Consider the following 57,671-nt stretch of genomic DNA (forward strand, 5'->3'; position numbering starts at 1 on the left):
TAAGCAATATATTCGGCAACACATAACCATTTAACTTTATCAATATCCAAATCAATGTTTTTTCGAATCCATAAGATTTTAGTTAAACTATAGTTACTATGCACAGGAATACCGGTAATTGCATAAAGCTCATCATCGGTGAATTTTTGATTAATTTCTGCTACATTTTTCTTAGTTCTGGTGTCATACCAAGTGATTGCCGGGCCTACCACCTCACCTTTTTCATTAATCAGTACACCTGATTCACCTACGCTTGCAATAACGATATTTTTAACATTTTGCGCTTGAGAAGATGAACCAATAAGCGTAATGATAGCCTTTTCAAGCTGGTTATATAACGATGTAATATCAAAGTCCGATCCATATTCTGAAATCACTTTAGGGGTTTGAAAAGCAACGCTATCAACCAGTTTTAGTGAAGGCAATTCAAAAACACATAATTTACAATTTGTTGTCCCGATATCGATCCCAATCGAGTACATATTAACCTCCTTACTTACCCTTTCGCTCGATAGTTTTCAAGCAAATTGAGTGTACACCCACTATAAAATAACAAATTAATCATATGGTTAAATTTATTCATCTTGAAAAAAAGTGTAGCTGTCTCCATTCCGATAAGTTGCCTTATCAAATTCATTACCTTAATTAAAAGTGTTATTTATAGTGGGTATACGTTATTTTTTTAGGCCAGATCCCATGTTTTTTTAGTGTGGCGATACAATAAAAGACAAGTGATGAAAATTATTGGAATTAACGCTAAAGCGATATAATTTCCTTCAAATACTTTCACTGCCCAAAAACGGTAGGGATTACCACCATCTAATAAGCTTGAAAATTCACCGTCGGTTTTTACCGGGAAATTAATACTTTTTGCAATGTTGGTAATTATCGGCGCCACTGCTGAAGCAACATAAAGATTCACAATTAAGCAAGGTATGCCGATAATAAATGATCTCACAATATTGCCACGACAAGCCAATACCACCATGGAAATAGGTACCCAAATATTGGTTAAATCGCCAAGTGGTAATAACCTATTACCGGGTAATATGATTGATAAAATCAATCCAACGGGAATAAGTAAAAGTGCAGTAGAAAGCACCGATGGATGCCCAACAGCAACAGCAATATCTAAACCAATGTATAAATTTTTTCGGTTAGGAAATTTTTTATTTAAAAATTGCTTCACTGCATCGGATAATGGTAACAATCCTTCCATGAGTAATTTAACCATTCTTGGCATAATTAACATGACAGCACCAAGATTAATCGCTAAGTTTAAAATCCCTTTAACATCATAACCCGCCGCTATACCAATTGCGCCACCTATGACAAATCCAATCATCATCGGTTCGCCAAAGATACCAAATCTTTTTTGTATCGTTTGAGGATCGGCATGCAATTTTTGTAATCCCGGTATTTTATCTAAGATAAGATTACCTAACACACCAATAGGAAAGAAGATAACAGATGATAGTGTCGGAAGTGATATACCGGGTAACTCAAAATACTTTTGAATCATAGGCGCACACCAGTCAGCCAAAACAAAAGTTATCACGGCAGTAACCCCTGCTATAATCAATCCATAGACAAAGCTGCCAGTACTGCTATAAACCAGCGCACCAACAAAGGTAAAATGCCAGAAATTCCATAAATCAATATCGACAGTTTTAGTCCAATTAACGGTTAACATTACAATATTGATAATAATGGTCATTGGAATTACAAAAGGGGCAATCGGTGAAGCCCAAGCAATTGCTGCTAACGGTGGCCACCCAAGATCAATGACGGGTAAATCAATTCCGGCATGTTCAACTAAATCAGTTGTTGCACTGCCAAGACTGGTTCCTAATAAGTCAAAAATAACAAAGATACCAACAAAGCCCATTCCAATGGTTAATGATGAACGAATTGCCCGCCCTATTTTTACCCCTAAACACAGTGCCATTATAAAGATGACAACAGGTAACATAACGGTCGGCCCGAAGCCCAAAATATATTGGACAACTTCAAGTAACTTATCAGCCATAATCAATCTCCTTGCAAGATCCTAACGATTTCGGCTAAGACTTCTTCTTCACCTATAGTGGTAATTAAAGGTACGCCATTGATAATTGGTGTTTTCTCTAATTGATAAGACACTTTAGAAGTCACGATAATTAAATCAGCCATACCGTCTTGAGATTGTACAGTTGCGACATCAGACTGAATGTTTTCAACCTCAATACCATGCTCGGCACAATAATTTTTAACTTTCTCAGTTGCAATAGTTGAAGTTGCAATACCACTGGTACAGGCAAAAATGATTCTTTTTTTCATAATAAAGCTCCTTATTTCAAAATATCTTTTAAGATTTTTTTGATTTCAAATTTGTTATTACTTTCAACTATTTTTTGCAAAATCTGATCATTGCTGAACGATGATGCTAATTTCATTAAAAAAGTTAAGTGGGTATCGGATTGTTTTAACAGTAAACCAAATACGATATTGACGGAGAGGTCTTCATCAGTTTCGGCATTTTTAAAAATAATGCCTTGTTTACTGGTCACAACAAACATGCCATCTTTTTTTACAAACTCACTGTCAACATGAGGCATCGCAACATTAAGGTTTTTTAATTTAAATCCGGTTGGATGTTCATTTTCTCGTTCAATAACTTTTTGTAAGTATTGTTCTGTAACATAATGATTTGCTAATAATTCATGGCTAATGGCTTCAAACATTGCTTCACGGCTTTCAAAGCTTTTGTTTAAAAAAATAATATTGTCATCCAATTGTTCTAATTGCATATTTACCACCTATGACGTTAGTTTAACGATGAATGTTTAATAAATTCATAGATAGTATTTTGTTGTAAACAACTTGCTTCACATCGCCTTTTGCTTTTAGCAATACTTTAATAAGATTATATTCATTATTATTAGCGACATATTGTTTACCAATTGAACTAATATAAGCTCTACGCAAATCACCACCAATATTGAGTTTAACAACATTATATTGGCTGATTTTTTGCAAAGTTTGATCATCAATTCCTGAGCCACCATGGATGACCAATGATACGGGAGATATGTCGGATAGTTTGCCAAGTAAATCAAAGTCTATTTTAGGCTGTTGTTCAAAACCATGCACATTACCAACTGATACAGCCAAAGTTGCACAGCCAGTTCGTTTAACAAATTCTTGAACTTGATTAGGATCGGTTTTGCGATCGGCTTCATTAACTTCATCGTCCTCTTTACCGGTGATGGCGCCTAACTCTGCTTCTACCGGAATGTTGTATCCACCACAAAAATCGACCACTTTTTTTGTCAATTGAATATTTTCTTCAAAAGGTAAATGAGAGCCGTCAATCATAATTGAGGTAAAACCAGCTTCAACCGCTTGCTTAGCATCTTCAAAAGTTTTGCCATGATCCAAATGCAGACAAAATGGGGTCTTCATGGTACTAGCTCGATTACGAACCATATCGACAATATATTTATAACCCGATAACACGATGTTTGTCGGTGCAATCTGCACCATGCTTGGTATGTTGCTCTCTTCAATTGCATCTAATATGGCTAAAGTTGTTTCCAAATTTGTTGTATTAAATGCGCCAGCTAATGTTTTTTGTTTTTTAGCTTCACCTAATAAAGTATACCCATTGACTAATGCCATAACTAACTCCTACTTTCGTCTAAGTGTTGTCCCCAAGTAGTTTACGTTTGATTTTAGCCATACATTACCAAACTCGATTGGTAGACCATTATCAAGGTAAACTAATTGTTCTAAATGAAGAACGGGGGAGATATCACTAATATTTAATATATCTGCCCGTTCCTTACCTACCACTCGGGCTGAATAACGGCAGTCCGAATGATCTATTTTTTTATGGGTAATGCGTTCAATTTGGTTAAATAAACTATGTTTTGTAAAATCGACATGCTCTATTTCAGGACATAAAGCTAAATTGATTCGGTTTTCAATAAACATGATTTTTTCACCATTGACGCTTCTTACCCTTTCCATATAAAAGATATTTGCGTTAAGCGGAACTTGTAATTTTCCACTAATATATTCGTTTGCTTTTTCTACTCTTTTGGTGATAACCTCGGTGGTGAACTTGACGTGCTGCATTTCTAACGACTCGGCAAATGACTGTAGTCCATAACCTAATTGATAAGAGATGTTTTCAGCTTTTACATACGTTCCTTTACCTTGAATCTGTTCCAACACAGATTCCTTAATCAGTAACTCTACCGCTTTTCGAACTGTGCCTCGACTAACAGAAAGTAGGCTCATGATCTCGTTTTCCGACGGGATTCTGTCGCCCGCTTTTAAATCATTACGATAAATCTGATTTCTTATCCACTCTTTGACTTGTACATAAAGTGGTGTGCTAGAAAATTTATTGATACTCATTGGTTACCCCAAAATGTTGGTTAAGTTAAATATACATCCATAGACAACTATGGACAACTATGGACAACTAGTTTTTAAACAAAATGTGAGTTTAATCACATTTTCATATTTATCAATATAATTTAGAAAAAGGATTGCATTTAGTTTCAGCATTAATCAAAGATAATGAGATCCTAATTAAGGAATTGTTGAAGAAATTAAATTATTTTGCAAATAAAAAAATCGTGTTTTGATCCGCTTTTAACAATAAACTCATTTGTATTTAATCGCTAAGCTAAATTGCATAATTAGAGTAAAGATTGATTTAACTTTATTGACAATAAATACACTGAGACATAGCAAAAATGCTTTTGTAGTAAACGTTACTTGCCCGCCTTTTGCCAATTTTATGTAAAATAAACATCAGCTAACTAGTAACCAATATTTTTTCGCACGCATCACCTGTTAATATTGACTGTTTCATTTACTTTAAGCTTGATAGTGTTTAAGATAAACTCATTTTTTGATGTATCTTAGGACTTTAAAACTTGAATAACTTTGCAAACATTATTGAAATCGAGCGCGGCAATATGAAGTTCGCTTACGTACAAAATGATGAGATAAATTATTTGGAACTTTTTGACCAATTTTTGGCCGAAGAAGGACATCATGAGCTACTAGATCCAAGTGATAAAATTGAGAGATATACTTATCTAATTAATCACAATCAATCTAAATTTATTTTCAAAATAGATGGCGGTGTTGAGCATCGTTTAGAACGTCGACTTATTGCTAAAATAACTGGTGATTTTTATTTTAATCTAATTCGTAAGCTAGCTAAAATTTCGTTGGATAAATGCGATATCGCTTATGAACTCTATTTAGTTGCTTTTGATAAAACCTCCAATCGCCACTATATGATCTTTAATTTTTTAGAAGGACGCTCATTAACATGGGATGAAATGCGTGAATATGGAGAGCAAGTTAAAGCATGTATTGAAAAACTGCATAGTTATAATCTTGTTTCAAACGATGTTCACGGTGGTAACTTTATTTTAACTCCAGAGGGTAAAATCAAAGCAATCGACTTAACTAACTCCGGTTTTATTTGGTTAACTAAAGCCAATGATGCAATCGAATTACGTGAACGCTTTGGTATTAAAATTAATGTTCCTTTCATGGCTATGGCAATTAAAAAATTTACTCACGGATTTAAACGTTTATCGCGTAAAATTCGCGGTAAAGAAGATTAATAAATTAAATGAGAGAAAGACAAGCTTCTCTCATTTCATTGCAAATAAATATAATTAATTCAATATATTAAATCATACATTTTAATACTTTTCAGCTCTAAAAAATATTTAAATCCTTCTGTTCGAAATACTGGTAAATACTTTTATAACCGTTTAGAATAAAACTAATCATGCAAAGAAGGATGAGTTATGAGAAAGTTAATTGGTTTTACTGTTTTAGTTGCGTTGCTAACTGGTTGTTCTTCTCAGAAGATGTTGTCAATCTATCAAACAGAAGGTGTAGAAATTACTCAAAACACGTTTGGTGAGGATATCATAAATAAATACAGTACTTCACGACCTATCCTTCATTCTTCATTATCACTCTGTATTGCACAAGAACTTGATAATAGACCAGTAGTTTTGAACCGTGAAAACTATTTAAGTTCGGCATGGTGGCCATATTATAATATGCCTTCTCAACAAGCAATTACGATAAATGGTGGTGATACTATCAAATTAGTTGAAGGTAATAATGTTGTTGCTAACGCTGTTACCAATTATCAATCACAATCTAAATACTTTGTTAGTTATACATTAACCGCTACTCGCAATGCCAAAAATATCCGTTATCTATTTAGCAATATCAAACAAGCTCAACAATATACTGGTTCTATTGGCAATGAAGGGTTTGAAAATGTAAAAACCTTAGAAAGAGCCCACCCAGATTTAGTTATTGATGCACTCAATAAAGAGGTCGATAAAATTCAAGCTTGTTTATTACATTAATACTGCATCCTCAAAAAAATTACAGTTGAGGAACGGGGGTTTTGAATCTAAAATTGATACAAAATTCTTATCAAGACATTTTAAAAAGTAAAACTCATCATGAAAAAATTCTTTTTTTATTATTGCTTCCATTTTTTTGCTTTGCACAAAATGACATAAATGACTTTTGGAAAAATGATCTTTGGCAAATTAATAAAGTAGTAAATCATGAATTGGATTTATTTGAGTTATCCAATCCCCCCGCTGAAAGATTACATATAAGTTCGGATGGAACGAAATATATTTACGGTAACTCGCTAACTTTTAATACTAATGGTACTTTCTTATCAAAATACTCTGCCTGGTGTGGTAACGATTGTTTTACCCGTTCGGAAGGTACTTTTGAAAAAATTGATGAAACACATCTTCGATTACAAATCAATTTATTCCAGCGTTCTGGTGACTGTGAAGGCGTAGAAGATAAAACAGTTCGAGATTTAGGAACCTTTGAAATTAAACCAACTGAAAATGGCTATCAATTAGTTAAATTAAAGGATGAGTGAAGACTAGCTATAAAATAATAAACTAAGAAGCTAATAAGCAAGTAATATCCTTCTTTTCAGTATATTAATTAAACTAACTCCTTAATTTATTATTCCCTAAATTATTTGTTATCTATTAGATAAACAATACAAAAATTGTTGATTCATTGATGTATAAAAAAAAAGTTGAGGAGCGGTGTTTTTTAAGTCTAAAAATAGTCAAAATTTGACATCAATCCATTCTTTAATTAGATAACTGATAAAAGTCTTTCTAATAAATTAGTCATTACTAATTCTTCCATTTTAAAGGTGACTTTGTCATAAAAACCTATATAAATCAATCATAAAATTAATAAGATACTTACATTAGTTACAAAACTAGTTAGTTAACTTTCTTATTCTTCTGATTTCTTTCTGCATAACTATACTGCATATGTGCTATAAAAAAATAAAGAGGTTTAGTTATGAGTATGTTACAAGATATAAAAGAAAACAAAATGTATATAGGTTCACTTCCCCTCCCCATATTTTTAGTTTGTTCGATTATCGTTATTATTGCTGCACAATTAGATATGCTACCTAAAAGCCTTATTGGTGGTTTTGCTGTGATATTACCTTTAGGTTGGTTTTTAGGCACTGTCGGGCAGAATATTCCATTTTTCAAAAAATTTGGGGCGCCTGCCATTTTGTCACTTATTGTTCCTTCATTATTGGTTTACTACAACGTTTTTGATGAGAATACTTTATCAGCAACAAAGATGTTAATGAAAGACTCTAACTTTTTACTCTTTTATATCGCCAGTTTAGTGTGCGGTAGTATTCTTGGTATGCATCGAGTTATTTTAGTTCAAGGCTTTATTCGAATGATGATTCCGATGCTATTAGGTATGTGTTTAGCTGCGTTTGTTGGCGTCTGTGTCGCCGTAGCTTTTGGTGATGATTGGGAGCACGCCTTCTTTTATACAGTTTCACCAGTAATGGCAGGAGGAATTGGTGAAGGTGTTTTGCAACTTTCCAATGCCTACAGCAATATCCTTAATCAAGATTATAATGTTTTTGTTAGCGCATTAATTCCTGCAACTGTTGTAGGTAACTTTTTTGCAATCACTTTTACGGCGATTATGAGCCGAATTGGTGAAGTTAAACCTCACTTAAGTGGGCACGGTCAATTAGTAAAAATTGAATTTGATGGCTTAGCTGAAGCGTTAAAAGATGATAAGACACCTCTTGATGCTCGTGCAATGAGTGGCGCAGTTATGATTTTAGCTACGCTATTTATCTTCGGTATGATTTTAGAAAAAGTAACTCATTTCCCTGGTCCTGTTTTAATGATTATTGCTACCGCTGTAGTTAAATATTTTCGTTTATTACCAGCGAGTGTCGAACGAGGAAGCCAACAATGGTACAAATTTATCTCAGGCAACTTTACCTTTCCATTAATGGCAGGACTTGGGCTACTTTATATAGATTTAAATAGCGTAGTTAAAGTATTAACTATCCCATACTTTATTACCATTATCTCTATCGTCTTCACTGTTTCAATGACAGGATTTGTTTGTAGCTTCTTCTTAAAAATGTATCCAGTTGAGGCATCTATTATTTCATCTTGCCAAAGTGGAATGGGTGGAACTGGTGATGTAGCAATACTTTCAACAGCCAACAGAATGAACTTGATGCCTTTTGCTCAAGTTGCAACACGATTAGGGGGAGCTTTAATGGTGATATGCACCACGGCACTGATGCGTTATTTACATATGTAGTTTTATAAACATTAAAGAATGAATTAGAAGTTTTAAAAGCAGTTTGAGATAAATATTGGTTTGATCTCAAAAAATATTAAATATAGTTTTAAGTATTTAAAAAGGTAAGCATTATGACAACAGTACAAGAAAAAGCGTTAGCAATCAGTAAACAAATGCACGGTAAATTTGAAACCCACTCGAAAGTCCCTGTTAATTCAATGGCAGATCTTAGTGTTGCTTATACACCAGGAGTTGCGGCAGTTTGCACAGAAATTGCTAAAAATCCCGATTCAGTTTATGAATATACCAGTAAACGTAATTTAGTTGCGGTTATCACTGATGGTTCAGCTGTTTTAGGGTTAGGAAATATTGGGCCAGAAGCAGCAATTCCAGTAATGGAAGGCAAGGCAATTTTATTTAAACAATTTGCAGATGTTGATGCAATACCTTTATCAATTAATACTCAAGATCCAGATGAGTTAGTTAAACATATAGCAGCATTAGCGCCCTCATTTGGCGGTATCAATCTAGAAGATATTAGTGCACCAAGGTGTTTTGAGATTGAAAAACGATTACAAGAATTATTAGATATTCCTGTATTCCATGATGATCAACATGGTACAGCAATCGTTGTATTAGCAGCGCTTTATAATGCACTTAAAGTTGCAGGTAAGTCGATCGAATCGGCCAAGGTGGTGATTAACGGTGGCGGAGCAGCTGGTTTAGCAATTGCCGATATGTTATTAGCCGCTGGAGTAACCGATCTTAAAATTGTCGATAAGATTGGTATTTTATCCGAAGATGATCTTTCTTTACCACCTCACCATTTGGCCATGGCGAAGAGAACCAATAAGAACAAACAAAAAGGTACATTACAAGATGCGGTTAAAGGTGCTGATGTGTTTATTGGTGTTTCAGCCCCAGGAGTATTAAAAGCAGATTGGGTTAAAACGATGGCAGAAAAATCAATTATTTTTGCTATGGCAAATCCAACACCAGAAATATTCCCAGACGAAGCTAAAGCAGCTGGTGCTTATATTGTCGGTACTGGGCGTAGTGATTATCCGAATCAAATTAATAATGTTTTAGCATTCCCTGGCATATTTAGAGGCGCTTTAGATGCTAGAGCAAAAAATATTACATTGGCCATGCAGCTTGCAGCAGCAAAAGGATTAGCCAATATCATTACACCTGACAAACTATCAATTGATTGTATATTGCCAAATGCATTTGAACCTAATGTAGCCAAGGTGGTTGCTGAAAGTGTAAAAAATGCAGCAAATAATCTTTAATAGTCGATTAAATTAGCTAAAAACCTGCTAATACGAAATTTATTAGTAGGTTTTCCTCCCTAATAAGTTATGATAGTAAGTGATCGCTTTTTATACAGTAAATGAGAATGAGATATTTATTTAATAAATTACCACTCAAAGTTAAGTTAATAAGCCTGATTTGCTTAGTGTTTATACTTTCAGTTATTGCACAAAATATTTATATTGTTCATGTAGTGAATAACGAATATCTTATCAACTCTCGCCAACGAGTTGAGAATATCGCAAATATTATCTCTACATCACAAAGTATCATTGACGAAATACAAAATCCAACACCACAAAATATTGCTTCCATTCAAAAAACAACAGAACAATCCAGAGTATTAACACAAACTGATTTTATTGTGATATTTAATATGCAAGGCGTTCGATATTCGCATCCCGATGAAAATAAAATAGGTCAAACTATAGTCGGCGGAGATGAACAGCGCGCATTAAATGGTGAGTCCTATACTTCAATTGCGAAAGGCACTTTGGGAGATTCTGTTCGGGCATTTAAGCCAATTATGAATGATAAAGATCAACAAATTGGTGTAGTTTTAGTTGGTCAGACCTTGCAAAAAATTAATCATTTAGCATCAAGAACAAGTCAGCCGATTTGGCTATCCTTGTTTGCTTCATTATCGATAGCTATTCTTTTGGCCTATTTGTTATCTCGCAATATAAAGAAAATTTTATACGGCCTTGAGCCAGTTGAAATGGCACAGCTATTTGCTGAGCGAAATGCTATTATCCGAACGGTAAAAGAAGGCATTGTGGTTATCAATCGAGATGGATTAATTACACAGATCAATGATGAAGCAATTAGAATTTTGCGCATTAAAAAAGATAAAGAAAATATTATAAGCTTACCTATTGGTGACTTTATTCCAAATACTCGACTGCATGAAGTGATGATGAGTGGAAAAGCTGAATATGATTGTGAACAAAATATTAATGGGGTGGTGATACTAACCAATCGAACTCCATTATTTGTTAATGATATTTTAGTTGGAGCTATTGCTTCATTTAGAGATATGACAGAAGTACGTAGATTGGCAGAAAATTTAACAGGAGTTAATCGTTATGCCGATGCTTTACGTTCACAATCTCATGAGTTTAATAATAAATTACATGTTATTTATGGGTTAGCCTTTAATGACAATAAATCTGAATTAATTGATTATCTTGAAGAAATTATTGGCAATCAACAAGCGGAATCTAAACTTGTCAGTCAATATATTAAAGATCCAATTATTGCAGGATTTTTAAATAGTAAATTTAGCCGAGCACGTGAGCTAAATGTGACATTAACGTTTAATATTGATGGTATTTTGGCACCAATAACAGATACATCTGTGACACATGGTTTAGTTACAATACTTGGTAATTTAATTGATAATGGACTTGATGCAGTACAATTTTTAGATGATAAGCAGATAAAGGTGAGTTTAGTTATTGATAATTCTAATTTTCAGATTGAAATCAATGATAATGGTGAAGGTATTTCTGAAAATGATATTCAATATATTTTTCAAAAAGGCTATTCGACAAAGGGCGATAATCGTGGTTTTGGGCTTTATTTAGTGTTAGCTAGTATTGATGAGTTAGATGGGCAAATACAATTATGTGATTCTGATAATAAAAAAGGGACTTGCTTTAAGGTATTATTACCATTAGAAGAGATTTATAGGAAAAAATAATCATATGGTAGAAGTTTTAATTGTTGAAGATGATCCGATGGTAGCAGAGCTCAATAAAAAATATTTGCAAATGCTTCCTGGTTTTAATTTAGTGGCAACTGTTACTAATGGAGAACAAGCGCTACATTTTATCCATGATAATCATATTGATCTATTGTTGCTTGACGTTTTTATGCCAAAACTAAATGGTCTTGATCTGTTAAAATATATTCGAATTAGTTACCCTAAAATAGATATTATTATGGTAACCGCCGCATGTAATACCAATGATATCCAAACCGCATTACGTTTAGGAGTCATTGATTATATTGTTAAACCCTTCACTTTTGAGAGATTTCGTACGGCTTTGATTTCATATCAAGAACGGATTCGCCTATTATCATCTTCCGAAATACTAAACCAGAATCAATTAGATGATCGAATTTTCACTAAAAACTTTAATACTACAAATAGATTACCAAAGGGAATCGACTCACAAACTTTACAATCTGTTCGAGATGTTATTGTTAACTATCAACAAGATTTCTCTATGAGCGATATTATCGAATTAATTCCTTTATCTAGGATATCGGTTAAGAAATATCTTGATTATTTAGAAGAGTTAGGAGAAATAGAAAGCCATTTGACCTATTTACCAATTGGCCGTCCAGTAAAACGTTATATTTATCAAAAATAGTTTATTTAGTTTGTTATTAATTGTGCTGTAAATGATTACTAAGTTAACTAAAACTATTCATCCATTGTAATTTCATCTAATGATAAGCTGAAACTTGGGACAAATACATCTAAAAAATAATCCATTTCTGGAGTATTACGATCTGATAATGTTTTTTTTAATCGTTGTTCTGCTAACCTAAACTCATTATTACCCGCACTAAGCTCTTCAATTGTTTTAAGATATGCACACAAAGCATCTGCTTGTTTTACAATGCTTTTTTCATCTTCATCATAATAATCGTCATCAATTAGTGTTTTAAAGTCATCTTGTAACTCTTTTGGCAACATATTAATGAGTTTATTTTGAGCTATTTTTTCAATCTTTTTGTATTCAGATGTGATCTGTGGGTTGTAATATTTAGTCGGTGTTGGTAAATCACCCGTTAATACTTCTGATGCATCATGATACATAGCCAGTAATGCTATGCGTTCAGGGTTAACATTACCATTAAATCGTTTGTTTTTAATTATCGCTAAAGCATGTGCAACAAAAGCAACTTGAAGGCTATGTTCTGATACATTTTCAGTTCTCACGTTACGCATTAAAGGCCAACGATTAATTAGTTTTAAACGCGATAAATGAGCAAAAAAATGGCTGTTATTCATTATGATTATCTCATTGATTCTAAAATAAAAAACGCCTCCAAATCGGAAGCGTTAGTAAATTTATAATACGATTTTAATGACTTATGCTAAAACAAGCTGTCTTGTACCTAAAGCAACAGGAACATTTTGTTCTTCATCAAAGGTGACATATTCCCAAGCATCTTGTTTAGCTAATAACGCTTGCAATAGTTGGTTATTTAAAGCGTGACCTGATTTATAACACACTACTTCACCAATCATATTATGGCCACTCATGTATAAGTCACCAATGGTATCTAGCATTTTATGACGTACAAATTCATCTTCAAAACGAAGACCATCTTCATTAAGAACTTTATAATCGTCAACAACAATTGCACAATCTAAGCTACCGCCTAAACATAATCCTTTAGATTGTAATGCTTCAATATCTCGCATAAATCCAAACGTTCTTGCACGACTGATTTGACGAATAAAAGACTCTGAAGAAAAATCCAATTGGTAACGTTGTGAACTGTTATCAATAGCTGGATGACGAAAATCAATAGTGAAATCTAATCGAAAACCACTATATGGTCTTACTTCTGCCCATTTATCACCATTTTCGACACGAACAGTTTCTTTAACTCGTATGAATTTTTTCAGTGCATTTTGCTCAGTAATTCCAGCATCTAATAATAAGTAAACGAATGGGCTTGCACTTCCGTCCATAATTGGAATTTCGGGCGCATTTACTTCAATAATAATATTATCTATACCGAGCCCAGCTAATGCAGAATTGATATGTTCAACAGTTGAAATACGAACATTATCTTCATTAACCAAACAGGTACAAAGCATTGTATCACGCACAGATTTTGCATCCACAGGAAAATCAACATACGGATTTAAATCTGTACGGCGATAAATAACACCTGTGTTCTCTGGCGCAGGACGTAAAGTCAAAGTAACTTTTTTGCCAGTATGTAAACCGACACCAGTTGCTTGAATTGTCTTTTTTAAGGTTCTTTGTTTCACTTCGCACCTACTCTTTTTATTCGCTTCCATTATCCATTAGACAATAAGAAATCAAATAAGTTCAATACTAATTAGCCTGCTTACGGATAAAAGCAGGAATATCTAAAATTTTATGTTCTTCCATTGGAGAAACCGCTGGTTCATTAACAACTTTAGGCATTGGTTCCTCTTGTTGCTGTGGCAAATGATTTGTTTGGCCAAATAATGAACCATGTGATGTAACTGGCTTATTAATTTTAACTTCTGGACGTTTATCCATACCAATACCAGTTGCAACCACTGTCACACGAATTTCATCAGACATGTCTGGATCAAATGTAGTACCAACAACCACAGTTGCATTGTCAGAAGCAAAAGCTCTAACAGTACTACCAACAGTTTCAAATTCTTCTAAACCAAGATCAAGACCAGCTGTAACATTAACTAACACGCCACGTGCACCCGATAAATCAATATCTTCAAGTAACGGGCTTGAAATAGCCATTTCAGCAGCTTCTTCGGCACGGTTATCACCACTCGCACGACCAGAACCCATCATAGCGTAACCCATTTCGGACATTACTGTTCTAACGTCGGCAAAGTCAACGTTGATATGACCTGGTTTGGTAATTAATTCAGCAATACCTTGTACTGCACCTTTTAAAACACCATTAGCAGCAGCAAAAGCATCTAATAGCTTAACGCCTCGACCTAATACTTTTAATAATTTATCATTTGGAATTGTGATAAGAGAGTCAACGTGTTTAGCTAACTCAGCAATACCTTGCTCAGCAAAAGCCATACGTTTTTTACCTTCAAATCCAAAAGGTTTTGTAACAACAGCTACAGTTAAAATACCGAGTTCTTTAGCAATTTCTGCAACGACTGGAGCTGCACCTGTTCCTGTTCCGCCACCCATTCCGGCTGCGATGAATACCATGTCGGCACCCTCAATCGCACTACGAATAACATCACGATCTTCTTCTGCTGAATTCCTTCCCACTTCTGGATTAGCTCCAGCACCAAGTCCTTTGGTCACATTATTACCGATTTGGATAGTTTGACCAACTTTAATTCTTTTCAATGCTTGTGCATCAGTATTTGCTGCAAAAAACTCAACGCCTTCAATATGTTCAGCAATCATATGCTCAACAGCATTACCGCCGCCGCCACCTACACCAATAACTTTAATGACTGCTGCTGGCTCATCATCCGCAACCATAGGCTCAAACATAACTTATCTCCAAATTTACGATCTAACAACATTGTACAGATAACCAGCTACAATGTCTACGAAGTTATTAAATATATTAGCTAAAATTCTTTTTTAAACCAACCGGTCAATCTTTTAGCTATCCCTTTCAATGATGATTTATTGCTATCTTTAGTATCATCATTTAATAAACTTTGTTTTCCATAGTGCAATAGGCCTACGGTTGTAGAACAATAAGGCTTTTGCACATAATCAGTTAATCCTGAAATATTCAAAGGTTGTCCAATACGAACTTGATTTTGAAAAACTTTTTCAGCACATTCAACCATGCCTTTAATTTGAGCTGCTCCACCAGTTAAAACAATCCCTGCTGCCAACTGATATTTCACATTTTGTTTCTTAAGTTCATCTTGTAACACTAGTAATTCTTTTTGGACTAAAGATAAAAGTTCTGAATAGCGTGGTTCTATTACATCTGCTAATGTTTGTCTTTGTAATGAGCGTGATGGTCGTCCTCCAACACTCGGCACATCAATAACTTCATCTTTACCAACTAATGAACCGACAGCACAACCATAACGAATTTTGATATTTTCAGCATCCATTGGTGGTGCACCAAATGCATAAGCGATATCACTAGTAACAACATTGCCAGCATAAGGAATAACTACCGAATGACGTAATGCACCACCTGTATAAACAGTAACATCCATTGTTCCGCCACCGATATCAATAACACATACACCTAATTCTTTTTCATCATCAGTCAAGACTGCATAGCTAGAAGCCAACCCAGAGAAAATAAGTTGATCAACTTTTAAACCACAACGTTCAACAGCCTTAACGATATTTCTTGCCATATCATTATGACAGGTGACCAAATGAACTTTGGCTTTCATTCTTACACCAGATAATCCGATAGGATTTTTAATGCCTTCTTGTAAATCAATTGAATACTCTTGAGCAATAACGTGCAAAATACGATGTTCATCTAATATTCGAACGGACTTAGCTGTATGAACTACGTTTTCGACATCTTCTGCAGTAACCTCTTCATCAGCAATTGGCACCATACCTATTTCATTTTGACAACGAATGTGTTTACCAGATAGGCTTAAATAAACAGAAGATATTTGGCAATCAGCCATTAATTCAGCTTGGTCAACTGCTCGTTGGATTGATTTAACAACTGATTCAAGGTCATTTACACCACCTTTATCAACGCCTTTCGATGGACAATGTCCAACACCTATAATATTGACCACACCATCAGGAAGCACTTCACCGACAAGGGCAAGTACTTTGGATGTGCCAACTTCAAGTCCAACAACCAATTTTTTCTCTGTTGCTTTCATACTTAAGCCTTTATTTATTCCTTATTGCGATATTTTTTCTCGTTGTACTGCGATGCCGTTTTCATAACGCAAATCAGCAGCCGTTATTTTTTCATCAGCTGGCATTCTAGACTGAATTTCAGGAAATAATTTAATAAATTGTTGATAGCGTTGTTCTATTTTTTCACTACCAACTATCAATTTTATATCCTGACTTTCAGAACATAAATCAGCTGTACATTGTTTAATCAGCAATTGCCAAGCATTACGTTCATCAGCTATAGCTGCTTTAATTTCTGATGCAAACTTGTTATTAGCTAACTTTCTAGAAATTTCTTCTAGCTTAAAATACGTTTCTAATATTGTTTTTGCTTTACCTTCAGGGCCATATATCCTAGGTAATTGCAATTCACCCAAACGATCTAATGGCACACTAAATACATTGCCAGCATTATCAAGTAGATATAAATCATTCCAGTAAAATGCAGGTTTGTATTCTTCAATATAAACAATCAACCTATCCGGCCATTGCTTACGGATACTAGCTTGTTTAACCCAAGGGTATCGCATTATTTCTTGTTGAATATCGTCAACATCCTGTCCTATATAGGTATTTGGCAATCCTAAACCTAATATTGCTTGTCGAAGATCATCTTCAGTTGTGTAAGTATACTCTCCACTTAAAGTCAATTGTGATAAAACCATCTGATCTGGATCTTCCATCCAGTTCTTAACACAATTGATAGCCCAGGCACTAATACAAATAATTATAATAAAGAACAAAAAACCTATCATTTGTTCTGAATTACGAAAAACAAGCAACCTTCTTCTATTTTGATGTTCTCGTTTGTGCGCTGCTTGTCGGACTTTTTTCATAAAAATAAAGCCAATTATATGGTTGCTAATTGTAAAATACGTTTAACCAATTCACTAAATGACCATCCGTATTCTTTTGCTGCCATTGGTACCAAACTATGGTCTGTCATGCCTGGAGCAGTGTTTACTTCAAGTAAATATGGTTTTTCATTATTATCAAACATAATGTCCACTCTACCCCAACCTCGGCAACCAACCGCTTTATAAGCATCTAAAGCTAATTTACGAATCTCTTGTTCTTTTTCATCAGATAATCCGCTTGGACAGAAATATTGGGTTTTATCTGACAAATACTTTGCATCATAATCATAAAAATTGGTAGCAGGCTTAATGTAAATTGCTGGTAAAACCTCATCACCAACTATCGCAACGGTAAACTCAGGGCCAGATAAAAACGATTCAACCATTACGGTATTATCATATTTGAATGCAACATCAATAGCAGCTTTTAATTCTTCTGCCTTATCAACTCTTGTCATACCAACACTTGAGCCTTCATGGCTTGGTTTAACAAATAATGGTAATCCAAGATTTTTAACAATATTTTCAATGCCAATTAATTGCGATTTTTCAACCATAACGTAATCAGCAACAGGTAAACCAAGTGATTTCCAAACTAGTTTTGTTTTTAACTTATCCATGGTTAAAGCTGATGATAAAACATCACTTCCGGTATAAGGAATGTTTTGATAAGTTAAAATAGCTTGGGTAATACCATCTTCGCCACCTCGACCATGTAAAATAATAAAAGCTTTAGTAAACCCTTCTTGCTTCAAATTTGTTATACAATGATCTTTAGTATCGATAAGATGAGCATCAATACCATTTTCTTGTAACCCTGAAAATACTGCTTTACCTGATTTTAGGGATACTTCTCGTTCAGCAGAGGTCCCACCATACAACACAGCAACTTTATCAACCATTATTATAAAACCTCTTTTGAAAATAGTTGGCTACTGGCTAACTGACGGGCAACTCGGCCAACGCTTCCAGCACCTTGAGTTAATAACAAATCCCCACCTTGTAATAATTCTTTCATTATTTCAGGTAGAAGATCTAAATCAGAAACATAAATTGGATCAACTTTTCCACGATTACGAATTGAACGGCAAAGTGATCGACTATCTGCGCCTGCAATAGGCTGTTCACCAGCAGAATATACATCTAACATAACTAACGCATCAACTTGAGAAAGAACCTGCGCAAAATCATCAAATAAATCACGAGTACGCGTAAATCTATGTGGTTGAAATAACATCACCAATCTACGGTCAGGCCAACCATTTCGAGCTGCCTGAATTGTGGCATTAACTTCGCTTGGATGATGTCCGTAATCATCAACCATCATAATATCTTTTCCATTTCCATCAGGAAAAATACCTAATAGATCGAATCGACGGCTAGTTCCAGCAAATTTTGCTAAAGCTTGTATAATTGAATTATCATCAATGCCATCTTCAGTCGCAGCGATAATTGCTGCTGCTGAGTTTAAGGCATTATGTTTGCCAGGTGCATTTAATTCAATTTCTAAATCGGTATGATCTGGGCGGCATACTGTGTAGTAACTAACGCCTCTTTCCTGACGATAATTTTTAATAACAACATCGGCTTCTTCACTAAAACCATAAGTGATAATTTTACGACCAACAATCGGTAACAATTCACGATTAATAGGATCGTCATAACACATAACAGCTAATCCATAAAAAGGAAGATTACGTAAAAAGGAAATAAAGGTTTGTTTAAGATTCTCAACACTTCCTTGATAAGTATCCATATGATCAGGTTCAATATTAGTTACTATAGATACCATAGGCTGTAAGTGTAAAAATGAAGCATCACTTTCATCGGCTTCTGCAATAAAATATCGACTACTACCTAATCTAGCATGGGTTCCTGCTGCTTTAACCAAACCACCATTTACAAAAGTTGGATCGAGTTTAGCTTCTGCATAAATAGCCGTTACCATTGCTGTGGTAGTCGTTTTACCATGGGTTCCTGCAATAGCTATACCATATCGAAAACGCATTAATTCGGCTAACATTTCAGCTCGTTGAATTACAGGAATACGAGCTTCTCTAGCTGCAACGACTTCTATATTATCTTGAGAAATCGCTGATGAGATAACAACAACACTTGCACTAAGAACATTTTCAGCAGCATGTCCGATAACAATCTTTGCGCCTAATGTTTCTAAATGTTGTGTTACTGCATTTTCAGCAATATCAGAACCGCTAATTTGATAGCCTTCATTAGCAAGAACTTCAGCAATCCCTCCCATTCCGGCACCGCCAATACCCACAAAATGGATATGTTTGACACGTTTCATTTCTGGAATGATTGCTCTTAATTCAGCTAATTCCTTAGTATTCACTATTAAACCCCTGGTTAATTATTTATTAAGTAAAGTCATTTTTTGATCTCAAACAGAACTTAACAAAACTGTTACTTAAAATTATAAATAAAATTCGTTATTTTACCACTGAAATCAGTGTTTCTGCCACTCTTTCTGTCGAATTTATAATGGATAAACTTTTCGCTTTTACAGCCATTTCAACTAATTCTTGTCGACTTAGGTTTGAAAGTAATTGAAATAATGAATCAACATTAAAATCAGGCTGTTCAATAATCTTAGCAGCATCAATATCAGCTAAAGATTTTGCATTCCAAAATTGCTGGCGATCTTTATGCATAAAAGGAACAAAAATAGCACCAATACCAACAACTTCTATTTCACTCACAGTTAATGCACCGCTTCGACAAATAACTATATCAGCCCAACTATAGGCTTCTTTAACATCACTAATAAATTCTGTTACTTGGTTAATGTTACAGTTCTGATAAGATTTAATTACATCATCTAACATTCCTGTGCCCGTTTGATGCCAAACAATAAATTTATCAGACAATTTTGAAATTGCTTGAGGAACAACAGTATTGATTACTTTGGCGCCTTGACTACCACCCATAACCAAGACTCTAATAGGGCCTTGTCTATTTTTGAGTCTTTCACTGGGTTCTTCAATTGTTAATAAGTCACTACGAACTGGATTACCAACCACTTCAGCATTTCTAAATGCTGTTGGAAAAGCTTGTAAAACTTTAGTTGCAATTTTAGCCAAATATTTGTTTGTTAATCCCGCAATGCCATTTTGTTCATGTAGTACCACTGGAATACCTAAACTTTTGGCAGCTATTCCACCAGGCCCTGAAACATACCCGCCCATACCTAAAACAACATCAGGACGATACGCTTTTAAAATTTTCCTAGCTTGTAAAACAGCTTTCAATATTTTATAAGGCGCTTTTAATAATGCTAGTTTACCTTTGCCACGTAGGCCAGATATTTGAATAAAGTCTATTTCAATTCCATTTTCAGGCACTAACTGTGCCTCCATACGATCAGCTGTACCTAACCATCTTACTTGCCAACCTTGTTTCATTAAATGATGAGCAACAGCAATACCAGGAAATACATGCCCACCAGTACCACCAGCCATGACTAATAACTTTTTCATTATTTAATTGACCTTATTCTTGCTTGAGCTTGTTGTTGTCTGAACTCAAAATCTATTCTTAGTAATATTGCAACTGCAATACTCATTACAATAAGGCTTGAGCCTCCATAACTAATAAATGGCAAAGTTAAACCTTTTGTAGGTAACATACCGGATGTTACACCAACATTAACAAAAGTTTGAAAACCAAACCAAATGCCAATTTCACAAGCTAAATAGCCTGAAAATTGAGATCCTTCGTTTAACGCCCGATATCCTATAGCTAATGCTTTAAATGTTAGAAAGAAAAGTAATAACAACAAAGCTACGACACCGATATATCCATACTCTTCTGAAATAATTGAAAAAATAAAATCAGTATGACATTCAGGTAGATAGCGTAATTTAAAAATAGAATTACCAATTCCTTGTCCAGTTATACCACCATTACCAATAGCCATTAATGAAGCAACAAGCTGATAACCTGCTCCAGTGGCATCTTGCCATGGATCAAGGAATGTCATTAAACGTGTCAAACGGTAAGATTCATATAAAATAAGGCAAGCAACTGCACCAACCCCAGTTAGTAAAATGGCAATAAATTGCCATAATTGAGCACCAGCAATAAATAAAATGCCGATTGTGACCATGAATAATACAATCACCGTACCTAAGTCAGGCTGTTTTAGTAATAAAATTGATAAAACAGCCATCACCACCATAGGTTTAAAAAAGCCCCAAAATCCGTTTTGAACTTCATCTGATTTACGAGCTAGATAACCTGCTAAAAATAGAAATAATGATAATTTAGAAAGCTCAGCTGGTTGAAAATTAAAAACACCTAACGGAATCCAACGCGACGCACCATTAATTGAAGAACCAATCCCCAAAACAACTATCAGCATAATAATTGAAATAATTAATAAAACTGATCCAAATTGTTGCCAACGTTGCATAGGAATATATAAAGCTATACACATTAAAAATAGCGACATTCCAATTTGGATTAACTCGCGTTGGGTATAAAAGAAAGGAGCACTTTCACTAAATGCCATTGATGAGGATGTCACCATAATTAAACCAAATATCATTAAACCAATCACTGTCCAAAGCAACTGGTTGTCGAAAGGAATATTTGGATTTACTTGTTTTCTTATCCAAAAGAATGTCATTTTTCACCCCTTTGAGTATACTGCTTAGCAAGTTGTGCAAAAAGATTTCCGCGCTCAATGTAATTTTTAAACTGATCTAAACTTGCACAAGCAGGCGAAAGCAACACCACGTCTTTTGGTGCTACTTTTTTAGCTATACATTCAATAGTTTCAGCCATCGTTTCTGTAATCGTTGATATATTAGGAGCTAAATTAGCAAGTAAATTTCGATCTCGTCCAAAACAGAAAATTTCAATATTTCTACCTTTTAAATAAGGAATCAAAGGTGAAAAGTCTGCTGATTTGCCATCTCCACCTAGCAATAAAAACAATTTTCCATTACATATAACACTATTTAAAGCAGCTTCTGTGCTACCTACATTTGTTGCTTTAGAGTCATTAATCCATTTTACCCCATTACTATCAAATACTAACTCAAAGCGATGAGGTAACCCCTGAAAATTAGCAATAGTTTTCAAACTTGAATCACGATCAATGTTTAAACTATCGGCAATAGCTAATGCTGCTAATGCATTCAAATAATTATGACATCCAATTAATTTCATTGCGTTAGTCGCTAGGACTGGCTTTTGTTGTGCAATCAAGTATTCATAATTATCATCTAAATGATAATCTCCAGCCTTTATTCCAAATGAAACACAGTGGTGATGATTATTCTTTGGTTTAGTTAATTTATCATCATGATTAATTACACAACATTTTGCATTGTGATAAATGCGTTGTTTAGCTTCAGCATACTGCATTAAACCAAGAGGATAACGATCCATATGGTCTTCGGAAATATTCAATATTGTTGCCACAGAAGCTTGTAAGCTTGATGTCGTTTCTAACTGAAAACTCGAAAGTTCTAACACATAAATATCACAATCTTGTTTTAATAGTGAAAGAGCAGGTTCACCGATATTGCCACCTACGCCAACTTTTAATCCAGCCTCTTTGACAATATCCCCAACCAATGTAGTAACGGTTGTTTTACCATTTGCCCCTGTAATAGCAATAATTTTTTTATTTCTATCTTGATTAACTTCACGGCAAAAAAGCTCGACATCACCAACAATCTCAATACCTTTTTCAGCGGCTTTTTGTAATTCAGGTGTAGATAATGCAATACCAGGACTGGCAATAATCAGATCTGCATCAAATAGCCAATCTATATTTAGATTTCCTAAATGATAAATAACACGATCATCTAATTGCTCTAATCCTGAAGGAGATAAACGTGTATCAATCACTTTCGGTATAACATTCTGAGCAAGAAAATAGTCAACACACGAAAGTCCTGTTATCCCTAATCCGATAATAACAACTTTTTTACCTTGATAGTCAACCATGATGCAATCCTACTCTATTTTATTTAACGTAATTTCAAGGTTAATAAACCAATTACGACTAACATCAATGAAATAATCCAAAACCGAACAATTACTCTTGGTTCTGGCCAACCTTTTAATTCATAATGATGGTGAATTGGTGCCATTTTGAAAATTCGTTTACCTCTTAATTTGAACGAACCTACTTGTAAAATTACGGATAAAGTCTCTATAACAAAAATTCCACCCATTACTAATAATAAAAATTCTTGTCTCAGTAGTACTGAGATAATCCCAAACACACCACCTAAAGCTAACGAGCCTACATCACCCATAAAAACCATCGCTGGATAGGTGTTAAACCATAGAAAGCCAAGACCTGCACCAATGATTGCAGTACAAACAATCATTAGTTCGCCACTAAATTTGATATATGGAATATGTAAATATGCAGCAAAGTTAACATTACCTGTCGCCCAAGCAACAAGAGCAAAACCAGCAGCTACAAACACAGTTGGCATAATTGCTAGGCCATCTAAACCGTCAGTAAGATTTACTGCATTACCTGCACCAACAATAACCACATAAGTCAGTAAAATGAACCATAACCCTAATTGCGGCATAACATCTTTGAAAAAAGGAACAACTAATACTGTTACGGAACTATCTTTCCCATATGCATAAAGACCAAAAGCCACAATTAATGCAATAACTGACTGCCAAAAATATTTCCACCTAGCAATTAAACCCGCAGTATTTTTACGGATAACTTTTAAATAATCATCAGCGAAACCAACAAGACCATAACCAAGTAAAACAAATAAGGTTACCCAAACATAAAGATTTCGTAGATCTGCCCATAGAAAAACAGAAAACGAAATAGAAGCTAAAATAAGCGTTCCACCCATTGTTGGTGTTCCCTTCTTACTTAAATGAGATTCAGGACCATCGTGGCGAATAACTTGACCAATTTGTAATTTTTGAAGCCAATCAATTACTTTTTGCCCCATAATTAACGAAATTGCCAATGATGTTAATAACGCAAGAATAGCTCTTACCGTTAGATAAGAAATAACATTAAAAAAAGTAAAATATTTAACTAAATATTCTGATATCCACACCAACATAATTTTTAATCCTGACCTGTTTTTAATTGAATTTCTGTGATTAATTCTTCCATTCTTGCACTACGCGAACCTTTAACTAACATAGTTAAGTTTGGATATTTTTGTAATAACGCTAACAAAAACTCCACTGCTTTATGTTTATCAACAAAATGGTGTCCAACACCACTAAATTGGCTAATCAATTCGCTTAAATCACCAACACTGACAACACAATCAATTTTTTGTTGTTTAGCTAATTCACCAATTTGTTGATGATAATTTTTTGCGTTATGTCCCAATTCCGCCATATCACCTACAACTAAAACTCGATAACCTGGTTGAGTTGCTAAAACATTAATAGCAGCCGACATTGACCCAACATTAGCATTATAGGAATCATCCCAAATTAATTGAGTTTGATTTAATTTAATTGGGTAAAGACGCCCTTTCACTGATTTCGACGTTGCTAATCCCTTCTTAACTTCTATTAAAGTTGCACCTACTGATATTGCTAAAGCTGCAGCAGCAATTGCATTAGATACATTATGCTCACCAACTAATGGTAAGGTGATTTCACTCTCACCAATTGGTGTGCACAATGTGAAAATAGTCTGATCCATTACTTTTATATTACTAGCATAAAAATCAGCAGAAGAATTATGTAAAGAAAAGGTCCAAACAGTTTTATTATTTAGCTCTTTTAACCAATTATCAGAACAACTATCTAAATTAATAATCGCGATGCCGTTTTCTGAAAGCCCTTCAAAGATTTCACCTTTAGCTGTTGCTACCCCTTCAAGTGAACCAAAACCTTCAATATGAGCTAAAGCAATATTATTAATGAGTGCACTATTTGGTTTAACTAAACGAGTGGTATAAGCAATTTCACCAATATGATTTGCACCCAGTTCAATAACTGCATATTGATCTTGCTTTGATAATCTTAATAACGTTAATGGAACTCCAATATCATTATTAAAATTACCTTGAGTATAAAGTGTTTCACCACACTGCTGTAAAATAGTAGCAGTCATTTCTTTCACAGATGTTTTACCTGATGAACCAGTCAACGCGACAATTTTAGCTGAGCTTTGATCTCGCACAAATGAAGCGATTTGACCTAATGCTAAATGGGTATCATTTACTACTATTTGAGGAATATCATCGTCGAGTTTGTGATTAGCAATTACCAAACAAGCTCCATCTTTAATAGCTTGTTTAGCAAATAAATGACCATCAAATTTATCACCCACTAATGCAATAAATAGTGATTTATGAGTAATTTTTCGTGAATCAGTACAAATTTCTTCAATAGTTAATCTCTCATCTTGAATATGATAAGAAGTCCCATTAACTATTTTTTCAACTTGCTTAATATCTAAAGGAATCATGATTGATTCTCTACTCCTAAAATCTGTTTTACAGTTTCTTGATCTGAATAATGATGCTTTGTTATACCTATAATCTGATAATCTTCATGTCCTTTCCCAGCTATTAGAATAACATCATCAGGTTTGGCTTGAGCTAGGGTCTTTGTGATAGCTTCAACTCTATCAGTAATAACTTGTGTATTTTTAACGTCAGTTAGCCCTTCTTGTATATCATGAATAATTTTTATTTCATCTTCAGTACGAGGATTATCATTAGTTAATACAATTTTATCGGCAAACTGTTCAGCAACTTCCCCCATTAATGGTCTTTTACCTGTATCTCTATCGCCTCCACAGCCAAAAATCACCCATAATTTACCTTTGCAATGAATGCGGCTTGCTTGTAATGCTTTTTGTAGAGCGTCAGGTGTATGGGCATAATCAATGATTACCGTTGGGTTATTTTTCACGTGTATCACTTCCATGCGACCACATATTGGCTTAAGATACGATGCCATATTGACTACTGCAAAAAATGGATAATCAAGTGTTAGTAATGTTGCGATTGCTAATAGTAAATTTGATACATTAAATTCACCTAGTAATCGGCTATGAATAATGGCATTACCCCAACTTGATTCCATATGAATTTCGGCACCTTTATCATGATATTCAATCATTGACACACCAACAAAAGGGTTGCCCATCATCTTCAAGCGTCGCAAGGACTTAGGTTGGCATGATACTGCAGTAGCTTTTGATAATTTATCAATCCAACGTCGCCCATAAGCATCATCATAATTAATAATGGGTTTTCCTGAACTAGCTACCTGCTTTTCTTTTTCATCAGAACTAAATAGCGACCATTTTGCCTTAGCATATCTATTCATCGTTTTATGATAGTCAAGATGATCTCGGCTTAGATTAATAAATACTGTCGCTGCACAATGTAATTCTTTTACCCGATTCATCGATAACCCATGGGAAGAAATTTCCATTGCCACAACTTGAACACGTTTTGCTACAAAATCAGCTAGATAAGACTGAACTTCTACAGCAGATAAAGTTGTGTTTGGCGAGGGTTCGAGATGATTGTAAACACCATTACCAATCGTGCCTAACAATGCGGATTTTTTATTTAATAAAGTTGCACATTGTGCAATCAACTGAGTAATTGTCGTTTTACCGTTTGTCCCTGTTACTCCAATTACAGATAAATGTTTAGAAGGTGAATGATAAAAATCAGCTGCAATTTTTGATAATTTTTGAGAAAGTTGAAACACACTTATTTGTGGAATAACTTTCTCGTCTTTTTGATTTAGGTAATTAATTTTCAAATCATTTGATTTTCTGTTTGTTTCAGTTAGAACAAGTACAGCACCTGATGAAATTGCTTGAGGAATAAAATCTTTACCATTAACGGTATACCCTTTAATAGCTACAAACACATCTCCTTTTTGCACTTTCCGACTATCAATTACTAATTGATTAAGCGGGAAATCATCTACTGGTAGTTGATTCCCACCTAATAAGTTATATAAAGTTTTAAATGTGCTTGTTGCCATTATTTATTACCTATTAATATACAATCATTTGACCATCAACTTGACGATCTGGTTTTACATTCATTGTTCTAAGGACTCCCCCCATAATACGGCTAAAAACAGGGGCTGAAACAGAACCACCATAATATTGCCCAGCTTTTGGATTATCGATAACAACAACCAGTGAATATTTAGGTCCTGTTGCTGGTGCAATACCAGCGGTATAAGCTAAATATTGATTAACATATCGTCCACCAGATAGCTTTTTAGCTGTACCCGTTTTAACACCTACACTATATCCAGGGACAGAAGCTTTGGTACCACCTCCAGTCACAGCAACCGCTTCCATTAATTGCACTACTGTTTTAGCTGTTTTTTCAGCTACAACACGTTTACCTTCTACTGGCTCGTTAATTTTTAATATTGAAACAGGTCGATAAACACCATAGCTACCGATAGTTGCATAAGCCCTAGCTAGCTGTAGTGGGGTAACACTTAATCCATAACCAAAAGAAAACGTCGCTCTTTCTATATCAGCCCATTTTCTTGTTCTATCAGCAGCAATTGAACCACTCACTTCTCCACCTAAACCGAGTTCAGTTGGTTGTCCTAACCCAAAACGGCTATAAAACTCAACAAGGTCACCTGATTGCATTTGTAAAGCTAACTTACTCACACCGACGTTACTTGATTTTTCAAGGATACCAGCCAAATTTAGGGCTTTTTGATAAGACACATCTTTGATTTCATAACGATTTACCAAAAAAGGTCTAGTATCAATAACCGTGTTTAAATCAGCTATTTTTTTCTCTAATGCAGCCATAACAACTAAAGGTTTAACTGTTGAACCTGGCTCAAATGCATCTGTTATCGCTCGATTTCGTAATAAACTATAATCAATTGAAGAGCGATTATTCGGGTTATAGGATGGACTGGTTGCCATGGCCAATATTTCACCCGTGTGAACATCAATTAAAACAGCTGTGCCACTATCAGCTTTGTTAAATTCCACAGCTTGACTAAGTTCACTGTAAACGAGCGATTGTAAACGTTCATCAATACTTAATGTCAAATCAGAAGCAACTTCACTTTCAGTCCTTTCTAATTCTTCTATAACTCTACCAACACGATCTCGCCTAACAACACGTTGTCCTGATTCACCAATCAGCCATTTATTAAAGCTTTTTTCAATTCCTTCTGAACCTTTTTCCGTTCCATTTTCATCAATGTCAGTTAAACCGATTAATTGTGCTATATTTTCAGCTGCTGGATAATAACGTTTAGATGTTTTGGCAAACGAAATACCAGGTAATTTTAATTGTTTCAAATAATCCGATATTGTTGGTGTAATTTGTTTAGACAAATAAACAAAACGCATTGATGGATTACTCAATTTTTGCTCTAGTGTCGACATTGGAATATTCAATGTCTTTGCTAATCCTTGCCAACGGATATCATTAGGATCAACTCCGCCTTTTTGTACAACAATTTTCGGATCAGACCAAACATCATACATAGGTACACTAACAGCCAATGCTCTGCCATTACGATCCGTAATCATTGCTCGAGGTGCGCTCATTTCTTGATGACGAATTGAACGTTTATTGGCTTCAGCAATTAACTTATCAGGTTCTATTATTTGTAAAATTGCCAATCGGACAAGTAAACCAATAATTGCTAAAATTATAAAACCATAAACAATATAAAATCGAGTGAGGGTAAAAATTTGTTTTTTACTATTTAATTTATTCCCTTTATTCGACTTTGTAGTATGTTTTACATTATCTCTTTTATTAGCAAACTTCATTATTTACTCTTTATCACAATAACGGTTTCATTTTGCGGTGTCACATACGACATGCCCAATTGATTTTTAGCTTTATCTTCAACACGTTTTGGATCAGCAAGTACATTTTCCTCAATAACTAAATTACGCCATTCACTTTCTAAAACATCTTGTTCGAGTAATAATTGTTCACGTTCAAATAATTGTTTACGGACTTGCTGGGTTATAACTAATACAGCTCCAGCAGAAATAATAATAAAAACCAATAACAATAATGAAATTTTTTGATGGCCGAGCAAATCACTAAGGATTAATCCAAATAAACTTTTGCTGGGTCTTTTTTGATTGTGTATATCTACACTTGTTCTTTGATAAATTTCATTGTTACTATTCATTTTTCCTTTCTGCTATCCTTAATATCGCGCTTCGAGAACGCGGGTTACCATATATTTCATTATTGCTTGGCTTAATTTTGCCAAGTGATTTTAATTTAGCATCACCATATTGTTTAATTTGTTGTTCTGTTAATGGTAAGCCAGCTGGTAAATTAGGACCTTTACTCTGTTTATTTATAAATTGTTTTACAATTCTATCTTCTAATGAATGAAAACTAATAACTGCAAGTCTTCCTTGAGCAGCAAGCACTGACAAACTGCTATTTAAGGCTTGCTCAACTTCTTCCAATTCACTATTTATATAAATGCGAATAGCTTGGAACGAGCGTGTTGCTGGGTGTTTATTTTTGTCTTTTTTCGGTGTTGCTTTTTCAATTAGATTTGCTAATTCTAATGTACGAGTAATTGGTGAAACTTTATTCTGTTCCACAATTGCACGTGCAATCCTTTTGGCAAACTTTTCTTCCCCAAAAGTTTTTAAAACCCATGCGATATCATTTTCATCACTATTTAGTAACCACTCACTTGCAGTTACACCTTTGCGGTTATTCATCCGCATATCAAGTGGTCCATCTCGCATAAAAGAAAATCCTCTTTCAGGATCATCTAATTGTGGAGATGAAACCCCCAGATCTAATAAAAAGCCATCAATATTACCTAACAACCCTAAATCATTGATATATTGATGTACATTCGAAAACTCTCCTCGAATAAAAGTAAACCTAGGATCGGTTATATTAAGTGCGGCTTGTTCAGCACGCTCATCTCGGTCAATTGCAATTAGTTTCCCTTGTTCGCCCAATTGTTCAAGAATTAACCTAGAATGACCACCACGCCCAAAAGTACCATCAATATAAATACCGTTTTTTTTTATATTTAATGCAGCCACAGCTTCATTTAACAAAACAGTTTTATGTTGATAATCCATCTTTATTTACTCTTATTAAATTGTTAGACTTTTTAAATTTTCTGATAAGTTTTCAACATCTGTTGATAATGTGGCAATGTCATCACTAATTTGTTGATACCAAATTGCTTCATCCCATATCTCAAATTTATTAGATTGGCCAACAAACATGGTATGTTTTTCTAGTTTTGCATAAGTACGTAAAGTTGGTGGAAGTAAAATACGTCCTGCATTATCTAAATTACATTCCGTTGCATAACCTAATAATAGTCTTTTAATTCTTCGTTCTGCTTCAACAACTGTTGATAATGTTGATAGCTGTAATTCAATTTTTTGCCATTCAGTCATTGAATAAAGTGTCAAACAGGGGTGATATAAACCAATGGTACAAACTAAACCATCAGGCAAAAATTCACGATAACGAGTAGGGATTGCTATTCGCCCTTTGCTATCTAAATTGACTGAAATTGCACCACTAAACATGAAAGCACCGTAATTGTTAATTTTTATTGTTTTTAAATTATTAAAAAATCAATATGTTAATTAAAAACCTATTTTTTACCACTTAACCCCACTTTTTACCACAAAAGTTACAAAAATAATAGATATTTAATCAATTAATTTCTAACAATTTAAGAAATTAATAAGATAATAAGTGAGCACTAACAAATTAAGTGAAGCGCTTAGAAATGGTAAGACGAAATTATTAACAGTGTTTATTAATATCCGAAACAAACCAATAATAAAAAAAGTCACAAATAATCAATTTATTAATGATTAAAAATAGCTCAATAGGTGTTTTAATATAAGACCAGAAATGAGAGCTTTGCCAGTAAAACTGGCAAAGTTGATTGTTCAGTTAAGATGCTGTCCAAAAACCAATTACATTGACTTTGTTTTGTTGCAGTATTGCACGAATTGGCATTTGATTAATATCATCTCCCTTTTCTGCTTGTTGTAATACCTGCATTTTGCTTTCTCCAACTAAATGCAGATAGATATTTTGACTATCTAAAATAGTTGGTAATGTTAAAGTAATGCGGTCTAATGGAGCCGTCAATGGAGTCATTCCAACAACTTTGCGACCTGATTTCATATCCAAACCAGCCCGCAAATTTGCCGCACCCGGGAAAAGTGAGGCAGTATGACCATCTTCTCCCATTCCTAAGATTAAAACATCTAAAGGCATAGGAATTTTATTTAAAATTTTGTCTGTAATTTCTGCACCATCAAATGGATTATCACAACTATTTTTTAAACCTACAAAATTGGCCAATTTAGCTTTATTTTGTAATAAGTAAGTTAACACTAATTTTTCATTACTAGCGTCATCGGTATCATCTACCCATCTATCATCTACTAATGTAATAAAAACATTGTGCCAATCTAAATCTTGTTGGCTTAATAGTTTAAATAATGGAATAGGTGTTTTACCACCTGATACAGCAATAGAAGCATGTCCCTTTTTATCAATAGCTTGTTTCAAATCTTTGACAATATAAGCAGCTAAATCTTCAATTAATAATTGACTATTTGGATATTTTTTTAATGTAAACATATTGTTAAATTCCTCTATTCAAACTCATGCCATGAATGACCATCTTTAGTTATCAAAGCAACCGAAGCGACAGGCCCCCAAGTACCAGCAGGATAAGTTTTAGGTGGTTCATTATCTAATTTCCAGGCACTAATAATTGAATCAACCCATTTCCAAGCTGCCTCTACTTCATCTCGATGAACAAATAATGCTTGTCTTCCTCGCATCACTTCAAGTAACAACCGCTCATAAGCATCAGCACTTTGTTGATGAAAAGTTTCACTAAAACTTAAATCTAACTTAGTCGTTTGTAAATTATGTGTACTGTCTAATCCTGGCACCTTATTTAAAATTTCAATATCCATACCTTCATCTGGCTGTAGACGAATTGTTAGTTTATTCTGCGGTAGTTCAGAATAAGACTCACTAAATAAATTAAGGGGTAAAGATTTAAAATAAACTACTACTTCAGAACACTTGCTTGGTAAACGTTTTCCGGTTCGTAAATAAAAAGGCACACCCGCCCAACGCCAATTATCAATATCAACTCGAATAGCAACAAATGTTTCCGTATTACTTTGTTTGTTTGCACCATCTTCTTCTAAATAACCAGGAACATTGATACCATTAACAAACCCTGCAGTATATTGTCCTCTAACAACTTTTTCACGGATATTTGCTTTATTAATTGGACGTAATGCATTAAGTACAGCAATCTTTTCTCTACGCAAGCTATTATCTTCAAGATTTGCAGGTGGAGACATGGCAATCATCGTCAGAATTTGTAATAAATGGTTTTGCACCATATCACGCATTTGACCCGCTTTATCAAAATAACCCCAGCGACCTTCAATTCCTACTTGTTCTGCAACAGTGATTTCAACATGATCAATAGAATTTCTATCCCAAAGCGAAGCAAATACAGGATTAGCGAAACGAAGTGCGAGTAAATTTAAAACTGACTCTTTTCCTAAGTAATGGTCGATACGATAAACTTGTGATTCACTGAAAAATTTTGCAACTGAATCATTAATTTCCTTTGATGATTGCAGATCAAAACCTAGTGGTTTTTCCATTACAATTCTATTTTGAGCCTGATTTAAACCTGCTTCAGCTAACCCTTGGCAAATTGTACCAAAGGCATTGGGATGCATCGCAAAATAGAAAATAGCAGGATGTGACTTTTCAAGCTTATCTTTTAATAAATTAAAACCGGCAATGTCATTAACATCTAACTTATGAAAGTTAAGGCGTTGGCTAAAACGTTGCCAAATACTTTCATCTAGTGGTTCAGTCATAAATGTGGTTAACGCATCTTTTGCAACCTCAGTGTAAGCGGCTTGATCCCAATCAGCTCGACCTACACCTAAAATTTTTGTCTGCTTTGGCAACTTTCCATATTTTTCTAATTGATATAGAGACGGTAAGAGTTTGCGCCTTGTTAAATCCCCTTTAGCGCCAAAAATTACCAAATCGCAAGCTGGGATATCAGACATGAGTTTCTCCTAAAATGGTGTAATCTACAATTTATTTTATTATGTTTGATACCAATATACATCAAGTTAATAGAATAAATTATAACAATAGGTATTTGTCGTTTTAAGACTATAGTAAAAAATAAAAGGTCACCATTTAGGTGACCTTTTATTTAAAGATATTGTTGAATGATTTTTCAACAAACATATGATTATGCGCGTACAAAATCCATGTGAACTAATTTTGGTTTAAATGGATGACGTTGTACTGCTTGCACTTTAGCTTTAACTGCTTTACCGTCAATTTCAATAGTTAGTACTTCAGAATAAAACTCTGGTTTTTCTTGCATATTGAAAATTTGATTGTGATCTAACACAATAGAAATTGCAGGTTCTGTTCCACCATAAACAATTGCTGGGAACTGACCAGCGTGACGCAGGCGGCGGCTCGCACCCTTACCATGCTCTTTTCTAACTTCTGCTTTAAATTTAAACATATTGATTTCTCTTGTTTATTCTAAATAAAAAACCAATTACAGGCGACCCAGTAGTTGGCTATAAAATTGATGCTCTAAAAAGCGCTAAGGATTATAAAGTGTTATGATTGTAAACGCAATCAAATAATCAGTTTAATAAAGATATAGTCTTATATTGATTGCGTTTGCAATATCAAAACCTAATGATTAAATAACTTCAATCTTAAATCCATATGTTGATTTCTGTATTGGCGATAATTTTAACGCCTTATTAATACGACACGTTTCAACACATACCATAGATTGATATTCTTCATCAGCAAAATCCGCCATTGCTTTAGCTTTATCTATCCAAGGATTCCAAGTAACAACATCACTTGCATTAACATTAGTTAATTTAATTGTTCGTTTACCATCGGTAATAAGGATTGAGTCATCCGCATGGGTATAAATGCGATCAACCTCTTGATTAAAGGTAAGTTGCCCTGAAATTGATGGTTTATTTTCAACTGCTAAGCGTTCTTGATAAGAATCGCCTAAACCTTTAACAGTGACATCATTAATATTATTAACTTCAAAATAAGTATGTAATGCACTTGTTGCTTCGAAATCCCCAGTACAAGATAAATTCACTTCACACGTTTGTCCAACATGAATGGTTAACCAAGCTTGGAAAGGTTTTGTGAAAAACTGTTCTGTTTGCTGATTATTAGTTAATGATAAAGTTAAATTCACTCCATTATTATCTTCTTTGCAAGAATCTAATTTCCATTCAACCAGACGCGCAAAACCATGCATAGGATCACCCAATTTACCAAACCATGGCCAACAAATTGGTACTCCCCCTCTAATTGCAACTTCCTTTTTAAAGTTAGCTTTTTGACTTAACCAAATAACCGGTGTCGGTTCTGTTGAAGGTTGCCAAAATAAAAGATGAGCACCTTGTAACGATACTGCTGCTGAACACTTTTTATGTTTAATCACTATGACAGGCAATTCACCAAATGTACATTGATTAACTGATGCACTCACTGATGTACTTGATAAATCACTATCTAAAATCTGCTTAATAATACTCATATTTACTCCTAACTATCTAATTTGCTTGGCGAACATCGTCTTTAGTCATTAATTGTACGCGCATTATTCGAATTATAAAAACGGAATAAAAGCTTTTTTTACTAAATTGGAGTAATATAGCCAGCTATTTCTTATCAGTTGCTGACACTTTTTTAAAAATTTAAGGAAAGGTATATGGTTCAATATAAAATCCCGTTGAGTTTATATATACATATGCCATGGTGTGTACAAAAGTGTCCATATTGTGATTTTAATTCACATAACATGAAGAAAACGCCCGATTATTCAGCATATATAAATCATTTAATTAATGATTTAAAACAAGACGTCGTGCTTTCAAATGATCGTTCTATTGACTCTATTTTTATTGGTGGAGGTACACCCAGTCTTTTCTCCGCGGAGTTAATTAATAAATTATTAATGAGTATAAATAAAATTATACCAATTAATCACGACGCAGAAATAACAATTGAAGCCAATCCTAATTCAGTTGATGTAGAAAGATTTAAGGGATATCAACAAGCTGGAATTAATCGAATATCAATTGGTGTACAAAGCTTTCAAGCAGATAAGCTTGCAAAATTAGGACGAGTTCATAATCCGCAAGAAGCAATAGATGCTGGAAAATTAGCACAAAATTTAAAGTTAAAAAGCTTTAATATAGATTTAATGCATGGCTTACCTAATCAAACAGTATGTGATGCATTGAGTGATCTAAAACAGGCAATAGAAATTGCACCGCCACATTTATCTTGGTATCAACTTACAATAGAACCTAACACTTTATTTGGTTCTAAACCGCCTGTTTTACCTAATGATGATATGTTATGGGATATTTATCAACAAGGCCATCAATTATTAACTAAGCATGGTTACCTACAATATGAAACATCTGCTTATGCAAAGGCCAATTATCAATGCCAACATAATTTAAATTATTGGCGGTTTGGTGATTATATCGGTATTGGTTGTGGTGCTCATGGAAAATTAACCCAAAATGATGGCACAATTATTCGCACCGTAAAAACAAAACATCCTAAAGGATATTTAGAAGGACGTTATTTGGAACAATCTTATACTGTCCCTAAAGATGAGTTAGCATTTGAATTTTTTATGAATAGATTTAGATTATTTGAAGCCACACCTAAATCCGAATTTGAACAACGAACTTTTTTACCTTTACACTCTATTGATAAGCAGATATCGACTGCTCTTGAAAAAAAATATTTGATTGATAACAACCAATGCTGGCAAATCACAGAGCATGGGAAATTATTTTTAAATTCATTACTTGAAATATTCTTATAACGAAATCAGTTAAAAGATTTACTATTTATTAACAAAACAAATACTAACAATTTAACTAAACCTACGCATATCTTAACTAAAATTTATCTGAAAAGAGTGCATAATATGTACAACAATGCATTTATTTCATTGTTTTCCTATTCCTTATGTTTTCCCAATAACATTGTTATTGGGATTTTTTTAGGGTTTGAAGTAAGATTAATTATTTATATTTTCCGATAAGAATTTTTCAATCGCGATAAGGGATGATGTTCCTTCCATTGGTCCTTTATAAGATGAAGACAACGCATAACAAGCATTTGCATACATTAAAGTCTGTTCAACACTAAATCCTGACAGTAGTAAACTCACAAAAGTTGCATCAAAGCAGTAATCAGCACCCGAATGGTCAATCGCATCAATACTAAAACCCTTAGAATAAATTGTATTAATATTATTTTTATCATCGCAACAATAATAATTTGCACCATCACTGCCTTTTTTCACCACGAGATGTTTGATACCTTTCTCCAATAAAGCTTTAATCGTTTCTTCATCACTTTCATAATTTTCAGAAAAATACCTAACTTGTGTTTCATTAATCAAAATGATATCGGTAAATTCTAATATATAACTAAAAGACTGTTCTATCTCACGAATCTCCGACATTTCTTTATGCAAATTAGGATCAAAAGAAACAGTTCCACCATGGCTTTTAATAAAATTTATTACTTTGCACATCGCATCAATGGCTCGAAATGAATAAAGTGATGATCCCATAATATGTAAATGATTGCAGTCTTTTAATAAAGCTTCATTCACATGATCAAATGAAATTAAGCCACAGGCACTATTTAAAACGTTATAAATTAAACTTCGCTCTTTTGGACCAATTTGCGTTGAAAATGCGCTAGCTGTTTTTACTTTATTGTGAGAAGTGATCCCATTAACATTAACCCCATCTTGTTTAAGTCGGTTAATGCACATTTTTCCAAAAGGATCTTTTCCTACACAACTTAAAAAGATAACTGGAAAACCTAATTTGGCAACTTGATTTGCAAAGATAGCCGGGGCTCCACTAGGGTATGGTCCAATATATTCATTTGTATAATCAAACCGTTGATTGAATTCCTTAGCAACAAATTCAACAAACAATTCGCCCATTGTACAAATTTTAACATCCATGTTAATTAGGCCTCCAATGCATTATGGTAAGTCACAGAATATTTAGTTGTTGTATGTTGTTTAAAATTAGAATTAAGCAATAGTTGATGATATTCATTAACAGCGGAGCGGGATAAAATAATAACATCCATGTTTTTTAATTTACCAATAGTATGATTATCATTACTGCTGATTCTTGGTGGTAAAATACCTATAGAATGATCTGAACTTTTTAATATCTGTTGATAAAGTTCTTGATGTTCAATATCTTGAATAGCTAAATAATTGTTAGTATTAATAGCTGCGAATTCGAATATAAAATGTGATATTGGGAATTGCGTTAATATAGATGATGAAAAGTTAGGATGCTGTAGTACATTACCATTTATTAAAAAACCACCAACAAGAATCACTTCTGCATCTGAGAATTCTCTAATGAGTTTCGCGTTATTAATATCATTTAAAATAACTGTTAATGATTTTTTATTATGCAGAAAAGGGATCAATTTTCGAATTAAATGACCATGACTTAAAAAAATTGTATCACCATCTTCAATATAATTTAGACAGCTTTTTACTAAATTAACATCACTATTATCAGTATTAAGATATGATGCCAAACGACTTGTATACACACTATTTGAATTGCTAATAAAATCTTCAGGCGAAATATAGATTGCTCGCCCAAAAAAACGTTTTAAATACCCTTGATGTTCTAAATATGTTAAATCCTGACGAATAGTTACATGAGAAACTTGTAGCATGTCAGATAACTCATCAACTTTTATTTCTCCATTTTTGCGCACAATCGCAGCAATTTCCAATCGCCGCTTTAATTGTGCCGAAGATACTTTAGCCATTTCACATCCTATGTTAAAAGATAAATACCTAACTCAAAAACAGATAAAATTTATCATACAAGTTGTAAACGATAAACCCTAGAAAGGAACTGAACCGATTAAGTAGTGTAAAAATATACTCAGTTTGTACTTTATTTTTAAATTACAGAGATATAGTTAATCGTTAAAATAGAATATTAACAACTCAAAAATTATTAAATAGCACAATATATTTAAATAAAAGTTATCAAAAAACCCCGTTCCTCAACATTATTTTCAGATCATCACCCACCATTTCAACAGATTCAAATCGGAACTGAGGTGCTAACGAAAGTTTTTGTAAGTGAGATAATACAAACATATCTTGTGCATTATGACCAAGTAATTTAGGTGCATAATAGATGATTAACTCATCCACGAGATTTTGCTCAATTAGCGCACCGGCTAAATGAGATCCAGCTTCAACCCATACAGAATTTATTTGCTGCTTGGCTAATATGGATAATAATTCTAATAAGTCGACTTGATGACTGTTTGATGATTCAATGATAAGTTTTGTATTTGGTGATGATATTAGAACATTTTGCTTTCTAACCAACCAAGTTTCACCAGGCTGATTAAAGATATTTTCATCACCCGTCATTTGATTTTTGCTATCGATTATCACTCGTATAGGTTGACGAATTTCGGTAGAAGGGTAAATTTCTTTAATTGAATTAGGTAATTCATTATATCTAACCGTTAAACTCGCATTATCTTCCTGAACTGTTTTTCTGGTACTTAAGATACAACTTGCCTGAGCTCTATATTGCTGAACATCTTGTCTTGCCGCAACGGAGGTTATCCATTTACTTTCGCCTGATGCCATAGCTATTTTACCATCTAAAGAAACTGCCATTTTTAGTTGTACAAATGGCAAACCTGTTCGCATCCGTTTTAAAAAGCCTTTATTAATGGCTTCGGCTTGATCAGCTAACACGCCAACACAAACTTCAATGCCTGCATCAGTTAATCTCTTTATACCTTGTCCTGCGACATTGGGATTAGGATCCTGCATAGCAATAACAACTCGTTTAATTCCCGATTTAACCAGTGCATCTGCGCAAGGAGGCGTTCTTCCATAATGGCTGCAAGGCTCTAGCGTTACATAAGCCGTAGCATCTTTAGCTTCATCACCAGCCATTTTTAGCGCATAGACTTCTGCATGAGGTAAACCAGCTTTCATATGAAAACCTTTACCAATGATGTGATCATTTTTAACAATGATACAACCGACATTAGGATTAGGGGTAGTAGTGAAGCGACCAAGTTTAGCAAGCTCAATAGCTTGCTGCATATAAAATTGATCTTTATTCATAGTCATAATGAGGATTACTTTTGTTGTAACTTAGCAATTTCATTACTGAATTGTTCAATATCATCAAAGCTAAAATAGACAGATGCGAAACGAATATAGGCAACTTTATCAAGATTTTTAAGCTCTTCAATAACAAAATTACCAATTAATTTGGCCGGTACTTCCCTTTCTCCTGTTGCTCTCAGTTTCGATTTAATTCGAGTAATTGCATCTTCAATTGCATCAAAACTAACAGGGCGTTTTTCTAGTGCTCGTTTTATACCATTGCGGAGTTTATCTTCATTGAAAGGTTCGCGAACTTTATTGCTTTTAATAACATTAGGCATAATTAATTCAGCCACTTCAAATGTCGTAAAACGTTCATTACATTCGACACATTGTCGACGACGACGAACCTGAAACCCTTCACCAACTAAACGAGAATCAATAACTTTTGTATCATCTGCATTACAAAACGGACAGTGCATAAATATATCCTGATAACGTTTTAACTTACATTACAATAGCCGAAATTAGCCATTTAAACAAGTTATCAACAAAGTAATATAAACTAGCTCTATTAATTAACTTATAATTCAAAAAAGCTAAAAACCGTCACCAATCTGGTGACGGGAATTGAATTTACCATGTCAATGAGATTAAGAAATCACGTAATTTATTAAAATCATCAGGCATATGGTGAGAAAGTAAAGGCATATCAGCTCGTTCAGCCAGAGGTTGTGGTAGCGAGATTGATCGGCCAAGGATATCCTCAACTACTTCTTTAAACTTAGCTGGATGAGCTGTACCCAAAAATAAACCATACTCCCCTTCTTGCAACTGGTCTCGTAATGCACGATAAGCAATAGCACCATGAGGCTCGGATAAATATCCTTTTTTATCTAATTCCTTAACCGTTTCTACGGAAACGGAATCAGAAACAGCAGCATGCCCTAATGATTTAAGTACCCAACCTTCTCGTTTATAAATTTCTTCGATTCTTGGCCAGTTGTTTGGCTGACTAACATCCATAGCATTTGATAATGTTGCCACAGTTTTATGGGGTTCCCATATTCCTGTTTCTAAATAACGTGGAACCGTATCATTAGCATTAGTAGCAGCAATAAAGCGTTTAATTGGTAACCCCATCGTTTTAGCTAGTAAACCAGCAGTTAAATCACCAAAATTACCACTTGGTACTGAAATAACTAATTGTTCGCGTTGTTTTGGCGTAAGCTGTGCATAAGCCTCAAAATAATAGCAAATTTGAGCTAAAAGCCGACTGATATTAATCGAGTTAGCTGAGTTTAAACCTATTGTAGTTTTTAGCTCTTCATCATCAAACGCTTTTTTAACTAAAGCTTGGCAGGCATCAAAATCACTTTGAATAGCAATTGTGTGAATGTTATCGCCTAAAGTACAAAATAGTTTTTCTTGTAACGGACTAATTTTACCTTCCGGATATAAAATCACTACACGAATATTGGGTAAGTGATAAAACGCATGGGCGACAGCAGCACCAGTATCACCAGAGGTTGCTGTTAAGATAGTAATCTTTTTATCTGCTGCCACTTGGACTAAAGCCTGAGCCATAAAGCGTCCACCAAAGTCTTTGAATGCTAATGTTGGGCCATGATAAAGTTCTAATGTTCCAATATCATCTTCTACTGATTTAACTGGAGCTGGAAATTGGAATGCGTTTTGCACTAATCGATGCATATCATTATCGCTAATTTCATTGCCAATAAACGCCGATAAAATTTTGGCACTACGTGTTATAAAGTCCATTTTTAAAAGTGCTTCTATTTCTGCAGATGAAAATTTTGGCAATTGTTCTGGAAAAAATAAACCTTGTTCTTTCCCTAAACCTTGTTGTACCGCCTGCGCGAAACTAACTTGCTCTGAATGATCTTTTAAGTTATACAGTTTCATAATGTGTTCCAATTCTTTTATGCTTTAATTGTTTTCTTATTGATTTAATATTATTGTTTTGTTTAATAACTTAAATCTCTCTTGCACCTTGTGGATCTATTTTACAAATATGAGTAAAACCTTCTTCATTTTGTAGATAAGAACTTTTTAACAACGACTCAATCTGCTGCGCAGTTTCAAGGTTGTCGGCCACCACAAACATCGTCGGCCCTGAGCCTGATATACCCGAGGCTAGTGCACCAAGTTGTTTGACCTTTTTTTGTGTTTCATCGAAATTAGGTAGCAATTGTTTACGATAAGGTTCTGCAATATTATCAATCAACATTGCTGCTGCAAGTTTTGGTTGTTTAGTATAACAAGCATGTAAAAAACCACCTACGTAACGACCGTGCGCGACACAATCGGCTTTTTGATATTGAGCTGGTAATATTGCTCGAGCTTCAGCTGTAGAAACTTTAATACCAGGATAAGCCATCACCCAATACCAATTTTCAAAATGAGGTATTGACTCACTTATAATGCCCATTTCGTCGAGAATAAGTTGCATTCCACCTAAATAGCAAGGAGCAACATTATCATAATGCACACTACCAGAAATGCAGCCTTCAAGTTCGCCCATCATGGAGAGCAATTCAAATTTATTAAATGGTTCATTAAAAAACTTATTTAACGCAACAAAAGCACCAACAACAGAGCAAGCGCTTGAACCTAATCCAGAACCAATAGGCATGTTTTTTTCAAGCGTCATTTTTATCGGTAATGTTTTCCCTATGGCTTTACAAAAACGCTGCCAACATTGATAAACAATATTTAATTTGGGATCCTTTGGTAAATTTTTAACAAATTGACCTTGGCTGGTAAAGCTAAACTCAGTTGCAGACTCGATAGTAATACAGTCGCCCAACATCGCACCACTAATTGGATTGATTGCTGCACCTAAAATATCAAAGCCAACACTAATATTTGCCATTGATGCAGGTGCATACACAGTTAATGATTTTTGACTCATTTAGCCTCCAATTTTTCCAGATGTGGTTCGTAAAATATCGGCAAACACACCCGCAGCTGTAACGTCATTACCAGCACCATAACCACGTAATACTAATGGAATTGGTTGATAGTACCTAGTATAAAATGCTAAAGCATTTTCACCATTTTTAACTTTATAAAGTGGATCATCATTATCAACAGATTCTATCTTAACGCTACATTGGTTTCCATCAATACTACCAACATAACGTAACACTTTTCCTTCTTTAGCTGCCTTTTCTGATTTTTCTTTAAACTGAGCGTCTAATTGTGGTAGTTTTGCCATGAATTCATCGATACTACCTTTAGAATATTCAGCTGGTAATACTGACTCAACTTTAATTTGATCAAGTTCTAGTTGTAATCCAGCCTCCCGAGCTAAAATCAATAGCTTTCTTGCGACATCTGTTCCTGATAAGTCATCTCTAGGATCAGGCTCAGTAAAACCTTTTTCTTTCGCTAATTTAGTTGCTTCTGACAATGACATACCTTCGTCTAACTTACCAAAAATGAAAGACAATGATCCAGATAAAATCCCTGAAAACTTGATTAATTCATCACCCGCGTTCAGTAGATTTTGTAAATTTTCTATCACAGGTAAACCTGCACCAACGTTAGTATCATATTGAAATTTTCGCTTACTATTAGCTGCTTCTTGCCGTAAACGATGGTAATAAGCCATCGAACTTGTATTGGCTTTCTTATTTGGCGTTACAACATGAAATCCATTAGCTAAAAAATCGACGTATTTATCTGATACATCGCTACTTGAAGTACAATCGACTAAAATTGGATTGAGGAGCCGGTTATTTTTGGCAAAATCAATAATGCTATTTAGAGTATAATTGGTCTCGCTTTGTTTTATTTGATCGCGCCAATTTGTTAAATCAATACCATCCCGATTAAGTACAGCGTGTTTGGAATTAAATAAACCACAAACACGTAAATCGATTTGTTTGTTTTTAAGCCATTTTTGTTGCCGACCAATTTGATCAACCAATGCACCACCTACACCACCAACACCAATAACAAACACATCTAACATTTTGTCAGTACCAAATAGCATTTGATGCGTCACACGTACACCCATTACGGCAACATCATTATCAACAACGACCGAGATTGAGCGTTCCGATGAGCCTTGAGCAATTGCTACGATATTAATATTGGCTCGGGCTAATGCAGTAAAGAAATTAGCCGATAAACCACGTAAAGTACGCATACCATCACCAACAACTGAGATAATTGCTAATTTTTCGATAACTTCAATTGGTTCAAGTAAGCCATCCTTTAACTCTAAGTAAAATTCTTCACTTAATGCCTCTTCAGCTCGGTAGAGTTCGGTTTGAGGCACACAAAAACTAATACTATATTCAGATGATGATTGCGTAATAAGTACCACAGAAATACCAGCATAAGACATAGCGGAAAAAACACGCGCTGACATACCTACCATGCCTTTTAATCCTGGACCTGATACATTAATCATAGCCATGTTATTTAAATTAGTGATACCTTTTACTGGTGTTGAGCTATCAACAACATTAGCGCCGATTAACGTGCCTGCTGCATCTGGATTATTAGTATTTTTAATTAAACATGGAATTTGAAATTGAGCGATAGGTAAAATTGTTCTTGGATGAAGTACTTTTGCACCAAAATACGATAGTTCCATAGCTTCTTGATAAGACATCGTTTTTAGTAATTTAGCATCAGGCACAATTCGAGGATCACAAGTATAAACTCCGTCAACATCAGTCCAAATTTCGCAGCTGTTGGCACGTAAACACGCTGCTAATACTGAAGCTGAATAATCAGAGCCATTACGGCCAAGAACAACTAATTCTCCTTTTTCATTACCAGCGGTAAACCCTGGCATCAAAATTATATTTTCTGGAGGTATATGCATTTCACTGATTCGATGCGATGACTCGACAATATCAACTGTAGACTCTAGATAGTCCCCCTCAGCAATCAGCATTGCCACAGGGTTAATAACTGTTACAGCATGACCTTTCGCTTTCAGCAATTCTTGCATAATTGCAATCGAAAGTTTTTCACCTCTGCAAATGATACTTGCATTAATACTATCCGGACATTGACCTAATAGCCGAATACCTTCTAATAGTTGTTTAACGTTATTTAACTCATCTAGAGCAAACTTTTTCATTTCTTCATAGGCAAAATTAGGTACCGCTTTCGAAATACCTTCTAGTAAGTCTGCAAAGATTTTTTCAGCATCGTAGATATTAGTTTGGATATCTTGTTTTGCAATGGTTTTTTCAACCATTGCCACTAGATGATTAGTAATTTTAGCTGGTGCAGATAAAACCGTTGCCGTTTGTTCTTGTTTAGCATTATTTTCAATAATCTCTGCTACACGCAAAAAACGTTCTGCGTTGGCAACAGATGTTCCTCCAAATTTTAAAACTTTCATATCACACCTTACTTATTTTTCTAACTTATGCCAATGATAATTCAAAATGCAATTTTTAAAAAATACTGATAAAACTAATATTTTGAATTCTTTTTACTTTAATTTCTATTTAAGAACTTTTTTATTTCACAAAGTAAAAAACCCGCCTTTGGAGGCGGGTTTTTCGATATTTTTAAGGAAAAATCAACCCGCCCTATATTTCATAATAGTGCCGGTGGTACCAATAATGCCTGAAATCATCATTACCATTTTCATTATTTTTCCTTAACTAAACCCTAAACAAAACAGCCCGACATTTTCATGTCAGGCTGTAAATAATTAAAATACCTTTTTGCTGTTTTCGTATTCATTCACTACCTTATTTAAGGCTTGATAGATACTTTCGGCATTTTGTTTTTGTAATGCCTCATCAAGTATGTTGAGATACGATAACATTAATTTTTGATTGTCTTCAGCAAATTGTGGTGAAACTTCCTGATCTTCATATAACATCACATAAGTGCGAGCAAATCCAAAAATTAAAAAGTAAACCGATGCGTTATTCGGATCTTCTTGGATTAATGACCTCATAGCCTTACGTAGTTTTACATACGAATCGGTACCAGGTAAGCTTGTCGCAAATGTTTTTGTTACTTCTGAAAATGTCATTGCTAAAACCTCAATCAAAATCACAAATAAGAAGAATAGCAATCCATTAACATAAGTGCAAGTCTATTTTGTTTTTCAATTCACTTTTTTATTATTTTTTTAAAACCTCGGTATCATATAATGGTAATTTAATTTCACCTTAAACTTCTTTGCAAACTGATAACCCTGCTGAAGCTTGTGCGACCGGCATAATCTCAATTGAATTCACATTAAAATGATTTGGTGTATTAACTAACCATGAGACGGTATTGGCAATATCTTCTGGTGTAATAAAATCCACATCTTTATATACCGCAGCAGCTTTTTCGTCATTACCATGGAATCGGACATTGGAAAACTCTGTTCCTCCACATAATCCGGGTTCGATATTTGTTACTCTGATTTTTTTACCCAATAAATCTGTTCTTAAATTAGCACTAAACTGCTTAACAAATGCTTTTGTTGCACCGTAAACATTTCCACCTTTATACGGATATGTACCGGCTACTGATCCAAGATTAATAATATAACCATAGTTACGCTCTACCATGCCAGGTAATATTTGATATGTTAAATGCACTAATCCAATAACATTGGTTTCAATCATTGTTTCCCAATCATTGTAATCAGCTTCATATGCGGGTGCTAAACCTAAAGCTAATCCTGCATTGTTAATTAATATATCGATAGGCTGAAACTCTTTAGGCAGCTGTAACAAAATTGTTTCAACAGAGTCTTTTTTTGTCACATCAAGAGTTAGCGGTAAAAAATTATTACCTAATTCTTGTGCAAGTTTTTGTAATTCATCAAGTCGTCTGGCTGCACCAATTACTTTATAACCATCAGTAATAAGTTTTCGGCAAATTGCTTTACCAAAGCCAGAAGAAGCACCAGTAACTAAAGCAATATTCATATCCAATCTCCTTCATAATAATTACAAGTGTATACCGATATTGAATGAAAAGAAAAATAGGTGCCAAAATATATACAACTTGTTTGAAAACATAACTATCTAAATTTTAGATAAAAATATATAAAAAAACCCGCTACAAGGCGGGTTCATATCGTATGTTTCATTTAGATGGTTCTTCGGATGGCTCATCATCTTTCAAAGGAACAATCAATGTATCGATATGGGTATTATTAATTAGCTGGCGAGCTGAAGACATTAATTTACTCCAAAAATCTTGGTGATGACCACAAACAACTAGATCTGCCCCATATTCGTGGATAGCTTCAATTAATACTTGTCCAAATTCACCATTACCAGAAAGAGTATGTGCAATTGGATAACCTGCATCATCAGCTAATTTATTTAATGCAATATGGGCATCTTCAGTGATACGATCTTTCATATCATTCATATTAATATCAACTAGGCCTGTATAAAGGTCAGAGTAATTGATGCCCACATGAATGAGTGATATTTGAGCATTATATGGTCTAGCCATTGAGACTGCTTTTTCAACAAGAACTTCACTTTCAGGTGATAAATCCACTGCGACTAAAATGTGTTTATAAGCCATAATATTCACTCCTTCCTATTTTGACGCTCTAATTAAATTAAGATTTTATACTTCCTTTTTACTACTAAATTAATTTTTGAGCAAGCCAAAAAAGTGACCCAGATAACAAAATTGAAATAGGTAAAGTAAGAACCCAGGTTAATGCAATATTTTTAATCGTTTTACTTTGCACTCCTCCACCATCGACAATCATCGTACCGGCAACAGATGAAGAAAGGACTTGTGTTGTCGATACAGGCATTCCTGTATAGCTTGCTATACCAATTGATAACGCTGTAGTAATTTGAGCTGAAACCCCTTGTGCATAAGTCATTCCCTTTTTACCAATCTTTTCACCAATAGTAATAGCTACTCGCCGCCAACCAATCATTGTGCCAACTGCAAGTGCTGAAGCTACTCCGATAATTATCCAAATTGGTGCATATTCAATTGTTTTTAATAAATCATTATTTAATGATTTTAGGTACTGTTTATCTTCTGCTGATACATTTGGTTGTTTAGCAACATGAGATACCGTATCAGATAAACATAATAAAATACGTCTAGTTTGAGAACGTTGATCTACATTAAGCGAACCATAATCGTTAATTTTATTGAACAAATTGTTAGCAATACTTAACGTAGTGAAGGATCGAGAATAATCACAATGATATTTATTTAAATCATTTTCAGGAGTTGCAGTATCAACTGCTGACTGTTTACCAATTACTGTATTGAGATCATCATTATGAGTGATAAAGTACTCTTCAATATTATGAATCGCATTTCTGGTATTGGTAATTTCATAAGTTGATGCCCCCATGTTAACAATAAAACCAGCGGGTGCAATGCCCATCAATACTAACATCAATAAACCAATACCTTTTTGCCCATCATTTGCGCCATGCGAGAAACTTACACCAGCGGCTGAAATAATAAGCATAATCCGAATCCAAAATGGCGGTTTCTTTTTACCATATAGCTTTTCACGCTGTTCTGGTGTCATAAAAATTCGTTCTCTTTTTTTACTACGTTTTTTACCTTGACCTTTACGGGTCCAATATTTTCGTAATAAAAAAATCATTAATCCAGCAATAACAAGACCAACAATTGGTGAAATGATTAATGATAGAAAGATTTGTATCATTTTTGGAATATTAAGTGCATCAATGATTGATGTATCCATAATAAATGCATTGGCCAATGCAACACCAATAATTGCACCAATTAAAGTATGAGAACTAGAAGCAGGAATACCTACATACCAAGTACCCAAATTCCAAATGATAGCAGCAAATAAAATTGAAAAGACCATTGCAAGTCCATGAGAAGAACTTACATTAAGTAATAAATCAGTAGGTAAAAGGTGAACGATTGCATAAGCAACACTAAGCCCGCCAAGTAATACCCCAAAAAAGTTAAACATACCAGCCATAAAAACAGCGAGCTGTTCTTTTAATGCTCTAGTATATATTACTGTCGCAACAGCATTTGCGGTATCATGAAATCCATTAATTGCCTCATAAAAAAGAACAAAAAATAGCGCTAAAACTAGTAATATAATCGTAGAAAATTCTAAATCAGCAAATAGATGAAACATAATATATCTTTCTGTTGTTAATAGCGCTTCTATTATCCTTGAGAATAACCCAATGAGCAAAACAATTTTTATATTTTTCTTTTCGCGTAATGAGAAGCTAAAACAGCGCAGATCATTAATTGTACTTGATGGAAAATCATTAGCGGTAAAATTATTATGCCTGTTATAGACATAGGAAAAATTACACTAGCCATTGGAATACCACTCGCTAAACTTTTTTTAGAGCCACAAAATACAATAGTAATTTCATCCTCTTTGTTAAAACCCAAGAATCTCGAGCTATAAGTCGTAATTAATAACACAATAGTTAATAAGATGATTGAATACACAATGATTTCTAAAAGAGATAAAAAGCTGACTTTCGACCAAATACCATTAACCACTGCATCACTAAAAGCCACATAAACAACTAATAATATCGATATACGATCGGTCTTAGAAATTACACCTTTATATTTATCTACCCATTTACCAATAAAACGTCTTGATAAATGACCGACAATAAATGGCACCATCAGTTTAAGCATAATAGATTCAATGGCATCTAATATATTCATTGAAGCAGCAGCTTGAGTATGAATTAATAATCCAACTAATACCGGTGTGATAAAGACACCTAATAGGGTCGATGCAGAAGCACTACAGATTGCAGCAGCAACATTGCCTTTTGCAATTGATGTAAAGGCAATGGCTGACTGAACGGTAGCTGGTAGGACACAAAGATATACAAAGCCTAAATAAAGATCTTCTGATAAAAAAGTTGGAACCAGTACCTGCATCATCACCCCTAAAATAGGGAATACTACAAAGGTAGTAGTAAATATCAACAGATGCAATCGCCAATTTTTTATACCAACAATTATCGCATCAAACGACAGTTTTGCACCATGCATAAAAAACAATAGACCAATAGCAAAAGTTGTAAGATTCTCAAATAACACTTTTGCTTGTCCTTTACATGGAAAAATACTTGCTGTAGTCACAACGCAAATCAAAGTCAGCAAGAATGGATCAATTTTAAATCGTTGAAGTATATTCATGATATTAGCTTGATAAGTTAAAAAAATCGCCACATAAGTGGCGATTTAGCTAAAGTTATAATTTATTCCAAGAAACTTCTAAGAACATCAGATCGGCTAGGATGACGTAATTTACGTAATGCTTTAGCCTCAATTTGACGGATACGTTCACGCGTTACATCAAATTGTTTACCTACTTCTTCAAGAGTATGGTCTGTATTCATATCAATACCAAATCGCATACGTAAGACTTTTGCTTCACGTGGTGTTAGACCAGATAAAATATCACGTGTTGCACTACGTAAACTTTCCGATGTAGCTGCATCTAGTGGTTGCTCAAGTGCAGTATCCTCAATAAAATCACCTAAGTGTGAATCTTCATCATCACCGACTGGTGTTTCCATTGAAATTGGTTCTTTTGCGATTTTTAGTACTTTACGAATTTTCTCTTCAGGCATTTGCATGCGGTCAGATAACTCTTCCGGTGTTGGTTCACGCCCAATTTCCTGAAGCATTTGACGAGAAATACGATTTAGTTTATTAATTGTCTCAATCATATGCACAGGGATACGAATTGTTCTTGCTTGGTCAGCAATTGAACGAGTGATCGCTTGTCTAATCCACCACGTTGCATAGGTTGAGAATTTATACCCTCGGCGATATTCAAACTTATCAACCGCTTTCATCAATCCAATATTACCTTCTTGAATAAGGTCTAGGAACTGTAAACCACGATTAGTATACTTTTTAGCAATAGAGATAACTAAACGTAAGTTTGCTTCAACCATCTCTTTCTTGGCTCGACGAGCTTTAGCTTCACCAATAGACATTCTTCTATTAATATCTTTGATTTGTTCGATAGAAAGATTAGTTTCTGTTTCAATTTGCTGTAAAGCTTTAATTTGCTCTTCAATTGATGATTCAAATTCTTTTAATTTAGCAGCAAATACACCTTTACCAGTACTCGCTTTTTTATACCAGTCCATGCTATTTTCATTGCCAGTAAAATGAGTCATAAACTGTTTTTTCGGCATTTTACATTGTTCAACACAAATTCGCATAATAATACGCTCATGAGATCTTACTCGATCCATCATGCTTCTCATATTATTAACAAGAATATCAAACTGCTTGCCAACTAATCGGAATTGTTTGAAAACTTCAGATAGATTTTCAATTTCTTGTTGTGCTTTTTTATGAGCACGTCCATATTTTTTAATTGCAGCAGAAGTTTTATCATGTTGCTCTTGTAATTCAGCAAATTTCGCTTTTGCTACTTCTGGATCGATAGAGACATCATCATCAGCTGAAGAATCGCTTTCTTCTTCACTTTCATCATCACTATCGTCAATATCAATCTCTTCTTCACCGTCTTCCAATTCTTCAGGAAGTTCTTCTTCTGACTCTTCAGCATTCGGATCGACAAAACCAGTAATAAGGTCGGACAAGCGAACTTCACCGCTTTCGATTAAATTATATTGTTCTAAGAGATAAGTAATGGCTTCTGGATATTCAGATACTGAGGTTTGAACTTGATTAATCCCATCTTCAATACGTTTTGCGATATCAATTTCGCCTTCACGGGTTAATAGTTCAACCGCACCCATTTCACGCATATACATACGTACTGGGTCAGTAGTTCGACCTATTTCTGATTCTACATTAGATAAAACTAATGCTGTTGCTGCTTCAACTGCCTCTTCATCTGGAACATTATCTGAAAGTAATAATTCATCTGAGTCTGGAGCTTCTTCAAGTACTTGAATCCCCATATCATTGATCATTTGGATAATATCTTCAATCTGATCTGAATCAATGATTTCTTCAGGCAAGTGATCATTGACGTCAGCATAGGTCAGGTATCCCAGCTCCTTACCCCGTATAATTAGGAGTTTTAACTGTGATTGAGAATTTTGCTCCATAAAGTATCACCATTTAGTTATTCGGTCATGTGTATTATATGTGCAGAATAAAAAGTATTTTTCTACACATACCCTATATATTTAGTCTTTTTTTGATAAAACAAGTATTAGTGTCGCTAATTCTTTTTTCTCTGCGGTACTTAATCCGGAGACTCTCTCTTTTGCGATCAGTTCATCTTGCCTTTGGGCGAGTATATTATCATATAACTCTTTTAAAGTATTAGAAAAAATTGATTCTATTTCATCATCTTGGTAATGGTACTCCCAGGTTGCTAAACGACTTAGCTGTTTATAATATGGTCGGTTAATACATTCAGTTAATATTTGTGCTGTAGTTATATTTGGATATTGTTGGCATAATTCAAGTAGTTCAATAAATATATCAATTCCCGCTAAGTTAACTTGCCTCATAACGTTAATATCAGATACCATCTTAGCTAGATTTGGATATTGAAGTAACAAACCAATTAAAATCCGCATAGTGGTCAATTTCATTTTTGGCACAGGTGCTGAATCAATAGTTCTATTTTCGCTTATATTATTATTCGCGATTAATTGTTCAATTTGGGATAGATCCAATAGCCCCAAATAACGCCCTAATTTTTGAAGTAAATTAAGTCTAAATACTTTTGCTTTTACCTGTTCAAGTAAAGGAATAGCAAGTGAACTCAATTTAGCTTTACCTTCAGCTGATTTTAAATCGACCTGTTTTAATAACTCATCGAACAAAAATTCAGATAAGTTAGGCGCCTTTTTTATGTAATCTTCAAAGCCATCTTTTCCGACCTTACGCACGTAACTATCTGGATCTTCATCTTGTGGTAAAAAAGCAAAAGTTATATCTTTACCATCAATCAAACAAGGTAGTAATACATTAAGCGCTCGCCATGCAGCATTTCGCCCGGCTTTATCACCATCGTAACAAAATATTACGGAATCTGTTGCTCTAAATAGAAGCTTAATATGCTCTTCTGATGTTGCTGTTCCTAAAGCAGCTACAGCGTAATCAATACCGTACTGTGCAAGAGAAACAACATCCATATAACCTTCAACAATTATTAATTGCTTTAAATTACGATTAGTTTCTTGAGCTTCATAAAGTCCATATAATTGAAAACCTTTATGAAAAATAGGAGTTTCAGGTGAATTTAGATATTTCGCCGACTCATTGAAGATCGTCCTTCCACCAAAAGCGATAACATTACCTTGTCTATCGCGAATCGGGAACATGATACGCCCACGAAAGCGATCATATCGATTACCTATATCGTTATTGACAGACATCCCTGCCTTGTCATATAGCACCACTTCATTTTCAGTCTTAACTATATTTTGAAAAGTTAGTTGTTTTGAATTAGGTGCATAACCGATTTTATACCTAGCTATAATCTCTGCGTTTAATCCACGTTGTTCAAGATACTTTTGAGCATCTACCGAAGTCGATAATGCTAATTGCTGCTGGTAGAAATCAGTTATTTTAGACATCAATGAATAAAGATCTCGACGAACATTACGAGATTCAATTTGCTTTGATGCATCAGCTTGATTATTTTCGTTATCCGTGTATGGAACACGGATTCCTTGCATACTAGCTATCTCTTCAATTGCCTCAGGAAAAGACAATCGCTCATATTGCATCAAAAAATTTACTGCAGATCCAGTAGCGCCACATCCAAAACAATAGTAAATCTGCTTTTTTTCGCTTAATGAGAAAGAAGCGGTTTTCTCATCATGAAAAGGACAACAACCAAAATAGTTATTTCCTTTTTTTTTCATTTTAACGCGCTTACCTATCACATCAAGGATATTTGTGCGGGCAAGCAAATCTAAAATAAAATCGCGAGGAATAAGACCTTTCATGATAAAATTCAACCATTTATGGCATTACACAAAGACAACAAGCCGTAGTAAAAGTACGGCTTGTTAAAATTTTTATATTAAAAAAATAAATAAATTAAATTTTCAGTATAAATATTAATATAGACGAGTGCGACGAGCGTTTTCTCTTTCTAATTTCTTAGCGTGGCGTTTAACAGCAGCTGCTTTTGCGCGTTTACGAATAGTTGTTGGTTTTTCGTAAAATTCACGGTTACGAACTTCAGCTAAAACTCCTGCTTTTTCGCAAGAACGTTTAAAACGACGTAATGCTACATCGAAAGGTTCATTTTCACGTACTTTAATTACTGGCATGTGCCTCTCACCTCAAATTTGGTTAATATCACAAGGGACTAAAAATTAGTGCGCAATTTTACCTCTAAATCATATAAGTTGTAAAGTAAAATATCGTATAATTACGACATAACAAATTATTTGCTAATCTTACTTTTGAGTCAGATAATAAGACCGTTTAATCAAAAATATAGGTATTTATATGTCATCAGTCTTTACCGGTCAATATCCCCAAAGACGATTACGTCGTAATCGTGCTCATGATTTTAGTCGTCGCCTAGTTGCAGAAAATCGTTTAACAGTTGATGATTTGATTTATCCAGTATTTATCGTTGAAGGGAAAAATATTATTCAATCTGTATCATCAATGCCCAATGTTAAAAGAATGAGCGTTGATGTATTAGTGAAAGAGGCAGAGCAAGTTGCCAAATTAGGCATTCCTATATTGTCTTTGTTTCCTGCTATTGAGCCTTCTCAAAAATCACTGTTAGCTGAAGAAGCTTATAACGAAAATGGATTAGTTCCTAAAGCAATTAGGGCACTAAAAAAAGAGTTACCAGAACTCGGAATTTTAAGTGATGTTGCACTCGATCCTTATACCACTCATGGCCAAGACGGTATTATTGATGATAATGGTTATGTTTTAAATGATACATCTGTTAGTACTTTGGTTAAACAAGCATTAGTTCAAGCTCAAGCAGGTTCTGATATTATTGCACCCAGTGACATGATGGATGGTCGAATTGGCGCAATTCGTAATGGGCTAGAATCACATGATTTTATTAATACGCAAATAATGGCTTATTCAGCAAAATATGCCTCTAGCTTTTATGGACCATTTCGTGATGCTGTAGGTTCAGCAAAAAACATTAAAGGTGGTAATAAAAAAACCTATCAACTTGATCCGGCCAACGCTAATGAAGCATTACAAGAAATTTACCAAGATTTAAGTGAAGGTGCTGACATGGTAATGGTTAAGCCTGGGTTGCCTTACCTAGATATTGTTCGTAAAGTAAAAGACACTTTTGCGGTACCAACCTTTGCCTATCAAGTATCTGGAGAATATGCAATGTTGATGGCCGCAATTGGAAACGCTTGGTTAGATGAAAAATCTGTCATCATGGAATCATTACTCTGTTTTAAACGCGCGGGTGCAGATGGGGTTTTAACTTATTTTGCCAAACAAATAGCTCAATGGCTCAATAACCCAGAGCATTGATGGTTTTATCTGATTCATATCAATCGGCAACTTATCGCAGATTGATATGATCAATATTTAAATTTTCTTACCTCATCATTTTTTTCGAAGTAATCTGTTAATTTAAAAATAAAAATTCTGACGAAAACTATATCTTTGACCTCCAATTTGCTAATATTTGTAAAGCTTATCTATAAGAAACGAATACAAATGAAATTCAAATTTATGCTCTAAACAGACTAAGATTGCAATAAAATACTGAAGTTGATTAAGCTTTTTTATTAGATATAAATAAAACTCTAACTCTAACATTAAGAGACTAATATTATGAAAAATTATATCTATCTATTCTTTTTGACTATTTTTTTATTAACGGGATGTGATAATCAAAAAAAGGCAGAAACAAATGCCGCCTCTAGTACAAGCAAAAATCAAGAGGCCCAAACTGAGAATAATGCTGTAAACAAAAATATAAATAATGAATTTAAATCCCAATCATCAATATTGGTAAGTAATAGTTATCTTTTTCATACCGAACCAGAACTCTTACCTCATAAAAAACTGATCAAACACCAAAAAATCCAAGGACTGACAGAAAAAACGATCAATTATAATGCTCAAGGTTATGTACAGAATTATGATCTTGAAGGTTTATATGGCGAAATAAACTATGATACAGCCAAATATATTTATGGCATGAAAGATGTTAGGAATAATTACGATGTTTCTTTTGACGATTCAAAAAATATTATTGGTATGAAAGATGATAATGGTGACATTGTTGCCATTAATGAATTTGATGAACAAGGTCATTTAGTTGAAACAACCTTATCCAACTTTGCCGATAATAATATTGTTTTTAATAGTAAAATTATTTATAACGGCGATCTGGTTGAACAAGTTTTATATAATGCTTATATAAAATCAGATGAACGAACTAAACTGCCCGTTTTAGTGAGAGAGAAAGATATAGTTTATAACACTAATAATCAGCTCGAAAAAACAATTACTAGAACATATAAATTATCAGCAAAAGGTAATGTAATCATCAATGATAAAAATGAACAAGAGTTAGAATCAACTGAGACTTGTACCTATTTCGCTTATAACGAAAATAACGACTGGACTAAAGCTGTTTGTGAAACAGTAGGAGAAGGTTCAAGTAAAATTGATTTAACCAGAACCATTGAATATTTATAAATTGTTAATTAAGTGAATATGATGAATTTTACTCACCAAACTCATCATATTCACGACAAAGTATAATTGTATCTTCAATCAAACGTCTTGCTATCGTGCCATATTCGGGTATTTTAGGTAATTGAGAATAATGATACCAATTTGCCTCGACTAACTCATTTTTATCGATAGTAATTTCACCACTCTCATAATCAGCTAAATAGGCCATCATCATGGAGTTAGGAAACGGCCAAGGTTGTGAACCAATATAACGAATATTTTTAATTTTTATTTTTGACTCTTCGTACACTTCTCGGGCAACCGTCATTTCCATTGTTTCACCAATCTCTGTAAAACCAGCTAAAACGGTATATAAATTTTCTTGATTATGCCTAACATGCTTTGCCAATAAAATTTTATTTTTATCTCGAATAGCAACGATAATTGAAGGGGAAATTTGTGGGTAATAACGTTGGTGACAATTACTGCATAAACAACACCACTCTGTTTTACTAATATGCATCTCATGACCACAATAACCACAATATTTATGAGAACGATAAAACTCAGACAATTGTACCGCCCTGCCAGCCATATTAAATAATGATTGATCAGCATTATTAAGTAAGGGGCGAATCGTTGACATAGAGTTTTTCATTTCTTGGCAAATCAACCAAGCGGTTTGCCCATTCCACTCACCAATTGGTTGAGCTAGTTTGTTGGTAAAACCTAATTCACTAGCAATACCATGAGGAACTTCGCCATTTGGCAACCATAATCGCCCATTTTGACTAACAAACCAATAACCTTTTTCGTTACCAATTAAATTAAATTGTTGTTGTATATTCATCACATCAATACCAAAAAATAACTATTAAAAAGGAGGATCTTAATCCTCCTTTTTGGCAATACTATTTCTTTTTCTTTTCGTGTAGACCTTTTTTCTCAAGCTCCCAGTAAATTATACGTTGCTGAGCAATCGTAAATAAATTACTTACAATATAGTATAAAACTAAACCTGATGGGAACCATAAGAAGAATACCGTAAAGATTAATGGCATATAAGTCATTAATTTTTGTTGTAAAGGATCGGTAACCGGTGTTGGTGACATCTTCTGAATTAAGAACATAGTTGCACCCATTAACAATGGGAAAACATAATATGGATCTTGTGCAGATAAGTCATGGATCCAAAGAGCGAATGGAGCATGACGTAGCTCAACCGTATTACCTAACATGTAAAATAATGACAAGAAGATAGGCATTTGAATCAATAATGGTAAACAACCACCAAGAGGATTAACTTTCTCTTGTTTATAAAGTGCCATTGTTTCCATACTCATTTTTTGTCTATCATCACCATAACGCT

The 57,671-nt window shown here is 34.2% G+C and carries 54 protein-coding genes (2 of these 54 running past the window's edge); 10 read left to right on the plus strand and 44 right to left on the minus strand.

The genetic code is table 11. The annotated features are described in order from the left end of the window. From J3T98_RS04315 to J3T98_RS04340, 6 genes are all read right to left on the minus strand, one after another. On the minus strand, positions 1-482 hold the beginning of the coding sequence (locus J3T98_RS04315; RefSeq protein WP_267362217.1) for an FGGY-family carbohydrate kinase. It extends 1,051 nt beyond the left edge of the window; the window shows 482 of its 1,533 coding nt (coding positions 1-482); the start codon lies at positions 480-482; its stop codon lies beyond the left edge, outside the window. Positions 483-682: 200 nt separating this feature from the next. Beyond that, entirely contained in the window at positions 683-2,029 is a 1,347-nt protein-coding gene (locus tag J3T98_RS04320; protein WP_220217995.1) for a PTS galactitol transporter subunit IIC, read from the minus strand. Positions 2,030-2,031: 2 nt separating this feature from the next. Beyond that, the gene (locus J3T98_RS04325; RefSeq protein ID WP_220217996.1) at positions 2,032-2,319 is read right to left on the minus strand and encodes a PTS sugar transporter subunit IIB; all 288 of its coding nucleotides are present in this window, start codon (positions 2,317-2,319) and stop codon (positions 2,032-2,034) included. Positions 2,320-2,330: 11 nt separating this feature from the next. After that, positions 2,331-2,789, minus strand: coding sequence for a PTS sugar transporter subunit IIA (locus J3T98_RS04330; protein ID WP_267362218.1), 459 nt, complete (start codon positions 2,787-2,789; stop codon positions 2,331-2,333). 22 nt (positions 2,790-2,811) lie between these two features. Then, a complete protein-coding gene (locus tag J3T98_RS04335) occupies positions 2,812-3,660 on the minus strand; it encodes a class II aldolase (protein WP_267362219.1) in 849 nt (282 codons plus the stop codon). Positions 3,661-3,669: 9 nt separating this feature from the next. Then, a complete protein-coding gene (locus tag J3T98_RS04340) occupies positions 3,670-4,404 on the minus strand; it encodes a GntR family transcriptional regulator (RefSeq protein ID WP_267362220.1) in 735 nt (244 codons plus the stop codon). 569 nt (positions 4,405-4,973) lie between these two features. On the opposite strand from J3T98_RS04340, the gene J3T98_RS04345 reads away from it, so the two are divergent. From J3T98_RS04345 to J3T98_RS04375, 7 genes are all read left to right on the plus strand, one after another. Continuing rightward, positions 4,974-5,636, plus strand: coding sequence for a lipopolysaccharide core heptose(II) kinase RfaY (locus tag J3T98_RS04345; RefSeq protein ID WP_267362221.1), 663 nt, complete (start codon positions 4,974-4,976; stop codon positions 5,634-5,636). A 189-nt stretch (positions 5,637-5,825) separates the two neighbouring features. After that, positions 5,826-6,404, plus strand: coding sequence for a hypothetical protein (locus J3T98_RS04350; protein WP_065562311.1), 579 nt, complete (start codon positions 5,826-5,828; stop codon positions 6,402-6,404). A gap of 41 nt (positions 6,405-6,445) precedes the next feature. Beyond that, positions 6,446-6,946, plus strand: coding sequence for a hypothetical protein (locus J3T98_RS04355; RefSeq protein ID WP_267362222.1), 501 nt, complete (start codon positions 6,446-6,448; stop codon positions 6,944-6,946). A 443-nt stretch (positions 6,947-7,389) separates the two neighbouring features. Then, on the plus strand, positions 7,390-8,685 hold the full coding sequence (locus J3T98_RS04360) for a 2-hydroxycarboxylate transporter family protein (RefSeq protein WP_065562313.1): 1,296 nt from the start codon (positions 7,390-7,392) through the stop codon (positions 8,683-8,685). A gap of 113 nt (positions 8,686-8,798) precedes the next feature. Continuing rightward, positions 8,799-9,959 carry an NAD(P)-dependent malic enzyme gene (locus tag J3T98_RS04365; RefSeq protein ID WP_065562314.1) on the plus strand — a complete coding sequence of 387 codons (1,161 nt, stop codon included), beginning with the start codon at positions 8,799-8,801 and terminating at the stop codon, positions 9,957-9,959. Positions 9,960-10,066: 107 nt separating this feature from the next. After that, on the plus strand, positions 10,067-11,683 hold the full coding sequence (gene dcuS, locus J3T98_RS04370; RefSeq protein ID WP_065562315.1) for a DcuS/MalK family sensor histidine kinase: 1,617 nt from the start codon (positions 10,067-10,069) through the stop codon (positions 11,681-11,683). Positions 11,684-11,687: 4 nt separating this feature from the next. Then, the gene (locus J3T98_RS04375; protein ID WP_065562316.1) at positions 11,688-12,359 is read left to right on the plus strand and encodes a response regulator; all 672 of its coding nucleotides are present in this window, start codon (positions 11,688-11,690) and stop codon (positions 12,357-12,359) included. 53 nt (positions 12,360-12,412) lie between these two features. Here J3T98_RS04375 and yfbR read toward each other — a convergent pair whose 3' ends face one another. The 21 genes from yfbR to J3T98_RS04480 all read right to left on the minus strand — a co-directional run bounded on the left by yfbR (position 12,413) and on the right by J3T98_RS04480 (position 35,059). Beyond that, positions 12,413-13,006, minus strand: a complete 594-nt coding sequence (gene yfbR, locus J3T98_RS04380) for a 5'-deoxynucleotidase (protein ID WP_065562317.1) — start codon at positions 13,004-13,006, stop codon at positions 12,413-12,415. Positions 13,007-13,087: 81 nt separating this feature from the next. After that, positions 13,088-14,032 (minus strand): UDP-3-O-acyl-N-acetylglucosamine deacetylase, encoded by a 945-nt coding sequence (lpxC, locus tag J3T98_RS04385; protein WP_065734818.1) that lies wholly within the window; start codon positions 14,030-14,032, stop codon positions 13,088-13,090. A 37-nt stretch (positions 14,033-14,069) separates the two neighbouring features. Further along, the gene (gene ftsZ, locus J3T98_RS04390) at positions 14,070-15,203 is read right to left on the minus strand and encodes a cell division protein FtsZ (RefSeq protein ID WP_370632624.1); all 1,134 of its coding nucleotides are present in this window, start codon (positions 15,201-15,203) and stop codon (positions 14,070-14,072) included. Between the two features lie 92 nt (positions 15,204-15,295). Next, positions 15,296-16,549, minus strand: a complete 1,254-nt coding sequence (gene ftsA / locus J3T98_RS04395) for a cell division protein FtsA (RefSeq protein WP_065562320.1) — start codon at positions 16,547-16,549, stop codon at positions 15,296-15,298. 21 nt (positions 16,550-16,570) lie between these two features. Then, entirely contained in the window at positions 16,571-17,404 is an 834-nt protein-coding gene (locus J3T98_RS04400; RefSeq protein WP_081299464.1) for an FtsQ-type POTRA domain-containing protein, read from the minus strand. A 14-nt stretch (positions 17,405-17,418) separates the two neighbouring features. Continuing rightward, positions 17,419-18,327, minus strand: coding sequence for a D-alanine--D-alanine ligase (locus J3T98_RS04405; RefSeq protein WP_267362223.1), 909 nt, complete (start codon positions 18,325-18,327; stop codon positions 17,419-17,421). Positions 18,328-18,329: 2 nt separating this feature from the next. Continuing rightward, positions 18,330-19,778: a UDP-N-acetylmuramate--L-alanine ligase gene (gene murC, locus J3T98_RS04410; protein ID WP_416380605.1), complete on the minus strand. Its 1,449-nt coding sequence runs from the start codon at positions 19,776-19,778 to the stop codon at positions 18,330-18,332. A 97-nt stretch (positions 19,779-19,875) separates the two neighbouring features. After that, positions 19,876-20,922 carry an undecaprenyldiphospho-muramoylpentapeptide beta-N-acetylglucosaminyltransferase gene (murG, locus tag J3T98_RS04415; RefSeq protein WP_267362224.1) on the minus strand — a complete coding sequence of 349 codons (1,047 nt, stop codon included), beginning with the start codon at positions 20,920-20,922 and terminating at the stop codon, positions 19,876-19,878. Further along, complete coding sequence (gene ftsW, locus J3T98_RS04420; protein ID WP_065562324.1) at positions 20,922-22,073, minus strand: cell division protein FtsW; 1,152 nt, start codon at positions 22,071-22,073, stop codon at positions 20,922-20,924. Before ftsW ends, murG begins: the two co-directional genes overlap by 1 nt. Beyond that, entirely contained in the window at positions 22,070-23,404 is a 1,335-nt protein-coding gene (gene murD, locus J3T98_RS04425) for a UDP-N-acetylmuramoyl-L-alanine--D-glutamate ligase (RefSeq protein ID WP_267331163.1), read from the minus strand. Before murD ends, ftsW begins: the two co-directional genes overlap by 4 nt. A 23-nt stretch (positions 23,405-23,427) precedes the next feature. After that, complete coding sequence (mraY, locus tag J3T98_RS04430; RefSeq protein WP_267362225.1) at positions 23,428-24,510, minus strand: phospho-N-acetylmuramoyl-pentapeptide-transferase; 1,083 nt, start codon at positions 24,508-24,510, stop codon at positions 23,428-23,430. Between the two features lie 5 nt (positions 24,511-24,515). Then, positions 24,516-25,880 carry a UDP-N-acetylmuramoyl-tripeptide--D-alanyl-D-alanine ligase gene (gene murF, locus J3T98_RS04435; protein WP_267362226.1) on the minus strand — a complete coding sequence of 455 codons (1,365 nt, stop codon included), beginning with the start codon at positions 25,878-25,880 and terminating at the stop codon, positions 24,516-24,518. Next, the gene (murE, locus tag J3T98_RS04440; RefSeq protein ID WP_267362227.1) at positions 25,877-27,424 is read right to left on the minus strand and encodes a UDP-N-acetylmuramoyl-L-alanyl-D-glutamate--2,6-diaminopimelate ligase; all 1,548 of its coding nucleotides are present in this window, start codon (positions 27,422-27,424) and stop codon (positions 25,877-25,879) included. The genes murF and murE overlap by 4 nt, the downstream gene beginning before the upstream one ends. A gap of 13 nt (positions 27,425-27,437) precedes the next feature. Further along, positions 27,438-29,210, minus strand: a complete 1,773-nt coding sequence (gene ftsI, locus J3T98_RS04445) for a peptidoglycan glycosyltransferase FtsI (protein ID WP_267362228.1) — start codon at positions 29,208-29,210, stop codon at positions 27,438-27,440. Continuing rightward, positions 29,210-29,584 (minus strand): cell division protein FtsL, encoded by a 375-nt coding sequence (gene ftsL, locus J3T98_RS04450; RefSeq protein ID WP_065562329.1) that lies wholly within the window; start codon positions 29,582-29,584, stop codon positions 29,210-29,212. Before ftsL ends, ftsI begins: the two co-directional genes overlap by 1 nt. After that, positions 29,577-30,518, minus strand: coding sequence for a 16S rRNA (cytosine(1402)-N(4))-methyltransferase RsmH (rsmH, locus tag J3T98_RS04455; protein ID WP_141673911.1), 942 nt, complete (start codon positions 30,516-30,518; stop codon positions 29,577-29,579). The genes ftsL and rsmH overlap by 8 nt, the downstream gene beginning before the upstream one ends. A gap of 9 nt (positions 30,519-30,527) precedes the next feature. Next, a complete protein-coding gene (gene mraZ, locus J3T98_RS04460) occupies positions 30,528-30,974 on the minus strand; it encodes a division/cell wall cluster transcriptional repressor MraZ (RefSeq protein ID WP_065562331.1) in 447 nt (148 codons plus the stop codon). Between the two features lie 376 nt (positions 30,975-31,350). Continuing rightward, a complete protein-coding gene (pgl, locus tag J3T98_RS04465) occupies positions 31,351-32,049 on the minus strand; it encodes a 6-phosphogluconolactonase (RefSeq protein WP_065734809.1) in 699 nt (232 codons plus the stop codon). A gap of 14 nt (positions 32,050-32,063) precedes the next feature. After that, positions 32,064-33,524: a glucose-6-phosphate dehydrogenase gene (gene zwf, locus J3T98_RS04470; protein ID WP_065562333.1), complete on the minus strand. Its 1,461-nt coding sequence runs from the start codon at positions 33,522-33,524 to the stop codon at positions 32,064-32,066. Between the two features lie 191 nt (positions 33,525-33,715). Continuing rightward, on the minus strand, positions 33,716-34,000 hold the full coding sequence (gene rplY, locus J3T98_RS04475; RefSeq protein ID WP_065562334.1) for a 50S ribosomal protein L25: 285 nt from the start codon (positions 33,998-34,000) through the stop codon (positions 33,716-33,718). Positions 34,001-34,186: 186 nt separating this feature from the next. Beyond that, positions 34,187-35,059: a D-hexose-6-phosphate mutarotase gene (locus tag J3T98_RS04480; RefSeq protein WP_267330043.1), complete on the minus strand. Its 873-nt coding sequence runs from the start codon at positions 35,057-35,059 to the stop codon at positions 34,187-34,189. Between the two features lie 174 nt (positions 35,060-35,233). Between J3T98_RS04480 and hemW the strand changes: the two genes are divergently transcribed. Beyond that, complete coding sequence (gene hemW, locus J3T98_RS04485) at positions 35,234-36,367, plus strand: radical SAM family heme chaperone HemW (protein WP_267362229.1); 1,134 nt, start codon at positions 35,234-35,236, stop codon at positions 36,365-36,367. Between the two features lie 198 nt (positions 36,368-36,565). Here the strand turns inward: hemW and J3T98_RS04490 are convergent, their stop codons facing one another. From J3T98_RS04490 to rpsU, 15 genes are all read right to left on the minus strand, one after another. Then, complete coding sequence (locus J3T98_RS04490) at positions 36,566-37,531, minus strand: sugar kinase (protein ID WP_065562337.1); 966 nt, start codon at positions 37,529-37,531, stop codon at positions 36,566-36,568. A 5-nt stretch (positions 37,532-37,536) separates the two neighbouring features. Then, the gene (locus tag J3T98_RS04495) at positions 37,537-38,370 is read right to left on the minus strand and encodes a DeoR/GlpR family DNA-binding transcription regulator (protein ID WP_267362230.1); all 834 of its coding nucleotides are present in this window, start codon (positions 38,368-38,370) and stop codon (positions 37,537-37,539) included. A gap of 226 nt (positions 38,371-38,596) precedes the next feature. After that, positions 38,597-39,706 carry a bifunctional diaminohydroxyphosphoribosylaminopyrimidine deaminase/5-amino-6-(5-phosphoribosylamino)uracil reductase RibD gene (gene ribD / locus J3T98_RS04500; protein WP_267362231.1) on the minus strand — a complete coding sequence of 370 codons (1,110 nt, stop codon included), beginning with the start codon at positions 39,704-39,706 and terminating at the stop codon, positions 38,597-38,599. A gap of 14 nt (positions 39,707-39,720) precedes the next feature. Continuing rightward, positions 39,721-40,173 (minus strand): transcriptional regulator NrdR, encoded by a 453-nt coding sequence (gene nrdR, locus J3T98_RS04505; protein WP_034882816.1) that lies wholly within the window; start codon positions 40,171-40,173, stop codon positions 39,721-39,723. A gap of 154 nt (positions 40,174-40,327) precedes the next feature. Then, the gene (gene thrC / locus J3T98_RS04510; protein WP_065562340.1) at positions 40,328-41,617 is read right to left on the minus strand and encodes a threonine synthase; all 1,290 of its coding nucleotides are present in this window, start codon (positions 41,615-41,617) and stop codon (positions 40,328-40,330) included. A gap of 70 nt (positions 41,618-41,687) precedes the next feature. Continuing rightward, a complete protein-coding gene (thrB, locus tag J3T98_RS04515) occupies positions 41,688-42,626 on the minus strand; it encodes a homoserine kinase (protein ID WP_065562341.1) in 939 nt (312 codons plus the stop codon). Further along, complete coding sequence (gene thrA / locus J3T98_RS04520; RefSeq protein WP_065562342.1) at positions 42,627-45,083, minus strand: bifunctional aspartate kinase/homoserine dehydrogenase I; 2,457 nt, start codon at positions 45,081-45,083, stop codon at positions 42,627-42,629. 318 nt (positions 45,084-45,401) lie between these two features. Next, positions 45,402-45,731 carry a hypothetical protein gene (locus tag J3T98_RS04525; protein ID WP_065562343.1) on the minus strand — a complete coding sequence of 110 codons (330 nt, stop codon included), beginning with the start codon at positions 45,729-45,731 and terminating at the stop codon, positions 45,402-45,404. Between the two features lie 139 nt (positions 45,732-45,870). Further along, positions 45,871-46,623 (minus strand): SDR family oxidoreductase, encoded by a 753-nt coding sequence (locus J3T98_RS04530; RefSeq protein WP_065562344.1) that lies wholly within the window; start codon positions 46,621-46,623, stop codon positions 45,871-45,873. Positions 46,624-46,783: 160 nt separating this feature from the next. Beyond that, on the minus strand, positions 46,784-47,236 hold the full coding sequence (gene uspA, locus J3T98_RS04535) for a universal stress protein UspA (RefSeq protein WP_065562345.1): 453 nt from the start codon (positions 47,234-47,236) through the stop codon (positions 46,784-46,786). A 64-nt stretch (positions 47,237-47,300) separates the two neighbouring features. Further along, positions 47,301-48,815 carry an inorganic phosphate transporter PitA gene (gene pitA, locus J3T98_RS04540; RefSeq protein ID WP_065562346.1) on the minus strand — a complete coding sequence of 505 codons (1,515 nt, stop codon included), beginning with the start codon at positions 48,813-48,815 and terminating at the stop codon, positions 47,301-47,303. A 68-nt stretch (positions 48,816-48,883) separates the two neighbouring features. Continuing rightward, positions 48,884-49,855 (minus strand): bile acid:sodium symporter family protein, encoded by a 972-nt coding sequence (locus J3T98_RS04545; protein WP_065562471.1) that lies wholly within the window; start codon positions 49,853-49,855, stop codon positions 48,884-48,886. Between the two features lie 62 nt (positions 49,856-49,917). Then, on the minus strand, positions 49,918-51,756 hold the full coding sequence (gene rpoD / locus J3T98_RS04550) for an RNA polymerase sigma factor RpoD (RefSeq protein WP_267362232.1): 1,839 nt from the start codon (positions 51,754-51,756) through the stop codon (positions 49,918-49,920). Between the two features lie 81 nt (positions 51,757-51,837). Continuing rightward, the gene (gene dnaG, locus J3T98_RS04555; RefSeq protein ID WP_065734800.1) at positions 51,838-53,616 is read right to left on the minus strand and encodes a DNA primase; all 1,779 of its coding nucleotides are present in this window, start codon (positions 53,614-53,616) and stop codon (positions 51,838-51,840) included. Between the two features lie 114 nt (positions 53,617-53,730). After that, the gene (gene rpsU, locus J3T98_RS04560; protein ID WP_034882800.1) at positions 53,731-53,946 is read right to left on the minus strand and encodes a 30S ribosomal protein S21; all 216 of its coding nucleotides are present in this window, start codon (positions 53,944-53,946) and stop codon (positions 53,731-53,733) included. 181 nt (positions 53,947-54,127) lie between these two features. Here rpsU and hemB point away from each other — a divergent pair, with 181 nt between their 5' ends. Both hemB and J3T98_RS04570 read left to right on the plus strand, forming a co-directional pair. Next, positions 54,128-55,144, plus strand: a complete 1,017-nt coding sequence (hemB, locus tag J3T98_RS04565; protein ID WP_267362233.1) for a porphobilinogen synthase — start codon at positions 54,128-54,130, stop codon at positions 55,142-55,144. A 306-nt stretch (positions 55,145-55,450) separates the two neighbouring features. After that, complete coding sequence (locus J3T98_RS04570) at positions 55,451-56,323, plus strand: hypothetical protein (RefSeq protein ID WP_267362234.1); 873 nt, start codon at positions 55,451-55,453, stop codon at positions 56,321-56,323. Between the two features lie 28 nt (positions 56,324-56,351). On the opposite strand, the gene nudC is transcribed toward J3T98_RS04570, so the two are convergent. Together nudC and yidC are read right to left on the minus strand one after the other, a co-directional pair. Continuing rightward, a complete protein-coding gene (gene nudC / locus J3T98_RS04575) occupies positions 56,352-57,152 on the minus strand; it encodes an NAD(+) diphosphatase (protein ID WP_065562351.1) in 801 nt (266 codons plus the stop codon). A gap of 61 nt (positions 57,153-57,213) precedes the next feature. Then, a protein-coding gene (gene yidC, locus J3T98_RS04580; protein WP_267362235.1) for a membrane protein insertase YidC crosses the window boundary here: on the minus strand, positions 57,214-57,671 show its end. Its footprint extends 1,171 nt past the window's final position; only the last 458 of its 1,629 coding nucleotides appear in the window; its start codon lies beyond the right edge, outside the window; the stop codon is at positions 57,214-57,216.

The organism is Gilliamella sp. B2772 (assembly GCF_026536985.1).
In the GTDB taxonomy this organism is placed as follows: Bacteria; Pseudomonadota; Gammaproteobacteria; order Enterobacterales; family Orbaceae; genus Gilliamella; species Gilliamella apicola_E.

Bases quoted from the DNA above. Each gene is read 5' to 3' on its own strand.
- J3T98_RS04320 (WP_220217995.1), bottom strand. From the start codon at position 2,029: ATGGCTGATAAGTTACTTGAAGTTGTCCAATATATTTTGGGCTTCGGG.
- J3T98_RS04325 (WP_220217996.1), bottom strand. From the start codon at position 2,319: ATGAAAAAAAGAATCATTTTTGCCTGTACCAGTGGTATTGCAACTTCA.
- J3T98_RS04330 (WP_267362218.1), bottom strand. From the start codon at position 2,789: ATGCAATTAGAACAATTGGATGACAATATTATTTTTTTAAACAAAAGC.
- J3T98_RS04335 (WP_267362219.1), bottom strand. From the start codon at position 3,660: ATGGCATTAGTCAATGGGTATACTTTATTAGGTGAAGCTAAAAAACAA.
- J3T98_RS04340 (WP_267362220.1), bottom strand. From the start codon at position 4,404: ATGAGTATCAATAAATTTTCTAGCACACCACTTTATGTACAAGTCAAA.
- J3T98_RS04345 (WP_267362221.1), top strand. From the start codon at position 4,974: ATGAAGTTCGCTTACGTACAAAATGATGAGATAAATTATTTGGAACTT.
- J3T98_RS04350 (WP_065562311.1), top strand. From the start codon at position 5,826: ATGAGAAAGTTAATTGGTTTTACTGTTTTAGTTGCGTTGCTAACTGGT.
- J3T98_RS04360 (WP_065562313.1), top strand. From the start codon at position 7,390: ATGAGTATGTTACAAGATATAAAAGAAAACAAAATGTATATAGGTTCA.
- J3T98_RS04365 (WP_065562314.1), top strand. From the start codon at position 8,799: ATGACAACAGTACAAGAAAAAGCGTTAGCAATCAGTAAACAAATGCAC.
- dcuS (WP_065562315.1), top strand. From the start codon at position 10,067: ATGAGATATTTATTTAATAAATTACCACTCAAAGTTAAGTTAATAAGC.
- J3T98_RS04375 (WP_065562316.1), top strand. From the start codon at position 11,688: ATGGTAGAAGTTTTAATTGTTGAAGATGATCCGATGGTAGCAGAGCTC.
- yfbR (WP_065562317.1), bottom strand. From the start codon at position 13,006: ATGAATAACAGCCATTTTTTTGCTCATTTATCGCGTTTAAAACTAATT.
- lpxC (WP_065734818.1), bottom strand. From the start codon at position 14,032: ATGGAAGCGAATAAAAAGAGTAGGTGCGAAGTGAAACAAAGAACCTTA.
- ftsZ (WP_370632624.1), bottom strand. From the start codon at position 15,203: ATGGTTGCGGATGATGAGCCAGCAGCAGTCATTAAAGTTATTGGTGTA.
- ftsA (WP_065562320.1), bottom strand. From the start codon at position 16,549: ATGAAAGCAACAGAGAAAAAATTGGTTGTTGGACTTGAAGTTGGCACA.
- J3T98_RS04400 (WP_081299464.1), bottom strand. From the start codon at position 17,404: ATGAAAAAAGTCCGACAAGCAGCGCACAAACGAGAACATCAAAATAGA.
- J3T98_RS04405 (WP_267362223.1), bottom strand. From the start codon at position 18,327: ATGGTTGATAAAGTTGCTGTGTTGTATGGTGGGACCTCTGCTGAACGA.
- murG (WP_267362224.1), bottom strand. From the start codon at position 20,922: ATGAAAAAGTTATTAGTCATGGCTGGTGGTACTGGTGGGCATGTATTT.
- ftsW (WP_065562324.1), bottom strand. From the start codon at position 22,073: ATGACATTCTTTTGGATAAGAAAACAAGTAAATCCAAATATTCCTTTC.
- murD (WP_267331163.1), bottom strand. From the start codon at position 23,404: ATGGTTGACTATCAAGGTAAAAAAGTTGTTATTATCGGATTAGGGATA.
- mraY (WP_267362225.1), bottom strand. From the start codon at position 24,510: ATGTTGGTGTGGATATCAGAATATTTAGTTAAATATTTTACTTTTTTT.
- murF (WP_267362226.1), bottom strand. From the start codon at position 25,880: ATGATTCCTTTAGATATTAAGCAAGTTGAAAAAATAGTTAATGGGACT.
- murE (WP_267362227.1), bottom strand. From the start codon at position 27,424: ATGGCAACAAGCACATTTAAAACTTTATATAACTTATTAGGTGGGAAT.
- ftsI (WP_267362228.1), bottom strand. From the start codon at position 29,210: ATGAAGTTTGCTAATAAAAGAGATAATGTAAAACATACTACAAAGTCG.
- ftsL (WP_065562329.1), bottom strand. From the start codon at position 29,584: ATGAATAGTAACAATGAAATTTATCAAAGAACAAGTGTAGATATACAC.
- mraZ (WP_065562331.1), bottom strand. From the start codon at position 30,974: ATGTTTAGTGGTGCAATTTCAGTCAATTTAGATAGCAAAGGGCGAATA.
- pgl (WP_065734809.1), bottom strand. From the start codon at position 32,049: ATGTTTACATTAAAAAAATATCCAAATAGTCAATTATTAATTGAAGAT.
- zwf (WP_065562333.1), bottom strand. From the start codon at position 33,524: ATGTCTGATATCCCAGCTTGCGATTTGGTAATTTTTGGCGCTAAAGGG.
- rplY (WP_065562334.1), bottom strand. From the start codon at position 34,000: ATGTTTAAATTTAAAGCAGAAGTTAGAAAAGAGCATGGTAAGGGTGCG.
- J3T98_RS04480 (WP_267330043.1), bottom strand. From the start codon at position 35,059: ATGAGTATTATTAAGCAGATTTTAGATAGTGATTTATCAAGTACATCA.
- hemW (WP_267362229.1), top strand. From the start codon at position 35,234: ATGGTTCAATATAAAATCCCGTTGAGTTTATATATACATATGCCATGG.
- J3T98_RS04490 (WP_065562337.1), bottom strand. From the start codon at position 37,531: ATGGATGTTAAAATTTGTACAATGGGCGAATTGTTTGTTGAATTTGTT.
- J3T98_RS04495 (WP_267362230.1), bottom strand. From the start codon at position 38,370: ATGGCTAAAGTATCTTCGGCACAATTAAAGCGGCGATTGGAAATTGCT.
- ribD (WP_267362231.1), bottom strand. From the start codon at position 39,706: ATGAATAAAGATCAATTTTATATGCAGCAAGCTATTGAGCTTGCTAAA.
- nrdR (WP_034882816.1), bottom strand. From the start codon at position 40,173: ATGCACTGTCCGTTTTGTAATGCAGATGATACAAAAGTTATTGATTCT.
- thrC (WP_065562340.1), bottom strand. From the start codon at position 41,617: ATGAAACTGTATAACTTAAAAGATCATTCAGAGCAAGTTAGTTTCGCG.
- thrB (WP_065562341.1), bottom strand. From the start codon at position 42,626: ATGAGTCAAAAATCATTAACTGTGTATGCACCTGCATCAATGGCAAAT.
- thrA (WP_065562342.1), bottom strand. From the start codon at position 45,083: ATGAAAGTTTTAAAATTTGGAGGAACATCTGTTGCCAACGCAGAACGT.
- J3T98_RS04525 (WP_065562343.1), bottom strand. From the start codon at position 45,731: ATGACATTTTCAGAAGTAACAAAAACATTTGCGACAAGCTTACCTGGT.
- J3T98_RS04530 (WP_065562344.1), bottom strand. From the start codon at position 46,623: ATGAATATTGCTTTAGTTACTGGTGCTTCTTCTGGCTTTGGTAAAGCA.
- uspA (WP_065562345.1), bottom strand. From the start codon at position 47,236: ATGGCTTATAAACACATTTTAGTCGCAGTGGATTTATCACCTGAAAGT.
- pitA (WP_065562346.1), bottom strand. From the start codon at position 48,815: ATGTTTCATCTATTTGCTGATTTAGAATTTTCTACGATTATATTACTA.
- J3T98_RS04545 (WP_065562471.1), bottom strand. From the start codon at position 49,855: ATGAATATACTTCAACGATTTAAAATTGATCCATTCTTGCTGACTTTG.
- rpoD (WP_267362232.1), bottom strand. From the start codon at position 51,756: ATGGAGCAAAATTCTCAATCACAGTTAAAACTCCTAATTATACGGGGT.
- dnaG (WP_065734800.1), bottom strand. From the start codon at position 53,616: ATGAAAGGTCTTATTCCTCGCGATTTTATTTTAGATTTGCTTGCCCGC.
- rpsU (WP_034882800.1), bottom strand. From the start codon at position 53,946: ATGCCAGTAATTAAAGTACGTGAAAATGAACCTTTCGATGTAGCATTA.
- hemB (WP_267362233.1), top strand. From the start codon at position 54,128: ATGTCATCAGTCTTTACCGGTCAATATCCCCAAAGACGATTACGTCGT.
- J3T98_RS04570 (WP_267362234.1), top strand. From the start codon at position 55,451: ATGAAAAATTATATCTATCTATTCTTTTTGACTATTTTTTTATTAACG.
- nudC (WP_065562351.1), bottom strand. From the start codon at position 57,152: ATGAATATACAACAACAATTTAATTTAATTGGTAACGAAAAAGGTTAT.